The sequence below is a fragment of the Halobacillus campisalis genome, assembly GCF_030345335.1.
Classification (GTDB): Bacteria; Bacillota; Bacilli; order Bacillales; family Halobacillaceae; genus Halobacillus_A; species Halobacillus_A campisalis.
Genome location: NZ_JAPVRC010000001.1, coordinates 576,287 through 633,404, shown reverse-complemented (window position 1 = coordinate 633,404; position 57,118 = coordinate 576,287). Strand labels below are relative to the sequence as shown.

66 protein-coding genes and 1 other annotated feature (1 of these 67 only partly in view) are annotated in these 57,118 nt (G+C 40.4%); of the genes, 55 read left to right on the top strand and 11 right to left on the bottom strand.

Features of this window, described 5'->3' with window-relative positions; genetic code table 11:
• Nucleotides 1–24 precede the first annotated feature (24 nt).
• The 10 genes from O2Q26_RS03220 to O2Q26_RS03175 all read left to right on the top strand — a co-directional run bounded on the left by O2Q26_RS03220 (nt 25) and on the right by O2Q26_RS03175 (nt 6,485).
• Nucleotides 25–294, top strand: coding sequence for an IreB family regulatory phosphoprotein (locus O2Q26_RS03220; RefSeq protein ID WP_289214526.1), 270 nt, complete (start codon nt 25–27; stop codon nt 292–294).
• Nucleotides 294–710 carry a Holliday junction resolvase RuvX gene (ruvX, locus tag O2Q26_RS03215; RefSeq protein ID WP_289214525.1) on the top strand — a complete coding sequence of 139 codons (417 nt, stop codon included), beginning with the start codon at nt 294–296 and terminating at the stop codon, nt 708–710. Before O2Q26_RS03220 ends, ruvX begins: the two co-directional genes overlap by 1 nt.
• Before the next feature lie 13 nt (nt 711–723).
• Nucleotides 724–1,008, top strand: a complete 285-nt coding sequence (locus O2Q26_RS03210; RefSeq protein ID WP_253934383.1) for a DUF1292 domain-containing protein — start codon at nt 724–726, stop codon at nt 1,006–1,008.
• 174 nt (nt 1,009–1,182) lie between these two features.
• Entirely contained in the window at nt 1,183–2,328 is a 1,146-nt protein-coding gene (mltG, locus tag O2Q26_RS03205) for an endolytic transglycosylase MltG (protein WP_289214524.1), read from the top strand.
• 101 nt (nt 2,329–2,429) lie between these two features.
• A complete protein-coding gene (locus tag O2Q26_RS03200) occupies nt 2,430–3,062 on the top strand; it encodes an O-methyltransferase (protein WP_289214523.1) in 633 nt (210 codons plus the stop codon).
• A gap of 36 nt (nt 3,063–3,098) precedes the next feature.
• Nucleotides 3,099–3,752, top strand: coding sequence for a uridine kinase (udk, locus tag O2Q26_RS03195; protein ID WP_253934380.1), 654 nt, complete (start codon nt 3,099–3,101; stop codon nt 3,750–3,752).
• 148 nt (nt 3,753–3,900) lie between these two features.
• Complete coding sequence (greA, locus tag O2Q26_RS03190) at nt 3,901–4,380, top strand: transcription elongation factor GreA (protein ID WP_289214522.1); 480 nt, start codon at nt 3,901–3,903, stop codon at nt 4,378–4,380.
• 307 nt (nt 4,381–4,687) lie between these two features.
• Complete coding sequence (locus O2Q26_RS03185; protein ID WP_289214521.1) at nt 4,688–5,479, top strand: YrrS family protein; 792 nt, start codon at nt 4,688–4,690, stop codon at nt 5,477–5,479.
• A gap of 19 nt (nt 5,480–5,498) precedes the next feature.
• Nucleotides 5,499–6,191: a 5'-methylthioadenosine/S-adenosylhomocysteine nucleosidase gene (gene mtnN / locus O2Q26_RS03180; protein ID WP_289214520.1), complete on the top strand. Its 693-nt coding sequence runs from the start codon at nt 5,499–5,501 to the stop codon at nt 6,189–6,191.
• 66 nt (nt 6,192–6,257) lie between these two features.
• A complete protein-coding gene (locus O2Q26_RS03175) occupies nt 6,258–6,485 on the top strand; it encodes a YrhC family protein (protein WP_253934376.1) in 228 nt (75 codons plus the stop codon).
• A gap of 253 nt (nt 6,486–6,738) precedes the next feature.
• Here O2Q26_RS03175 and sigK read toward each other — a convergent pair whose 3' ends face one another.
• The 8 genes from sigK to O2Q26_RS03135 form a co-directional block, all read right to left on the bottom strand.
• On the bottom strand, nt 6,739–7,452 hold the full coding sequence (gene sigK, locus O2Q26_RS03170; RefSeq protein WP_253934375.1) for an RNA polymerase sporulation sigma factor SigK: 714 nt from the start codon (nt 7,450–7,452) through the stop codon (nt 6,739–6,741).
• Nucleotides 7,453–7,576: 124 nt separating this feature from the next.
• Complete coding sequence (gene mnhG, locus O2Q26_RS03165) at nt 7,577–7,930, bottom strand: monovalent cation/H(+) antiporter subunit G (RefSeq protein WP_289214519.1); 354 nt, start codon at nt 7,928–7,930, stop codon at nt 7,577–7,579.
• The gene (locus tag O2Q26_RS03160; protein ID WP_289214518.1) at nt 7,911–8,222 is read right to left on the bottom strand and encodes a monovalent cation/H+ antiporter complex subunit F; all 312 of its coding nucleotides are present in this window, start codon (nt 8,220–8,222) and stop codon (nt 7,911–7,913) included. The genes mnhG and O2Q26_RS03160 overlap by 20 nt, the downstream gene beginning before the upstream one ends.
• The gene (locus O2Q26_RS03155) at nt 8,222–8,698 is read right to left on the bottom strand and encodes a Na+/H+ antiporter subunit E (protein ID WP_289214517.1); all 477 of its coding nucleotides are present in this window, start codon (nt 8,696–8,698) and stop codon (nt 8,222–8,224) included. Before O2Q26_RS03155 ends, O2Q26_RS03160 begins: the two co-directional genes overlap by 1 nt.
• A 7-nt stretch (nt 8,699–8,705) precedes the next feature.
• Nucleotides 8,706–10,193 (bottom strand): Na+/H+ antiporter subunit D, encoded by a 1,488-nt coding sequence (locus O2Q26_RS03150; protein WP_289214516.1) that lies wholly within the window; start codon nt 10,191–10,193, stop codon nt 8,706–8,708.
• Nucleotides 10,186–10,524 carry a Na(+)/H(+) antiporter subunit C gene (locus tag O2Q26_RS03145; RefSeq protein ID WP_253934370.1) on the bottom strand — a complete coding sequence of 113 codons (339 nt, stop codon included), beginning with the start codon at nt 10,522–10,524 and terminating at the stop codon, nt 10,186–10,188. Before O2Q26_RS03145 ends, O2Q26_RS03150 begins: the two co-directional genes overlap by 8 nt.
• A 3-nt stretch (nt 10,525–10,527) precedes the next feature.
• Nucleotides 10,528–12,861 carry a Na+/H+ antiporter subunit A gene (locus O2Q26_RS03140; protein ID WP_289214515.1) on the bottom strand — a complete coding sequence of 778 codons (2,334 nt, stop codon included), beginning with the start codon at nt 12,859–12,861 and terminating at the stop codon, nt 10,528–10,530.
• A 243-nt stretch (nt 12,862–13,104) separates the two neighbouring features.
• Nucleotides 13,105–13,257: a sporulation histidine kinase inhibitor Sda gene (locus O2Q26_RS03135; protein ID WP_253934557.1), complete on the bottom strand. Its 153-nt coding sequence runs from the start codon at nt 13,255–13,257 to the stop codon at nt 13,105–13,107.
• Between the two features lie 334 nt (nt 13,258–13,591).
• On the opposite strand from O2Q26_RS03135, the gene O2Q26_RS03130 reads away from it, so the two are divergent.
• The 8 genes from O2Q26_RS03130 to O2Q26_RS03095 are packed head-to-tail and all read left to right on the top strand — an operon-like array spanning nt 13,592 to nt 18,618.
• On the top strand, nt 13,592–14,128 hold the full coding sequence (locus O2Q26_RS03130) for a YqeG family HAD IIIA-type phosphatase (protein ID WP_253934369.1): 537 nt from the start codon (nt 13,592–13,594) through the stop codon (nt 14,126–14,128).
• Nucleotides 14,115–15,215 (top strand): ribosome biogenesis GTPase YqeH, encoded by a 1,101-nt coding sequence (gene yqeH / locus O2Q26_RS03125; protein WP_289214514.1) that lies wholly within the window; start codon nt 14,115–14,117, stop codon nt 15,213–15,215. Before O2Q26_RS03130 ends, yqeH begins: the two co-directional genes overlap by 14 nt.
• A 10-nt stretch (nt 15,216–15,225) precedes the next feature.
• Entirely contained in the window at nt 15,226–16,062 is an 837-nt protein-coding gene (gene aroE / locus O2Q26_RS03120) for a shikimate dehydrogenase (protein ID WP_289214513.1), read from the top strand.
• Between the two features lies 1 nt (nt 16,063).
• Entirely contained in the window at nt 16,064–16,354 is a 291-nt protein-coding gene (gene yhbY / locus O2Q26_RS03115; RefSeq protein WP_289214512.1) for a ribosome assembly RNA-binding protein YhbY, read from the top strand.
• Between the two features lie 12 nt (nt 16,355–16,366).
• Nucleotides 16,367–16,939 (top strand): nicotinate-nucleotide adenylyltransferase, encoded by a 573-nt coding sequence (locus O2Q26_RS03110; RefSeq protein WP_289214511.1) that lies wholly within the window; start codon nt 16,367–16,369, stop codon nt 16,937–16,939.
• Complete coding sequence (gene yqeK, locus O2Q26_RS03105) at nt 16,923–17,483, top strand: bis(5'-nucleosyl)-tetraphosphatase (symmetrical) YqeK (RefSeq protein ID WP_289214510.1); 561 nt, start codon at nt 16,923–16,925, stop codon at nt 17,481–17,483. The genes O2Q26_RS03110 and yqeK overlap by 17 nt, the downstream gene beginning before the upstream one ends.
• Nucleotides 17,484–17,524: 41 nt before the next feature.
• Nucleotides 17,525–17,878, top strand: coding sequence for a ribosome silencing factor (rsfS, locus tag O2Q26_RS03100; protein WP_289214509.1), 354 nt, complete (start codon nt 17,525–17,527; stop codon nt 17,876–17,878).
• Nucleotides 17,875–18,618 carry a class I SAM-dependent DNA methyltransferase gene (locus O2Q26_RS03095; protein WP_289214508.1) on the top strand — a complete coding sequence of 248 codons (744 nt, stop codon included), beginning with the start codon at nt 17,875–17,877 and terminating at the stop codon, nt 18,616–18,618. The genes rsfS and O2Q26_RS03095 overlap by 4 nt, the downstream gene beginning before the upstream one ends.
• Before the next feature lie 47 nt (nt 18,619–18,665).
• Here O2Q26_RS03095 and comER read toward each other — a convergent pair whose 3' ends face one another.
• Nucleotides 18,666–19,469 (bottom strand): late competence protein ComER, encoded by an 804-nt coding sequence (gene comER / locus O2Q26_RS03090; protein WP_289214507.1) that lies wholly within the window; start codon nt 19,467–19,469, stop codon nt 18,666–18,668.
• 75 nt (nt 19,470–19,544) lie between these two features.
• On the opposite strand from comER, the gene O2Q26_RS03085 reads away from it, so the two are divergent.
• From O2Q26_RS03085 to O2Q26_RS03075, 3 genes are all read left to right on the top strand, one after another.
• Nucleotides 19,545–20,156 (top strand): helix-hairpin-helix domain-containing protein, encoded by a 612-nt coding sequence (locus tag O2Q26_RS03085; protein WP_289214506.1) that lies wholly within the window; start codon nt 19,545–19,547, stop codon nt 20,154–20,156.
• A 68-nt stretch (nt 20,157–20,224) separates the two neighbouring features.
• Nucleotides 20,225–20,809, top strand: a complete 585-nt coding sequence (locus O2Q26_RS03080; RefSeq protein ID WP_289214505.1) for a ComE operon protein 2 — start codon at nt 20,225–20,227, stop codon at nt 20,807–20,809.
• Nucleotides 20,799–23,054 (top strand): DNA internalization-related competence protein ComEC/Rec2, encoded by a 2,256-nt coding sequence (locus O2Q26_RS03075; RefSeq protein WP_352232197.1) that lies wholly within the window; start codon nt 20,799–20,801, stop codon nt 23,052–23,054. Before O2Q26_RS03080 ends, O2Q26_RS03075 begins: the two co-directional genes overlap by 11 nt.
• Nucleotides 23,055–23,095: 41 nt before the next feature.
• Here the strand turns inward: O2Q26_RS03075 and O2Q26_RS03070 are convergent, their stop codons facing one another.
• Nucleotides 23,096–23,230, bottom strand: a complete 135-nt coding sequence (locus tag O2Q26_RS03070) for a YqzM family protein (RefSeq protein ID WP_253934358.1) — start codon at nt 23,228–23,230, stop codon at nt 23,096–23,098.
• 335 nt (nt 23,231–23,565) lie between these two features.
• On the opposite strand from O2Q26_RS03070, the gene holA reads away from it, so the two are divergent.
• Nucleotides 23,566–24,576, top strand: coding sequence for a DNA polymerase III subunit delta (gene holA, locus O2Q26_RS03065; RefSeq protein ID WP_289214504.1), 1,011 nt, complete (start codon nt 23,566–23,568; stop codon nt 24,574–24,576).
• A gap of 191 nt (nt 24,577–24,767) precedes the next feature.
• Here holA and rpsT read toward each other — a convergent pair whose 3' ends face one another.
• Entirely contained in the window at nt 24,768–25,028 is a 261-nt protein-coding gene (gene rpsT, locus O2Q26_RS03060; RefSeq protein ID WP_253934356.1) for a 30S ribosomal protein S20, read from the bottom strand.
• A gap of 154 nt (nt 25,029–25,182) precedes the next feature.
• Here rpsT and gpr point away from each other — a divergent pair, with 154 nt between their 5' ends.
• From gpr to rpoD, 33 genes are all read left to right on the top strand, one after another.
• Nucleotides 25,183–26,280 (top strand): GPR endopeptidase, encoded by a 1,098-nt coding sequence (gene gpr / locus O2Q26_RS03055; RefSeq protein WP_289214503.1) that lies wholly within the window; start codon nt 25,183–25,185, stop codon nt 26,278–26,280.
• An 80-nt stretch (nt 26,281–26,360) separates the two neighbouring features.
• Nucleotides 26,361–27,521 carry a stage II sporulation protein P gene (gene spoIIP / locus O2Q26_RS03050; protein ID WP_289214502.1) on the top strand — a complete coding sequence of 387 codons (1,161 nt, stop codon included), beginning with the start codon at nt 26,361–26,363 and terminating at the stop codon, nt 27,519–27,521.
• A 12-nt stretch (nt 27,522–27,533) separates the two neighbouring features.
• Nucleotides 27,534–27,782, top strand: coding sequence for a hypothetical protein (locus O2Q26_RS03045; RefSeq protein WP_289214501.1), 249 nt, complete (start codon nt 27,534–27,536; stop codon nt 27,780–27,782).
• A 95-nt stretch (nt 27,783–27,877) separates the two neighbouring features.
• Nucleotides 27,878–29,692, top strand: coding sequence for a translation elongation factor 4 (lepA, locus tag O2Q26_RS03040; protein ID WP_289214500.1), 1,815 nt, complete (start codon nt 27,878–27,880; stop codon nt 29,690–29,692).
• A gap of 63 nt (nt 29,693–29,755) precedes the next feature.
• The gene (gene hemW, locus O2Q26_RS03035) at nt 29,756–30,892 is read left to right on the top strand and encodes a radical SAM family heme chaperone HemW (RefSeq protein ID WP_289214499.1); all 1,137 of its coding nucleotides are present in this window, start codon (nt 29,756–29,758) and stop codon (nt 30,890–30,892) included.
• A 101-nt stretch (nt 30,893–30,993) separates the two neighbouring features.
• The gene (gene hrcA, locus O2Q26_RS03030) at nt 30,994–32,016 is read left to right on the top strand and encodes a heat-inducible transcriptional repressor HrcA (protein WP_289214498.1); all 1,023 of its coding nucleotides are present in this window, start codon (nt 30,994–30,996) and stop codon (nt 32,014–32,016) included.
• A gap of 129 nt (nt 32,017–32,145) precedes the next feature.
• A complete protein-coding gene (gene grpE, locus O2Q26_RS03025) occupies nt 32,146–32,700 on the top strand; it encodes a nucleotide exchange factor GrpE (RefSeq protein ID WP_289214497.1) in 555 nt (184 codons plus the stop codon).
• Between the two features lie 36 nt (nt 32,701–32,736).
• The gene (gene dnaK / locus O2Q26_RS03020; RefSeq protein WP_289214496.1) at nt 32,737–34,566 is read left to right on the top strand and encodes a molecular chaperone DnaK; all 1,830 of its coding nucleotides are present in this window, start codon (nt 32,737–32,739) and stop codon (nt 34,564–34,566) included.
• Nucleotides 34,567–34,717: 151 nt separating this feature from the next.
• Nucleotides 34,718–35,845 carry a molecular chaperone DnaJ gene (dnaJ, locus tag O2Q26_RS03015; RefSeq protein WP_289214495.1) on the top strand — a complete coding sequence of 376 codons (1,128 nt, stop codon included), beginning with the start codon at nt 34,718–34,720 and terminating at the stop codon, nt 35,843–35,845.
• A 109-nt stretch (nt 35,846–35,954) separates the two neighbouring features.
• Nucleotides 35,955–36,887 (top strand): 50S ribosomal protein L11 methyltransferase, encoded by a 933-nt coding sequence (gene prmA / locus O2Q26_RS03010; protein WP_289214494.1) that lies wholly within the window; start codon nt 35,955–35,957, stop codon nt 36,885–36,887.
• A gap of 13 nt (nt 36,888–36,900) precedes the next feature.
• Nucleotides 36,901–37,653: a 16S rRNA (uracil(1498)-N(3))-methyltransferase gene (locus tag O2Q26_RS03005; protein WP_289214493.1), complete on the top strand. Its 753-nt coding sequence runs from the start codon at nt 36,901–36,903 to the stop codon at nt 37,651–37,653.
• A 137-nt stretch (nt 37,654–37,790) separates the two neighbouring features.
• Entirely contained in the window at nt 37,791–38,462 is a 672-nt protein-coding gene (deoC, locus tag O2Q26_RS03000; protein WP_253934344.1) for a deoxyribose-phosphate aldolase, read from the top strand.
• A gap of 135 nt (nt 38,463–38,597) precedes the next feature.
• Nucleotides 38,598–38,771: a 30S ribosomal protein S21 gene (rpsU, locus tag O2Q26_RS02995; protein ID WP_079530318.1), complete on the top strand. Its 174-nt coding sequence runs from the start codon at nt 38,598–38,600 to the stop codon at nt 38,769–38,771.
• Nucleotides 38,772–38,791: 20 nt separating this feature from the next.
• Entirely contained in the window at nt 38,792–39,238 is a 447-nt protein-coding gene (locus tag O2Q26_RS02990; RefSeq protein ID WP_253934343.1) for a GatB/YqeY domain-containing protein, read from the top strand.
• A gap of 155 nt (nt 39,239–39,393) precedes the next feature.
• Nucleotides 39,394–40,704 carry an NfeD family protein gene (locus O2Q26_RS02985; RefSeq protein WP_289214738.1) on the top strand — a complete coding sequence of 437 codons (1,311 nt, stop codon included), beginning with the start codon at nt 39,394–39,396 and terminating at the stop codon, nt 40,702–40,704.
• Between the two features lie 4 nt (nt 40,705–40,708).
• Nucleotides 40,709–41,698, top strand: a complete 990-nt coding sequence (floA, locus tag O2Q26_RS02980) for a flotillin-like protein FloA (protein ID WP_289214492.1) — start codon at nt 40,709–40,711, stop codon at nt 41,696–41,698.
• Nucleotides 41,699–41,727: 29 nt separating this feature from the next.
• Nucleotides 41,728–42,231 carry a YqfB family membrane protein gene (locus tag O2Q26_RS02975; RefSeq protein ID WP_289214491.1) on the top strand — a complete coding sequence of 168 codons (504 nt, stop codon included), beginning with the start codon at nt 41,728–41,730 and terminating at the stop codon, nt 42,229–42,231.
• A 69-nt stretch (nt 42,232–42,300) separates the two neighbouring features.
• Nucleotides 42,301–42,600, top strand: coding sequence for a sporulation protein YqfC (gene yqfC / locus O2Q26_RS02970; protein WP_289214490.1), 300 nt, complete (start codon nt 42,301–42,303; stop codon nt 42,598–42,600).
• Nucleotides 42,600–43,781 (top strand): sporulation protein YqfD, encoded by a 1,182-nt coding sequence (gene yqfD / locus O2Q26_RS02965; RefSeq protein ID WP_289214489.1) that lies wholly within the window; start codon nt 42,600–42,602, stop codon nt 43,779–43,781. Before yqfC ends, yqfD begins: the two co-directional genes overlap by 1 nt.
• Nucleotides 43,782–43,783: 2 nt before the next feature.
• Entirely contained in the window at nt 43,784–44,743 is a 960-nt protein-coding gene (locus O2Q26_RS02960; protein ID WP_289214488.1) for a PhoH family protein, read from the top strand.
• Nucleotides 44,744–44,828: 85 nt separating this feature from the next.
• Nucleotides 44,829–46,931: an HD family phosphohydrolase gene (locus O2Q26_RS02955; RefSeq protein ID WP_434221032.1), complete on the top strand. Its 2,103-nt coding sequence runs from the start codon at nt 44,829–44,831 to the stop codon at nt 46,929–46,931.
• 2 nt (nt 46,932–46,933) lie between these two features.
• A complete protein-coding gene (gene ybeY / locus O2Q26_RS02950; protein WP_253934554.1) occupies nt 46,934–47,398 on the top strand; it encodes an rRNA maturation RNase YbeY in 465 nt (154 codons plus the stop codon).
• Complete coding sequence (locus O2Q26_RS02945) at nt 47,373–47,747, top strand: diacylglycerol kinase family protein (RefSeq protein WP_289214486.1); 375 nt, start codon at nt 47,373–47,375, stop codon at nt 47,745–47,747. Before ybeY ends, O2Q26_RS02945 begins: the two co-directional genes overlap by 26 nt.
• A gap of 29 nt (nt 47,748–47,776) precedes the next feature.
• On the top strand, nt 47,777–48,682 hold the full coding sequence (gene era, locus O2Q26_RS02940) for a GTPase Era (protein ID WP_253934335.1): 906 nt from the start codon (nt 47,777–47,779) through the stop codon (nt 48,680–48,682).
• A gap of 63 nt (nt 48,683–48,745) precedes the next feature.
• Nucleotides 48,746–48,907, top strand: coding sequence for a YqzL family protein (locus tag O2Q26_RS02935; protein ID WP_352232196.1), 162 nt, complete (start codon nt 48,746–48,748; stop codon nt 48,905–48,907).
• A 29-nt stretch (nt 48,908–48,936) separates the two neighbouring features.
• On the top strand, nt 48,937–49,689 hold the full coding sequence (gene recO / locus O2Q26_RS02930) for a DNA repair protein RecO (RefSeq protein WP_289214485.1): 753 nt from the start codon (nt 48,937–48,939) through the stop codon (nt 49,687–49,689).
• Nucleotides 49,690–49,729: 40 nt separating this feature from the next.
• Nucleotides 49,730–49,902 (top strand) — a binding site (T-box leader).
• Between the two features lie 55 nt (nt 49,903–49,957).
• Entirely contained in the window at nt 49,958–50,845 is an 888-nt protein-coding gene (glyQ, locus tag O2Q26_RS02925) for a glycine--tRNA ligase subunit alpha (protein ID WP_253934333.1), read from the top strand.
• A complete protein-coding gene (glyS, locus tag O2Q26_RS02920; protein WP_289214484.1) occupies nt 50,838–52,922 on the top strand; it encodes a glycine--tRNA ligase subunit beta in 2,085 nt (694 codons plus the stop codon). Before glyQ ends, glyS begins: the two co-directional genes overlap by 8 nt.
• Before the next feature lie 80 nt (nt 52,923–53,002).
• Complete coding sequence (gene ccpN, locus O2Q26_RS02915; RefSeq protein ID WP_253934331.1) at nt 53,003–53,632, top strand: transcriptional regulator CcpN; 630 nt, start codon at nt 53,003–53,005, stop codon at nt 53,630–53,632.
• Between the two features lie 34 nt (nt 53,633–53,666).
• Entirely contained in the window at nt 53,667–54,476 is an 810-nt protein-coding gene (locus O2Q26_RS02910) for a pyruvate, water dikinase regulatory protein (protein ID WP_289214483.1), read from the top strand.
• Between the two features lie 207 nt (nt 54,477–54,683).
• Nucleotides 54,684–55,154 (top strand): DUF188 domain-containing protein, encoded by a 471-nt coding sequence (locus O2Q26_RS02905; protein WP_289214482.1) that lies wholly within the window; start codon nt 54,684–54,686, stop codon nt 55,152–55,154.
• A 29-nt stretch (nt 55,155–55,183) separates the two neighbouring features.
• Nucleotides 55,184–57,010: a DNA primase gene (dnaG, locus tag O2Q26_RS02900; protein WP_289214481.1), complete on the top strand. Its 1,827-nt coding sequence runs from the start codon at nt 55,184–55,186 to the stop codon at nt 57,008–57,010.
• Nucleotides 57,011–57,042: 32 nt separating this feature from the next.
• On the top strand, nt 57,043–57,118 hold the beginning of the coding sequence (rpoD, locus tag O2Q26_RS02895) for an RNA polymerase sigma factor RpoD (protein ID WP_253934327.1). The gene runs 1,052 nt beyond the window's last position; only the first 76 of its 1,128 coding nucleotides appear in the window; its start codon is at nt 57,043–57,045; its stop codon lies beyond the right edge, outside the window.

Here is a 57,118-nt window from a genome sequence, read left to right as displayed (position 1 = left end):
TAACAATGTGCGAGGTGACAAATAATGAGTTCGATGGATAAAACGATGCGCTTCAACTTTTCGGAAGAACTGTTTGACGAAGATGTCAGAACCCTCTTGCTCTCGGTTCATAACTCCCTTCAAGAGAAAGGGTATAACCCTATCAATCAAATTGTCGGATATTTACTATCAGGGGATCCTGCTTACATTCCTCGCCATAATGATGCCAGAAATTTAATCCGCAAAATGGAACGGGACGAGCTGATTGAGGAATTAGTTAAGTACTATTTGGAAAACAATAAAGAGGACGTTTAATGAAAAAAATAGGTTTAGATGTAGGAGAAAAAACTATCGGAGTTGCCATTTCTGACGCACTAGGGTGGACAGCTCAAGGTCTCACGACACTTCATTGGGACGAGAACAATTATACGACAGCGAAAGGGCCGCTTCGTGAGATGATTACTGAACACGATGTGAGTGAAGCAGTCATCGGGTTACCTAAGAATATGAATGGAACGATTGGTCCACGTGGAGAAGCAAGTTACAGGTTTGGAAAGTGGCTAGAAAAGGAATTCAAACTAAACGTCCAATATTGGGATGAGCGCTTGACGACCATGGCGGCGGAACGAGTATTACTGGATGCTGATGTAAGTCGTCAAAAAAGAAAAAAGGTCATTGATAAAATGGCTGCGGTCATCATTTTACAAAGCTATTTGGATTCTAAACAATAAAGGAGGCAACATCATGGCATTAGAGAAAGAAGAACGCATTATCATCCCTGATGAAAACGGGGAAGAGCATTTATTCGAGGTATTATTTACGTTCGATGTGGAACAGACAGAACAATCTTATATTGCGGTCGTACCTGCTGAACAAAAAGAGGGCGATGAGGTAGAAGTCTTTGCCTTTAGGTATGAAGAAAAAGGCAATGAAGAAGATGACCTGGCTTTATATCAGATAGACTCTGACGAAGAATGGGAAATGGTTGAAGAAATGTTGAATACGTTAACTGAAGAAGATCTCACGTAAGAGGGATTGAACTTGCAGGCAAGACGCCTGCAAGTTTTTTTTATGGTTTTTTAACTATAGTAACTAGGATGTCGTCACTGGTTAATGGCAGACGATATGTTGGCAAGTGACTAATGGCGTAGAAATAGCCATGTAATTTGTAGTATAATGTAGCGGGTGGAAGGAGGAGTACTTTTGTCAGGTTATAATAAAGGACATAAAGAGCGGTTGAAGAATCGCCGCAAAGAGGCGGGAACGGTGAGAAAGATCGTTATGATCGTATTAGCCGCCATAGGTATTGGATTGATTGTTTCTTTAATCGCAGGATATCTATATATTAAATCATCCATAGAACCCGTAGATCCAAATGACGAGTCTAATGTCGATGTGGATATCCCACTCGGGTCCTCTACGTCTGAAATAGCTGCTATCCTTGAGAGTGAAGATGTAATAAAAAATGCGATCATTTTCAGGTTATACACAAAATTTAATAATGAAACAGGCTTTCAAGCAGGGAATTACAGTTTTTCTGCTTCAATGACATTGGATGAGATCATCGAATCGCTCCAAACCGGGAAGACAAAAGATGCGGCCGTTAGAGTTACTATTCCTGAAGGACGTAATATGGAGCAAATAGCAGAAATCTACAGTGAAAAGCTCGAATTTACAGAGGAAGAGTTTCTAAATAAAGTAAATGATGAAGACTATTTAAATGAATTGATAGAAGATCACCCATCACTTCTTACCGATGATATTTTACAAGAAGAAATCCGTTATCCCTTAGAAGGATATTTATTTGCGGGAACGTATGATTATGATGTGGAAGACCCAACGATAGAAGAAACAGTCGAGGTAATGGTTTCACGGACAGAGGAAGAATTTATGGAATACAGTGATGAAATCGAGGACTCCGATATGAGTATCCATGAAGTAATCACGATGGCTTCGCTTGTAGAAAACGAAGCACCCAATGAAGAGAGCCGCAGAGAAATCGCAGGGGTCTTTTATAACAGGTTGAACGAAGATATGATGTTGCAAACGGATCCCACTGTTCTCTATGCTTTAGGCGAGCACAAAGACCGTGTGTTATATGAAGATCTGGAAGTAGAATCACCGTACAATACTTACCAGAATAAAGGGCTGCCCGTAGGTCCTATTTCAAGCTTTAACATCAATTCACTTCAGGCTGTTTTTAATCCGGTAGAGTCAGATTACCTTTATTTCTTAGCGAACAGTGAAGGTGAAATTTTCTATTCTGAGACTTTAGAGGAACATAATGAGTTAAAAGAAGAGCATATTACTAATGACGAGGGCCAAAATTATATACCCGAAGATGAATGATTTATAAGGAATGCGTAATATATCTCGCATTCCTTGTTTTTTTTATGTTAAAATAATAGGGTTGTAAAAGAGAAGTTCTATAGATGAAAGGGGATTCCATCATGAAGCAGGAAGAATATCTGCATAGTTTACTTCATCCGGCCTCGAACGACGTGAGGGAACTGGAAAAGTATGCAAAGGAGCATAATGTGCCGATCATGGAACCTTTAGGTATTGAATTTCTCATGCAGTTGTTGAGAGTCCACAGACCAAACAACATTCTTGAAATTGGGGCAGCGATTGGTTATTCTGCTTTAAGAATGGTGGAAGCTTTACCTGAAAGTCAAATAGTTACGGTTGAAAGAGATGAGAAAAGATACGAAGAAGCCAAGCAAAACATCAGGCTTTTCGGTAAAGAAAAACAGATCCATTTACTAGCAGGAGATGCTCTTCATATAAAAGAACAAATAGAAGCATATGGACCGTTTGACTTTCTATTTATAGACGCAGCTAAAGGGAAATATGAAGATTTTTTTCATTTATATTCTCCTTTAGTGTCAGAACATGGAATCATCGTTTCAGATAATGTATTGTTTAAGGGGTATGTAGCAGATCCTTCCAAGGCGCCTGAGAGGCTTGAGAAAATGGTATCTAAAATCATCAAATTTAATCAGCTGCTCAATGAACATCCAGATTACAATACAACGATTGTACCCATAGGCGATGGAGTAGCTATTACAACTAGAAAATCATAGATAAAATTGGAATTGGTGAAAGGAGAACCAGAACGAATGACTGATAAACCTGTAGTAATTGGAGTAGCGGGGGGGACCGGATCGGGGAAAACGAGTGTAACCCGATCTATTATTCAACGTTTTGCTGATAAATCGATTTTGATGGTGGAACAAGACTATTATTATAAAGATCAGAGTCATCTGCCTATGGAAGAGAGACTGAAAACCAATTATGATCACCCTCTCGCTTTTGATAACGATTTACTTATTGAGCATTTAAAAGAGTTGATTGCAGAGCGGTCGATCGAAAAACCAGTGTATGATTATAAAATTCATACCAGATCGGATGAAACAATTACAGTAGAACCAAAAGAAGTCATTATTATTGAGGGAATTCTCGTTTTAGAAGATGAAAGGCTCCGTGACCTTATGGATATCAAGGTTTTTGTGGATACGGATGCAGATGTGCGGATCATTCGCCGATTGATGAGAGATATAAATGAGCGGGGCCGAACTTTGGATTCTGTCATAGAACAGTATATAAATGTTGTTCGACCTATGCACCTTCAGTTTGTTGAACCGACGAAGCGTTATTCAGATATAATTATTCCAGAAGGCGGGCAGAATCACGTGGCCATCGACTTAATGGCTACGAAAATTCAGACCGTTCTCCGCGAAAAAGGTCAGCTCGTAAGCAGAGAAAATAGTTGAAAATTTTAATCAAATCTGGCATAGTTTTTGATAGAAGTTCTAGGAAACCTGACTCCCGTATACATTATATTAATAAAATGGAGTAGAATTTTCTTAATGGTAAGAGTTTTAATCGTTTATTATTGGCGGATATAAGGAGTGTATGAATATGGCAGAAGAAAAGAATTTTTACATGACCGACGAGGGAAAACGAAAACTTGAGGAAGAAATTGAATATTTAAAAAACGAACGTAGAAAAGAAGTAGTAGAACGGATTAAGATTGCTAGAGGTTTTGGTGACTTATCCGAAAACTCGGAATACGATGCGGCTAAAGATGAGCAAGCCTTCGTAGAGGCAAGAATTCAAACGGTTGAGAATATGATTCGCAATGCAGTTATTATTGAAAGTGATAACGATAATCCTGATCGCGTATCCATGGGGAAATCAGTCACTTTCCAAGAATTGCCTGACGGAGATGAAGAAACATATACAATCGTAGGCAGTGCGGAAGCCGATCCCTTTGAAGGAAAAATTTCAAATGATTCTCCGATGGCCCAGAGCCTGATCGGCCATGAAGTAGGAGATAAGGTTACTGTTGTAACCCCTGGCGGCGAGATCAACGTGAAAATAGTTACGGTTACATTATAATGGGGAAGGCAGGGAAAAACTCCCTGCCTTTTTATCTAGCTGTTTAAACTTTTTTCATAAGAGAGCCATTCAATAATATGAAAGTTATTTATAAGCCGCCATTCCGAAGCATCATGTAGAACTTTTTTAGTAGTAACTACACGTTCCCCAAACTCCAGAGGAACCGTCTTTCTGAGAAATGGGCTTATACGAATCAATCAGTGTGTAAGGTTGAAGTGAATTTTTTTGTGAAACTTTTATTTCCTGCGTTTTGTAAAATATAGAAGATGTATATCTTATAGTAATTCTTGTAAAGGAGGAACAAGGCATGTCTAAAAATAACTCTGGATTTTCCAGAGAAGGCCGTTTTGCGAAAAGAAAGAGATCAAAAATAATAGCAACGATTTTGGCTAGTGCAGCGGCTTTATTAGTAGTCGTTTATATAATCCTGTTCACAGCTGGCGGAAGTGTTGCGCCAAATGAGACTCAAGATTCCGAAACCCAGTCACAATTCGCAGAACAGAATGATAGCAGTGGTGACTCAGAAGAATCAGAAGAACCAACTGAAGAATTAGAAGTGAGAGAAATAGAAGAGGAAAATGAAGACTCAGAAGAGAAAAACTCCGAAAATGATTCTTCAGAAGAAGATGAAAAAGAAGAGTCAGAGGAGAGTGAAAACGAATCTTCAGAAGTAAACGAGGAAGAAGAATCCGAAGAAGAAGAATCGGAAGAAGAATCTTCTGAGGAGGAGGAGTCCAGCGAAGACGAAGAAAATGATAATCGTCAAGTGGAAGAGAGTTCTGAAGAAAACGTGGATAGAGTAATCACAGGGGATTGGAGCCCTGTACAAACCAAACAAGACATATCTGGAGAACATAGAACAACTTATGATCCGAACTCTCAAGACTGGCAGGAAATCCTACAGGCGGCAAGTAAGGCTACAGGTGTAGATGTTGGAGCTATGACGGTTTGGAGAATAGAGAATGCAGGTAATGGACAGGTTCATGCAGCGATTTCAGATGGAGGGCAAGGACAGGTCCAGAGGGTGTTGATTGATTGGGAAGACGGAAAAGGATATCAACCACTTCAAGTAGAAGAATTAAATAACAATCCTTATTAATAAGTTAGGAGTTTGACTAATGGCAATAGGTATTATAGGCGCAATGGATGAAGAAATAGAATTACTGAAAAATAAAATGAAAATAAGGGAAGTCCATCATGTGGCTGAAAGCACCTTTATTGAAGGTGAATTGGCCGGACATTCTGTCGTTTTATTAAAATCCGGAATAGGAAAAGTAAATGCGGCTATTGCTACTACAATCCTGCATGAACGTTTTGATATCGGTAAAGTAATCAATACAGGCTCAGCTGGCGGTTTTGCGAAAGAGTTAGAAGTTGGGGACCTGGTCATTTCAACTCTCGTGACTCATCACGATGTAGATGTAACTGCATTTAAGTATGAATATGGCCAGGTACCCGGCTTGCCTGCGATGTACCCGGCCGATGGGGATCTTATTAATAAAGCTATGGATGCCGTTAACAAAACAGATGCAAATGCTAAAAAAGGAATAATAGCAACAGGTGATTCCTTTATGCAGGAGGAATCACGTGTAAGTTTTGTACGAGGGAAATTTCCTGAAATGATAGCAGCAGAGATGGAAGCAGCAGCCATTGCTCAAGTGTGTTACAAGTATGAAACACCCTTTGTAGTCATTCGAGCTCTCTCTGATATTGCGGGGAAAGAATCTTCTATATCATTTGATCAATTTCTGCCTAAGGCAGCTGACAATGCAGCTTCTATGATCGTCTCTATGCTAGAGTCGATAGACTAGTAGAAATTACCACCTCAAGACACCTCTAACTTATGTTACAATCATTCAAGTATAGGAGGTGGCTTGATGGACGCTAACAAGGTATTAGAAGGTAAATTAGCTGACTACAGAAGGTTCACCATGACATTGATTATATTGAGCGGTTATTTATATATCGGGGTGCTGATCAGCATATATGAGTATCATTCAACTTCATACTACTATTTGTTCGTACTCATCACATTGCTATTATCCACCGCCTTCTATTTTGTGAAAAAATTGAAGGTGCTTCAGCAAAAATTAAGGGAAGAATAGTCAAATCCACTGTGTCTCATATACACAGTGGATTTTTTATGTTTAAATTCTTTTTCTAAAATTAGTTCTAAAACAAGTTAGATTGGTGTTATGACTTCTGTTTATATCTTTCTAGAGCAGGGCAGGTCTCCCGGTATGGATGTTCGACTGAAAGCCAGTAAGTTTCTTTTTAGTTCTTCCATTGCACCAATACACACCGCTCATAACGGACAGCTTAACCTCAGTAGGATTTATCCTTAAACAGGGTTTATACTCAAGGAGAATTTCCATATTTACTCTGTTTATAAAATTCATGAAAAATCTTCATTAAAGCTCTCTTTTCAATTCTCGATACGTAGCTCCTTGAAATACCTAATTCTTTGGCAATTTCTCTCTGAGTTTTTTCATCTTCATCATGTAAACCATAACGGAAAACGATTACTTCTTTTTCTCTTTCATCAAGTACCGAAATATATTGTCTAATTTGAGCTATTTCCATATGAAGTTGAATTTCTTCCACAATATCAACGACATCTGCTTGCAAAATATCGAGCAGATTAAGTTCATTACCTTCTTTATCATGACCGATGGGATCTTGCAAAGAGATGTCTTTATTCATTTTTTTCGTAGATCTCAAATGCATAAGAATTTCATTTTCTATACAGCGTGCAGCATAAGTGGCGAGTTTCGTTCCTTTACCCGTGGAATAGCTTTCTATTCCTTTGATTAAGCCTATTGTACCGATAGATATCAGATCTTCAAAGTCCTCTTTTGTGTTTTCAAACTTTTTCACGATGTGAGCGACAAGCCTTAAATTATGTTCAATCAGCTTATCCCGGGCTTCTCTGTTCCCTTCCTTCATCAATTGTAGCTGCTTAGCTTCTTCTTCTTTGGATAAGGGGTTAGGAAACGCCTGATTCTTTACATATGATACAAAGAATATAGCTTCTTTGAAGAAATATAAGATGGAAGCTAACAAACTGCTCAAAAAACACACCTCCTCGCGTATTGGGCAACTGCCTACCACAAGTGTATGTCGAAAGAAGCATGGCCGTGCCTGTACTAAAGCAAATAAAAAAGCAGCCAGGTGAACTGGCTGCTTTTTTGCTTCATTATTTATTTTGTTTATAATCATCCTGTATGCTCTCTTCCCATAAAGGAACGCCGCTTTTATAAGCAGCTCTGCCAATCATGTGACCTGAAACAGGAGCAGTGAGTAGAATGAACAGAACACCCAGCAATAGTTTACCGCTGATGATGTCATGTTCCACGTACATGAAGATGAAGGCACCTATTAATATCCCTGCGACACCTAAAGTGGCACTTTTTGTAGCTGCGTGCAGGCGGGTGTATACATCCGGAAATCTTAATACTCCGATAGAACCGGAAATCAAGAAAAAGGTGCCTGATAATAAGAAAAAACATATGAGCAAATCAAAAACAATATTAATCCATGTCCCGCTCAATGATAACACCCTTTTCAATGAATTTCGCCAGCGCTACAGTTCCGATAAATAATAGTATACCAATCAATAAAATAACATCATTGAATTGTGTAGAAACAAGCAGGATGGCGATGATGCCTGCTAAGCCCATGATGTTCACTCCAAATATATCTAATGCGACCGCTCTATCAGGGTTGGTCGGTCCTTTGATGACCCGATAAAGCAAGATCATTACAGACAAGGAGACACCGATAATAGAGATAATTGCAGAGACTTGGATTAGTGATTGGGTAACTTCTAAAGTTTGCTCCATTACCGTGTCACCTCCATGATAGCTTTTTCAAACGTTTCTTTGATTTCCGTAACTGAGGCTTCAACATCTCGAATGTCCATAGCGTGTACATAAATTTTTGAGTAATCTTCACTCACATCTAAAGAAAGAGTTCCGGGAGTCAATGAAATCAAATTGGCAAGCAAGGTAATCTCCCAATTACTTTTCAGATCAATGGGAAGTTCAAAAATTCCCGGTTTCATATCTAATTTTGGCTTGTAAACGAGTTTTACGATATCGATGTTTGAAAGTAATAGTTCTCGGACAAAGAGTAAGATCAGCTTAATTACACTGAAAACCCTCTGCATGTAAAACGTGTCAGGGATGAACCTCTGTAGTACTACCAACATCAGGATACCAATCAGGTAACCTACAAAGAAAGTAGTAAAGTTATACGTTTCACTTAAGAACATCCACATGACAGCAATTATAATGTTGAGGACAATTTGATAAGGCATTAGCTGTCTACTCCTTTATTACAGAATCAATATAGATTTGCGGATTCATTAAATATTCTCCCATTTCTTCTACGGAAGGATAAAACCATTCAGCTCCAACGCCCAGAAGAACAGTAATTGATAGCAGGACCGCGATCGGCCAAGTCATACGGCGAGCTGCTCCGCTTCTTTCAGGGTGAGGGGGAGCATCCTGCTTTTCACCCCAAAATCCACGAATAAAGATTCTGATCATAGAGAATAAAATGAGCAGGCTCGAAACGAGTGAAGCGATGACTACCATTATTTCTTCTTGCGCCAACCCGCCCTGGATCAGAAGCAGTTTTCCTACAAAACCACTGAATGGCGGAATTCCCGCTAAAACAAGAGTAGCGATGAAAAAGAACCATCCAAGGACGGGATAATGGTGAATGAGTCCATTCATTTTTCTTAAGTCTGAAGTTCCCGCTACATAAGCGATGATGCCAACGAGCAGGAAGAGCGCTGCTTTAATTACCATATCATTAATCAAATAATAAATCGTGCCGCTAAGTGCTGTTTCTGAAAATATGCCTATTCCCATCATCATAAAACCGACAGCAGGAATAATATTATAAGCTACGATCAATTTGATATTGTTTGTAGATAATGCACCGATCACCCCAAAAATCATAGTAAATGCAGCTAAATATATGAAAATAGTGTGAGTAAGATCGGTTTCACCTACGAAGATCAAGGTGAACACTCTAAGGATCGAATAAATTCCAACCTTAGTAAGCAAGGCACCAAAAAGAGCGGAAACGACTGGATTCGGAACTATATACGGCCTTGGCAGCCAATAATACAAGGGGAAAACTGCTGCTTTCGTAGCGAAAACAAAGAAGAACAGCATGGCAATTGTTGTAAGGATCCCTTGTTGTTCGACTTCCTGCACCCTCTGAGAAACCTGAGCCATATTTACCGATCCCACGACAGAATACAAAAAGGCAATGGTCGTTACAAACAGCATGGATGAGAATAAATTAATTAATACATATTTCAAAGATTCTCTTAGCTGCGCTTTTCCATTTCCAAGTACAATCAACCCGTATGAAGCCATGAGAAGTACTTCAAAGAATACGAAGAGGTTGAATAAGTCTCCTGTAAGAAATGCTCCGCTGACACCACTGATCAGCATGAAAAAGAAGCTGTAAAAGAAGAAAGATTCTTGCTGCTCGGTCAGTGACTTTGGTGCATAGAATACACAGGCAGCAGCAACTATATTAGTGGTCAACACTAAAGTGATAGCCAGCATATCTCCAACTAGCACAATCCCGAATGGAGCTTCATAGCTTCCCGTTTCAAGGATGATCGTACCGTTTGTTGATATCATAAAAAGAACGACACTTACAAGCGCTAAATTGATCAGTGTGAAAACTTGAGACATGACTCGAACTGTTTTTTTCTTATTATTGAAAAAGGCCGTAATGATTGCTGCCAATAACGGCCATATAATTGTTAAAGCTAATAAATTACTCATAATCGTTTCCCCTCAATTGCTCCATATTGTCTGTCCCGTTAATCTTGGAGGCTCGATAAGCTAATACGAGCAGCAAGCTCGTCACCCCGAAACTAATGACGATAGAAGTTAAGATCAAGGCTTGCGGAAGCGGATCTGTATACTGGTCAATTCCATCCGTCAAAATCGGCGGCGCTCCTCTTTTAAGCTCTCCCATCGTCAAAATGAACAGGTGGGCACCGTGAGATATTAATGCGGTCCCGATTACGATACGGAGGAGCTGCTTTTGGAGGAGGTTATATACTCCTGTTGTGAATAAAGTACCGGCAAGGACTGCCATAATGATCTCCATGAGTTACTCCTCCTTATTCTTTCCACGTAATCGAATTAATGCGAAAATAGCCATCGCAGCAATTCCTAACACAGCAATTTCGAACAATGTATCTAATCCACGGAAGTCGACAAGAATGACGTTGACGATATTATCTCCACCGCCGAGCTTATAGGAATTATCTACAAAGTAACTCGACATAGAATCGAACATCTTATGACTGTGGGCAGAAATGGCTACCATTGTCATCAATAAACCGAAGCCGACCGATATGATCAAATTCATCGTTTTTGTTAATGATGATTCATTGTGCGGCTCAAGATTAGGCAAGTGGTAAAACACGAGTAAGAATAGGGCTACGGTTACTGTTTCGACGATAAGTTGGGTCAAGGCCAAGTCAGGTGCTCTGTAGAGCACAAACAACATCGCTAACCCGTAACCGACAACACCTAAGATCAGAATGGCAGCAATTCTGTTTTTAGCTATAATCGTACCTATTGCAGCAATGACCATGACGACTGCAATCAGTACTTCGTGCAGGGTCACCTCTGATAAGTTACCGAAATCTAGAGTAAACCCACCTGTAAGAGCCATGGTGCCGAAAGTTACTACAACTATAGCCACTAGTATCAAACGGACGTATCGCCCCAGTGAGCCGTTCATATAGCTGTTAGTAATGATAGTTGAATATCTTTCTGTGCGCTCGACTAGCCCGTCATAAAATGTGTTTAAACTTAGACGGCCTGGAACTGCGTTATAAATGGAAGCCCACTTCGGAATAGAAAGGTAAAGAATCGTTCCGAATACCAGTACAGTAATCGACATAATGAATGCCGGTGACAACCCGTGCCAATAATAAATATCTTTCACATTTTCACTTCCATAAGCAGCTGAAGCCGCATGCTCTATGAAAGGTTTGTTGATCAAATCAGGGAACAATCCGATGATGATGACACCAAGTACTAAAATAGCTGGTGAAACCAACATCCCCACCGGTGCCTCGTGAGGCTTCTTAGGAAGCTCATCAATGTTCGCTTTTCCTCGGAAAGTGCCGAAGAAGAAGTACATAGAATATACAAATGTGAAAATGCTTCCTAGTACGGCCAAGTAAGGGAATAAAGTCTGCAATGTTGCTGCAATGCCAGTAACAGACAAGTCCATAGTCACGGCAGCATCAAAAAACATTTCCTTACTATAGAATCCGTTAAGGAACGGAAACGGTACACCTGCCATCGAAAATGAAGCGATGACAGCTAAAGTAGCTGTAATTGGGAGAAATGTCATGAGTCCCCCTAATTTCCTAATGTCCCTCGAACCGGTTTCGTGATCTACTATTCCAGCAATCATGAACAAGCTGCCTTTAAAGGTCGCATGGTTCAAAATGTGGAAAACTGCAGCAAAAATAGCTGCTTTTGTACCGAAACCGAGCATAGCCATTATCATCCCGAGCTGACTGATTGTTGAAAAGGCAAGGATTCCTTTTAAGTCAGTCTGTCGCACAGCCATATAGGATCCCCAGCATAACGTGGCTATTCCGACTGCAGATACGATAATAAAGAACCACTCTGAAACAGAAAGCATAGGAAGAAAGCGCGCAACTAAGAAGATTCCGGCTTTAACCATAGTGGCCGAGTGTAAATACGCACTGACAGGTGTCGGGGCTTCCATTGCATCTGGAAGCCAAATGTGGAATGGGAACTGAGCAGATTTCGTGAATGCTCCTAATAGAATCAAGGTCAGGATGAGTGGGAAGAAGTCATGATTTAAAATCAATTCTTGCTGACTCATCATCTCCTGAATGCTTGCAGTTCCAGTAATTCCGCTCATGAACACTAAGCCGCCAAGTAGACTCAGACCTCCAAAGACTGTAATCAGCATGGATTTCAGAGCCCCATAACGAGAACCTTCCCTGTGATTCCAAAATCCGATAAGAAGGAATGATGATAGGGAAGTGAATTCCCAGAACGTATATAAAACGTATACGTTATCAGATAATACGATTCCTAGCATGGAACCCATAAATAATAAAAAGTAAACATAAAAATGTCCCAGTTGCTCCGATTTATGTAGGTAATAGATCGAATAAAATGCAACTAGGGAGCCTATTCCACTTATAAGTAAAATGAATAGTAAGCTCAAACCATCAAGATAGAATAAAAAGTTCATATCCAATGATGGTATCCAGGAATATTCTCTTTCAACAGGCTCGAATCCCGGTCCTATAAATCGTGCAAAATAAATAAAGATCACAACAGGTACAGCAGTAACGAAAAAACCTGTGTGAAGCTTGTGTTTCCACTTACTTAAAAATGGAATGAAAATAGCGATAATAAAAGGCAATAGTACAGCCAGTAGCATCTGGTTGATCCTCCCTCGAACTAAGATCCAGCATATTGTTATAGTTGGTTCACTCAATTGTAATCAAAAAACAGTCAAAGATTCAACTGAATACTCCTATAAACCATTTTATTGTTGTCCTTTTTCTCAAAATATATAAATATGAAGAAAATCGGAAACAGGTTATGTAAAAAAAATATTAAAAAAAAACGTCAAATCTGATTTGACGTTTTTCAACTAGGCCTATTTTTCCTGATTTTTCTATCAACCAACCATTGGGTTTGTTCGGTCTAATAAATGATAGAGTTTTCTATCAATGATTTCCCTTTCTATTTGGTTAATGAAATCTTTAGAAAGATTGAGTTGTATGGCTTTGTGGTAAGATTGTAATAACAGGGTATCAGATAATTGTTTCATCTTATTCTGCCGAATGGCAGCCACCTCCTGTTTAATATAGAGCTCGGAAGTTTTACTACTTTCCAACCATATCACGAGTTAATCATAGCCACAATAACCACCTTATCAACAGTGAAATGTAGATAAGTTTTCATGCTGAAGGAGGATGTTCCTGTTCTATAAAGTGTTAGGATGTGTGGAATGTGTGCATAAAGTTATCCACAAGGTCATTTATGTCGCGAATTGTCGAACGATTCTTGTGACATGTTAAAGAATATCAGGATTCTTTTGAAACACTGTAGGTTTTTGTATATGATAGGTAAGGGAATTTGTCGTTAAAGATGGGGTGAATAGAATGTTGAAAAATTTTCTTCCGAACGAACACGTGGATAGTGTGTATGACATTAATCCTCTCGTTTTGAAAGATAAAGGAATTAAGGGTGTCATTACAGATTTGGATAACACTCTTGTGGCTTGGGACAAGCCTGATGCTACTGAGGAGATTGTTGAATGGTTTCAACTTATGAACCGTCATGGTATTCAAGTGATCATAGCATCGAATAATAATGAAAATAGAGTCAAATTATTTTCTGAGCCATTGGATACAACGTTTATCCATAGTGCAAGGAAGCCATTATCCAAAGCTTTTAAAAAGGCTCAGAAGGAAATGAATGTTAAAAAAGATGAACTTGTAGTAGTAGGCGATCAAATAATGACCGATGTCTTAGGCGGTAATTTGGCAGGTATTCACACGATTCTTGTTGTGCCGATTGTTGAAACCGATGGCTTTATCACAAAATTCAACCGTAAAATAGAGCGGAGAATTCTTAAATGGATGAAACGTAAAGGCAAGATTGAATGGGAGGAGAATTCTAAAGATGACAACAGTTAAATGCCAAGGGTGCGGGGCAGTTATCCAAACCAGCGATCCAAATCTTCCAGGTTATGCTCCGGAATCTGCTTTAAGCAGAGAAGATATTATTTGCAAGCGTTGCTTTCGTTTGAAGCATTACAACGAAGTGCAGGATGTCCCTTATCAAGATGATGAATTTCTTGAGATGCTTAATCAAATCAGCGACAGCCGAGGTTTAGTCGTTCAAATTGTAGATATATTTGATTTTAACGGTAGCTTTATACCGGGTATGAAGCGGCTGACAGGTCAAAATCCTGTCCTCCTCGTAGGCAACAAAATGGATGTGCTGCCTAACTCTGTCAATCCGAGAAAAGTGAAACAGTGGTTAAGATCAGCTGCTAAAGACCAAGGATTGATCGTAGAGGATGTTTTTCTCATTTCTGCTCAAAGAGGAGAAGGAATCGAAGCTTTGTCTCAAGCAATTGAAAAGCATAGGAATGAGCATGACGTCTACGTAGTAGGTACGACGAATGTAGGAAAATCTACATTCATCAATAAATTGATCCAGCAGACTTCCGGGGTTAAGGACGCTATCACTACCTCTTACTTCCCAGGAACTACGTTAGGTTTTATTGATATACCACTTGATGAACGGACTTCTTTATACGACACACCAGGGGTTATCCATCGACACCAGATGGCTCATTATGTTTCAGACCAAGACCTTAAAACAATAACGCCTAGAAAAGAAGTAAAGCCAAAAGTGTATCAGCTAAACGAAGGACAAACATTGTACTTCGGCGGACTGGCTCGGCTTGATTTTGATTCAGGTGAAAGATCTTCTTTCATTTGTTACCTATCCAATGAATTGGATATCCATCGGACAAAGCTAGAGAACGCGGATGAATTGTATAGAAATCACTTAGGTGGTCTTCTTTCACCTCCAGATGAGGAAACAATGAAGTCCCTTCCTGAACTGAAAGCACAAACATTCAGGTTACCTGAGGGTAAGACAGATATTGTTTTTTCAGGTTTAGGATGGGCTACTGTGCCGGAAGGAAATATTACGGTTACAGCTCACGTGCCTGCAGGAGTTAAAGTATCCCTGCGCCAATCATTAATTTAGGAGGCGAAAGATGATGAAACTCGGTCTTATTGGTTATCCTATTGGCCATTCTTTATCGCCATGGATTCACAACCAGCTTTTAGAATCTCAAAATTTAGAAGGTAGTTACCAGCTTTACGAAATAGAACCTGATAAATTTGAGGAGAATATAAAAAGTTTAAAGAAAGAAAACTTAGAAGGCTTCAATGTGACTGTACCTTATAAAGAACAAATCATCCCGTTTTTGGATGAAATTGATCAGGCGGCTGAATTTCTAGGAGCTGTAAATACGGTTAAAGTGGAAGACGGAAAATGGGTCGGATACAATACTGATGGAATAGGCTATTTCAGTTCAGTAACTTCCAGATTCGATAATACGTTAAAGGATACGTCTAAGGTATTAATATTGGGCAGTGGAGGAGCCGCCCGCGGTATCTACCATGCTTTTCTTCAAAAAGGTGTACGTCAGGTTGATATTGCGAACCGCACAGTTCAAAAAGCTGAACAGATTATAAAAGAATTGAATGGAGAAGAATTTTCTGAGCCATTAACCATTCAAGAAGCTGGTAATAGAATCAGTGAGTACGATGTCGTCATCCAAACCACTTCAGTCGGGATGTCACCAAATGAAAATCAATCCATCATTGAGTTCGACGATATAAAGGAAAATGCATTATTCAGTGACATCGTCTATCGGCCAATGAATACCAAATTTCTTAAACGAGCAGATGAGCTAGGTGCTTTTCTCCACTATGGCCATGAAATGCTGCTTCATCAAGCCATTTATGCGTTTAAGATTTGGACCGGCAGAGAACCAGAATCTAGTGAACTTATAGAGAAATTCGAAAACGTATTAAAAGGAGAATAGCATGTTAACAAGTAAAGGTAAGAAATATTTACGTAAGCAATCTCATGACATCCAGCCTATCTTTCAAGTAGGAAAGGCAGGAGTCAATGACAACATGACTACACAAATAAGTGAAGCTCTTGAAAAAAGGGAGCTGATCAAAGTAAGCATTCTACAAAACAATTTTGATGATAATCAAGCTGTAGCAGATGAAATCGCCAGCCAAACAGGAGCACAAATTGTACAGGTGATCGGAAATACCGTTATCCTTTATAAAGAATCTGTCAATAATAAACAAATCAATCTACCATAGAGGAGATTTAAAATGAAAAGGATTGGATTGTTAGGAGGGACTTTTGATCCGCCCCATCTAGGTCATATGATCATAGCTGAACATATCCGGGAAAACCTGGAATTAGATGAGGTCTGGTTCATTCCTTCCCATCTTCCACCCCATAAACAAGAAGCTGCGGTATCAGCAGAGGATCGCTTGCAAATGGTGAAGAAAGCCACTGAAGGAAACCCTCACTTTTCCGTTTCTGAAATTGAACTGAATCGTGAAGGCAAGTCTTATACAATTGATACGATGAAAAGCCTATTGAAAGAATACCCTTCAGACGAGTTTTGTTTTATTATCGGCGGCGATATGGTCCAGTATTTAGACCGCTGGCACAAAATAGAAGAATTAAATGAACTCGTACAGTTCGTAGGTGTCGGCCGCGAAGGGATTGCACTCGATTCTCATTTCAATGTGAAGATGGTGGAAATACCTCGTATAGATATATCGTCCTCTATGATAAGACAAAGGTTGACCGATAAAAAATCAATACGTTACCTTATTCCTGAAGGAGTTTTTCACTTTATAAAGGAGAACGCTTTGTATGAATTTAAACCGTGATCAGCTACTGGAATTCGTAAAACCTCATTTGAAAAAGTCTCGATACGAACATACGATTAGAGTGACTGATACTGCATTGGAACTTGCCAGGAAATATGGAGCTGATCTGGCTCGTACAGAAAAAGCTGCTATTTTACACGATTTTGCAAAAAATAAAAGTAAAGATGAGTTGAAACAATGGATTTTAAAAGACCAGCGACTTCCAAAGGATCTTTTGTATTATCATCATGAACTATGGCATGGTCCTGTAGGGGCCTTAATGCTTGAAAAGGAAATCCAGCTTAAAGATAAGGAAGTCCAATCAGCTATTGCCTGTCACACGAGCGGTAAGAAAGATATGAGTACTTTAGATAAAGTCGTATTTTTAGCTGATTATATCGAGCCGGGACGTAAATTTTCGGGCGTCGAAGAAGTAAGGGAGTTAGCTGAACAAGACTTGGATAAGGCATGTCTGCAAGCTCTGATCAACACGATACAATTTTTAATGAAAAATAAAAGTTCAGTTTATCCAAATACGTTTCATGCATATAATCAATTAGTATAAGGATGTTTTTAAGGAACCTGAATGAAAACGGGAGGAATAATATGGAAAGTAGAGAGTTAGTGACCGTCGCGGCTAAAGCATGCGATGAAAAGCGGGCACACGATATAATAGTATTGGATATGGCTGACGTTTCATTAGTAGCTGATTACTTTTTAATTTGTGAAGGGTCTAATGAGCGTCAAGTTCAGGCTATTGCCAGAGAAGTAAAAGCGCAGGCAGAAGAAAATGGAATCGAAGTGAAACGGATGGAAGGATTTGATAAAGCTCGCTGGATCCTTGTAGATTTGAATGGTGTAGTTTGTCACATATTCCATAAAGATGAGCGTCATTATTATAACTTAGAACGCTTATGGGGAGATGCTTCTACTGTAAGCTTAGAGGGGATTGAAGGTTGAGTTATCAACAAATAGCTGAAGTCTACGACCGGCTCATGCAGGATGCACCCTATGAGAATTGGGAGGCGTGGACGAAGAGAGTCATTAATTCCTATCACCCTGATACAAATCGCATTCTTGACCTTGGCTGTGGTACCGGGGAAATCACTCTCCGTCTAGCGGGTCATTATCAAATGACAGGAGTTGATCTGTCTGAGGATATGCTTGCTGTCGCTACTTCAAAGGATAATGCGAAAACCGTTCAATGGCTTCGACAGGATATCACGCAATTAGATGGGCTCTATGGCTTTGACTGCGTTTTTTCATTTTGTGACGTACTGAATTATATAACTGATGAAAAAAAGCTTGAGGACGTTTTTATACGTGCGTATGATGCTCTGAAGGCGGATGGGCTGTTTTTATTTGACGTACACTCAGTTGAACATATCGTTCAGCATTTATATGGACAAACTTTTGCCGAAGTGTACGACGAAATTTCTTATATTTGGTTCTGTGACCCTGGTGAAAGTGAATATTCCCTCGTTCATGATCTGACGTTTTTCGTCCAAAATAACGAAGGTCACCATGTTAGGTTTGATGAAACTCATTTTCAACGAGGATATTCGACAGAAACCTTGAAGCAGCTTCTAAATAAAGCTGGTTTTGATATTGAAAGTATAACGAGTGATTTTTCTAATGAACTGAATGAAACAGGCGACAGGCTTTTCTTTGTATGCCGCAAGAAAGAGAGGGAGCTGTAATATAGCTCCCTTTTTTCATGCAGGAAAATCCGTCTCAGTGTCGAATACTATAAATTAATGGATAATTTATCGCGATAATGTTTATAATGAGTCGCTTGAAACATGTTAATGAACGTATCATCTATATTTTCTTCCAGAGCCACGAGCCCTTCTCCCGTAACTCCACCTTTAACCGTAACTTTTTCGATAAGTTCCGGAAGGCTGAATATTTTTTTATCTAAAAGCGTGCCAAGTCCGATAATCATTTCTTCGACCAATTGGGTTCCTTGATCTTTAGAAATCCCTCCTACGGTTTGAGCAGCTTCAATCATATTTTGGAGCAGAAAGCCAATAAAAGCTGGACCGCAAGAAACAATATCAGAAGCCACACGAATATTCTCTTCATCCACTTCAATCGGTTTAGAGAACTTTGAAAAAGTGTCTAAAAGTTCGGCTCGATAGGTGGGGGCAACGCGTTCCCCGAATGTAAATAGACTGACCCCGGCGTGGGCTCTATTCGTGATTGAGGGTACGATACGAACGATTTGGCAGTTCAGTACTTTCTCTAGTTCCTGCACAGAGACGGGACTAGTGATTGACACTATGCATTGGGAGGGGGTTGGCACAAAGTTTTGAAGGACATCTTTATAGTGATGGGGTTTCACACAAATGAAAACAATATCACTGTTAGCAGCAGTCTCCGCAATATCTTCAACAACTGTTAAGCCATTGAAAACTTTCTGCAATTTTTCTGCTTTATCCTTCGTACGATTATAAATCGTAACTTGTTCTTCATTAACCCCTCCGCTGGAAATCAACGCATGAATCAGCATACTACCCATATTACCTGTCCCTATGATTCCATAACGCATGGAAATCTCCTCCTTATCGTTTACCTAATTACTTTATTCACTGAAAAATGAATTATGAAAGGAGATTGGCTTATTTTGCTATTACTAAAACGTTATGGCTGGGTTTTAATTGTTGTGCTCTTTTTTGTAATTGTGTGGCGGGTAAACCCTGAAGAAGAGGCAATGATTGTAGATGAAGCCTCAGCAGATCCAATGTTGGAGGAGCAATCCACAGCAGATGGAATTTCTGGCCAAGATGTTAAGTCAGGATGGGTTGTCGTTGATGTCAAAGGAGAAGTCGTAAATCCGGGAATATATGAGATGGATCAAGGCACCAGAGTGAATGATGCTATAAATATGGCAGGGGGTATGACAGAGAGAGCGGATGAGACGAGCGTCAACCTCGCACTTAAAGTACAAGATGAAATGGTCATTTTAGTGTCAGAGAACGGAGTAGAGACAGATGAAGAGTTGGTTGAGGAAGAATATTCCAGTTCTTCTAAGCCGTCAGATTCTCTTGTCAGGATTAATCAAGCTACCTCTGAAGAGATTCAAGTCTTACAAGGAATAGGACCTTCAAAAGCGGACGCCATTGTTCAATACCGGGAAGAAAATGGATGGTTTAATAATGCAGAAGACCTTCTGGAGGTTTCAGGAATAGGTGAAAAAACGCTAGAACAAATAAAAGAAAAAATACAAGTTCCGTAGCGTTGATTGACGTCGATTTTCTCTAAGAGTAAACTAAATTATAAATTAATGATGGGGGCGGTAGTTTTATGGAACGTATTTCTTGGGACCATTATTTTATGGCTCAGAGTTATTTATTGAAAACACGAAGTACTTGCGAAAGATTAGCTGTAGGGGCCGTTATTATACGAGATAAACGCATGATTGCAGGTGGATACAACGGAAGCGTCTCAGGAGGCGTTCACTGTATCGATGAAGGCTGTTATGTCATAGATGGTCATTGTGTACGCACGATCCATGCAGAGATGAATGCATTGCTTCAATGTTCCAAATTCGGTGTAGCGACAGAGGGGGCTGAAATATATGTCACTCATTTTCCTTGCTTACACTGCACAAAAGCCATAATTCAGGCGGGAATTAAAGCTGTGTATTACAGTGAAGATTACCGCAACCATCCATATGCTATTCAACTGTTTGAAGATGCCGGAGTTGCTATGATTAAGGTTGACCATAGCTTAGGAACGGCAGAAGAACTGTTGGAGAAAGGCAGCTTAGTGGATGAACTGATATCAAATTTAGAAAAGAGCAACATCGATGAGGAAAAGGTGGCTGTATTAAAAGAACGGGCCAACGATCTTTTTCACGTCCCGCTGCAAAAAAATTATGAGAGGTAACCTCCACTTAATAGTATTTGCGTTGATCATGGGCGGGTTGTTTACGATAAGCGACAGAGAAATGCAATTCTTCTTTATAATATCTTTTACAGCATGGTTATATTACCTTATTACTGCCTGGACTTGGAGAGGGATTTTAATTTCCTTCTTCATTTTCGGCACTTTCCTTTTCACTCCTCAAGTTGGCCCGACCTACCCGCCAACAAACAATTTAGAAGGAACTATATCCTCGCCACTGACAGAAACCCCATCATATTTTCGAACTACCCTCTCAATAACTGATAGTCATCAAAAAGCGATTGTACAATACTTCAAAAATGATGAAGCCGATAGTGAGTATGACCAATTGCGCTCAGAGCTAAGATTGGGAGCTTCATGTATAGTGTTCAGTGAATATCAAGCACCTGAGTCAGCCAGGAATCCGGGACAGTTTGATTATCAGAAGTATTTAGAGCATCAGAACATTTTCTATGAGGTTACGCTAAGTACTTCTGATGAAATTATATGTGAAGGATCCTCAGTGCTTCAGACTGCATATGACCTTAGACAAAAGTTAATCCAGAGAGTAGAGAGTTCAATGAATGATCAAACGTTCATGTGGGCTTCTGCACTTGTGTTTGGTGATACTACCCTTTTGCCTCCCGAGACGGTGGACTGGTTCAGGGATTTTAACGTCTCCCATTTATTGGCTATTTCGGGTCTCCACGTAGGTTTATTCATAGGGGGAATGTTCTTTTTTTTATATCGTTCAGGTGTGACCACCCTTGAACAGTCAAGATGGCTGCTGCTCGTTATCATTCCTGTCTATGCGTTCATTGCCGGTGCCGCACCTTCAGTTCTTCGATCGTCTATAATGGCGGTAGTCATATTGTTTTTGGTTCAGATGAAGGTTCGGGTCAATATAACTGATGTTATATCTTTTGTCGCTTTAGTTCTTCTTCTTTCTTCACCGCATTACATCCATAATCTCGGTTTCCAATTTTCATTTCTGGTAACTTTCGCTCTGATTTTATCCACCTCGATTTTTAAGGAGAAGCATCCGTTAATAGTATCTGTAGAAATCAGTTTGATCAGTCAATTATGCATCCTCACTTTGCAGCTTCATCACTTCTATCAATTCAATCCTTTATCCCTCCTCGCCAACTTCATACTGGTGCCTTATTTTTCATTGCTGATTATACCCATACTAATCTTATTAGTACTTATATCTATATCCCTTCCTTTGTTAGGTGTGGAATTATCTGAAATATTTGTTTCGGTGCACAGCACAATATTCGACTTTCTCATGAATCATTCGGATTTCTTTAACATTCAATGGGTTGTAGGAGAAATAGAAGGGGTCTGGGTATGTGCGGGTTTTATTTTTTTTACACTAATGATGAAGAACTGGATTCTTGCCCGTTTATCTCGTGCCTTTAGTTATGGAGTGCTATTTGTGCTGCTGCTATTCACTTATTCATTGAAGCCTTATTTCAGTAGTGAAGGGTATGTAACTATGCTGGACGTTGGACAGGGAGATGCCTTTGTCATTGAATTGCCTTATCGTCGGGGAGTTATCATGATTGACGCCGCTGGTCCTCCATTTTTTTCTGGAAACGAAGACCGAATAGCTGAACAAGTCATTTCTCCTTTTTTAAAAGCAAAGGGTATATCGGAATTAGATGCAATAATCATTTCGCATAAAGATCAGGATCATAGTGGCAGTGTGGAAGCGTTATTAAAGTCATTCGTTGTAAAAAACGTTTTTGTAAATCCGTATGATGAGAAAGAGATTGAGCGGGAAAAAACGATTCAAGCGGGCCAAAGTCTTACCTTTGGAGAAACTTCATTTCAATTTTTACATCCCAGTAAAGACTATTCAGATCCAAACGAAAATTCGTTGATAGCTTTTGTAGAACTAGGCGGGATGTCCTGGTTGTTTACAGGTGATATTTCTGAAAGTGTGGAGAAGGATATATTAGAAAGATATCCTTCGTTATCAAGCGAAGTGTTAAAGGTGGGGCATCATGGAAGCAACACGTCGACATCAAAAGAATGGCTGAGTCGTTTAAATCCGTCGGTTGCTCTGATCTCTGCAGGAAAAGAGAATCGTTATGGTCACCCTCATGAAGAAGTGGTTAGTTTACTTGAAGATCACAACATTACCATACTCAGAACGGATACTCATGGAGCTGTCACATATAAATTCAGCGGAGAAAGTGGAACGTTTTCGACTCATTTACCGTATAATGCGAAAAGAAAATAAAAAAAGACTGCTACTAAGCAGTCCATTTCAATCAATATGTACTATTGTCCAATGATGGAAAATAATACGCCTATACCAAAAATGACGAAGAAGAAAACAAATGAAAAAACAAACCCTAATCCAGAGTCAATTACGTCATTCGTCTTAGATTGAATATCCTTTTTAAATTCATTCATTGTTACCCCTCCTATATCCACTTTCATTATAATTGATTGATCATCAAAAATCCACAAACTGAAAAGATTGAACAAATTCTTTTTCTGCCTATAAGATTGCCTCATCTAGATAAAGTTGTCAAAGATATTTCTGCTCTAAAAGGTCACACTATACACATGAGGGAAACAACATCGTTTACTTTCTAGGCATCCCGGGGCTGTGAAGGTGGCGTTTATATAGATTATTGCGGTGGTGGAATTTTGACAGAAGTGCTGAACAGCAATAAAATAAAACACGAATTCCTTTTATAAGGGACACCACCGCAACTTTTTTTACTGGAAAGGAAGGCGACAAAGTGGCCAAATCGATCTATTTATTATATGGAACTGAGAGTTTTTTAATACAGGAGCAGAAGCAGAAATTAATTGAAAAGACGCTGGCACCTGAAGACCGCGAATTTAACATTTCGCAATATGATCTAGAAGAATCACCGATTGAGGATGCCATAACGGATGCAGAAACCTTTCCATTTCTAGGAGATAATAAAGTAGTCATCGTCTACAATCCTGTATTTCTTAAGGCCAAGCCTGATTCACTGCCATTTGAACACGATGTTGATGCACTGCTCAAGTATATAGAGAATCCCGCTGATTATAGCAAACTAATCATCATCGCACCTTACGAGAAAGTGGATGAACGGAAGAAAGTGTTTAAGCAGCTGAAAAAACATGCTGAAATAATAATGTGTCAAGCTGTAAAAGAGTGGGATATCGATAAATGGATTCAGTCCATTGCTAAAGATTTACATATTACTGTGCCCGAATCCATTCACGAATTGTTCGCACAGGAAGTAGGAACGAACCTTATGGCACTGCGCCAGGAAATGGAAAAGCTTGCGCTGAACTTGGAAGAGGGAGGTGTCGTCACAAGAGAGCTCGCTGAAGAGTTATTGTCACACAGCTCTGAAACTTCTGGGCTGAAAATGGTGGATGCCGTTATGGAAAGAGATTTAGGAAGGGCAGTAACCTTATTTAAAGATTTATTGAAAGCGAACGAGGAGCCGATTTCATTGGTGGCTTTATTAGCTTCACAGTTTCGCATCATCAGTCAGGTGAAAGTGCTTAAACAAAAAGGTTACGCTCAAAATCAAATGCGTGAATATGTTAAAGCTCATCCCTTTGTCATCAAAATGGCTTTGAAAAGGGAACGTGCTTTCTCGATGAAAGAGCTGAACAGCATCATGAATGAGCTGGCGGAAACTGATTTTGTTATGAAGCAGGGAAGGATGGACAAGGTACTTGCTTTCGAAATGCTTCTATATCAATTGATCCATATTAAAAAGCGTCATGAAGTTTCTTCAGTCTAATGTAAGAAAGAACTCTCCTATAAGGGAGTTAATTTGAAACTGAATGGAAATTTAACAGACTCATTGTATAAAGAAAACAGGGCTGTCCCAAAAGTCTAAGAAATAGACTATTGTGGACAGCCCTGTTTGTTCAATAAAATACGACCCTTTGACAAGGATCGCAGGTGTTGGTCATAAAAAACTGATCGCAATTATAGAGCGTTAACTTTTTTTGAAAGGCGAGACTTTGTACGGTTCCCGTTGTTTTTGTGAAGGGCACCGCGTTGAACAGCTTTGTCAATTTTCTTGATAGCTGTGGAAAGTGCTTCTTTCGCTTGATCCGCTTCATTGTTAGACGCTAGCTTATCCACACGTTTAACTGCCGTACGCATATCAGATTTGAATGCTGCGTTCAGTTCACGAGCTTCGCTATTTACACGTACACGTTTTTTAGCTGATTTAATATTAGGCATTGTTTCACCTCCTAGGTAAAAACATCAAACTCGTTCATGTCGAACAAGAGACATTTTACCAAAGCAGCGCGTTGTTTTCAACATGTTTCTATATCTTGAACTGAATAGGATGGTAAAACAAAGGAAAAATAATGGGATAAGGAGGATTAAACCCATGAACAATCAAGACAATTTTTCAGTTCGTACGGATTTAGCATTGGAAGCTCAAGAGATGAATGTGCACCCTGAAGAAAAACAAAGCGAGAAAAACGATGGTGTTTCAGTAAGTGAAGAAACGATCGATGATATTACCCTCACTCATGTTCAGGTGGATGAAGAGGGGGCGGAAAGAATAGGTAAGAAAGCAGGACACTATATTACATTGGAATCCCTGGCTATTCGAAAGCAGGACACGAATATGCAGGTTAGGTTAGCCACATGCTTATCCCATCAATTAAAAAGAGTGATGGAACTTTGCGGTATAAAGAAGATGGACAGGTGTTTGATCGTCGGTCTGGGTAACCACAATGTAACCCCTGACGCCATCGGTCCGCTTGTCATGAATGAGGTCGTAGTCACCAGTCATTTGTTCGAATTGCAGCCTGACACGGTAGCCGAGGGTTATCGGCCGGTCTCAGCCGTCTCCCCTGGAGTAATGGGAGTAACAGGAATAGAAACCAGTGACATGATCCATGGAATCATTCATGAAACCAAACCAGATTTCGTAATTGCGGTAGACGCTCTTGCATCAAGATCAATAAACAGGATTAACGCAACCATTCAAATTTCTGATACCGGTATCCATCCAGGCTCGGGAGTAGGTAATAAAAGAAAGGAAATCAGTCAGGAAACGTACGGTATACCTGTGATTTCTATAGGCGTACCTACAGTTGTCGATGCTGTGACAATTACGAATGACAGCATTGACTACATTCTTATGCACTTTGGCAGAGAATGGGCGGATAAAGATCGTCCTGCAGGAGTCCTCTCCCCTTCAATGAATCCGTTCGAAAGAAAAACTCTGACGGAAGAAGATATGCCTAATGAAGAGCAGAAAAAAGCCGTGCTGGGTATGCTTGGCCAATTAGGATTAGAAGAGAAGAAACAATTGATCAAAGAGGTGCTGACCCCGCTTGGTCATAATTTGATGGTAACTCCAAAGGAAGTTGATTCTTTTGTGAATGACATGGCTTATGTGATCGCCTCTGGTATCAACAGTGCTCTTCATGATGCGATTGATGATGGTGAAGCATCCTCTTATACGAGAATTTAATATAAAATGAGATCCCGCGTTCTATGATTATCCCTTCTCACATAGGATTTACTAGAGTCCATACTAGGGGGAATAGAACGATGGGATCTATTCAGAAATTTAAGAAGAAACATTCCAATCTATTTAAAAGGTGGTCTGTATTTGCGGCAGGTGCTATGGCTATTCTATTACTGCTTTTTATTGGCATCGGCTTGCTTACCGGAGCCAAATCTACATATAAACTTTATTCCACTACTATTCAGAATTTCACTACACAGGTCGAAGGAAGCTCTTTCCTCTATTTATTTGAAATGGAGAATCGATTATTTAAACAAGCTCATCCTGATGAATCCAAACTTCCAGGGTTATCGTCTCTTTCATTCCAATTATTCACGAGTATTAAACCTCATGACTTACGAAGTCTTCTTGGCAGAGAAATTCCCGGTTTGTCGGCTTACAATAGTGAAATTGTAATTGCCGGAGAAGGAACAGATTATACGAACCTGCCATTTGAATCACAGCCTCCATTAGATGTGGTATTAGAGGATCGGGAAGCTGTCGACGATGGAGACTCAAACGAATCAGAAAAAGAACCTGCCCCAGAGGGAGAAGGGAAAACCATCAAAGAGAATTCAGTTTTCATTTATCATACGCATAACAGGGAATCGTATTTTCCGCATTTACCCGAAGGAACTACGGATGCTTATCACGATGAAGTCAATATTACCAAAGTAGGGGATCGATTAGGAGAGGCTCTTGAACGTCACGGAATTGGTGCCCATGTGGATCATACGGATATAACGACGACAGCCCTGGAAAAAAGTGTGGATTACTATGATGTCTCTAGAGGCGTCGTCCAGGAAGCGATGGCTTCAAACGATCGGATAAAATACCTTTTTGACTTGCATCGTGACAACGTTCCACGGGATATTACTACGAAAGAGATAAATGGTAAAACTTATGCCCGCACGATTTTTGTAGTCGGTGCTAAACATCCCGATTACGAAAAGAACCTGAAGATAGCGACAGACCTTCATAAATTGTTAGAAGAGTCATATCCAGGTTTGAGCCGAGGTGTCTTAACGAAACAAGGTAGTGGTGTCGACGGAAAGTACAATCAAGATTTATCTGGAAATGCAGTGCTCATTGAATTCGGGGGAGTGTACAACGATTTGGATGAAACATATTTGACTGCGGATGTCATTGCCGAAGTGTTCAGCGAATATTACTGGCAGGCTGAGAAAGTTTCGAGTGATGAATAAAGGAGACCTAAAATGAAAGGTTTATTTATTACAATGATTGGTTTGATCTTATTTGTTTCAGGTTCTCTTTATGGGATCAGCCAAACTCCGACTCCGGTTGAAGAAAAAGTAGTGGAAGTTTCCGATCAGGAGGCATGCCTCCCTGAAGTGAATGCTGAGGAGGCGCCTTTGATTGCCAAGTTTGCTTACGGTTTGGGAGAAGGGGTAAGCCATGGGTTCGATTTTATTTTAATACTCCTTTCCGGCTTCTTCGGCGGTTAATAATGTAACGTTGCTTGTACTTAAGATTGAATCGTAGCTCTGCTATTGCTATAATCATCCTAGATAGCTGTGCCGAAATTAGTAGGAGTGATATGATGACAACAAGATCAAATCAGGACAGAGTTCGTAACTTTTCGATTATTGCCCATATTGATCATGGGAAATCGACGTTAGCCGACCGGATCCTTGAAAAAACGAATGCACTGACTCAAAGAGAGATGAAAGAACAGTTTTTAGATGCCATGGATTTAGAACGAGAACGTGGGATCACTATAAAGTTGAACGCTGTCCAGCTTAATTATAAAGCTAATGACAATCAGGATTATACGTTTCATTTAATTGATACCCCTGGACACGTCGATTTTACATATGAAGTGTCTCGGAGTCTTGCGGCTTGTGAAGGAGCCATCCTTGTGGTGGACGCTGCCCAAGGTATTGAAGCTCAAACATTGGCGAACGTTTATTTAGCATTAGAGAACGACTTGGAAATCATTCCAGTCATTAATAAAATTGATTTGCCTGGTGCAGATACAGAGCGGGTTAAGCAAGAAATTGAAGATGTCATCGGGATAGATGCATCAGATGCTATACTTGCTTCTGCTAAAGAAGGTGTCGGGATCGATGAAATTCTAGAAAGAATTGTTTCTGATATCCCAGCTCCCGACGGGAATAAGGATGATCCTTTAAAAGCATTAATATTCGACTCTTTATATGATTCATACCGAGGAGTTGTCGCCTATACTTGCGTAAGGGAAGGTTCAGTTAAAATAGGCGATACAATCAAAATGATGGCTACTGGAAAAGAATTCGAAGTGAATGAAGTGGGTGTTTTCAGACCTACCCCTACACCTTTAAAAGAACTGAACGTAGGAGATGTCGGCTATTTAACAGCATCCATTAAAAATATTGGTGACACTCGAGTGGGTGATACGATTACCCATGCGAAACGTCCAGCTGAAACTCCATTACCTGGTTATAAAAAAATGAATCCTATGGTGTTTTGTGGTCTGTACCCTGTTGACGCCAGTAATTATAACGACTTACGAGACGCTTTGGAGCGGCTGGAGCTCAACGATTCTTCACTGCAGTACGAGCCTGAAACTTCACAAGCTTTAGGGTTTGGTTTCCGCTGCGGATTTCTTGGCATGCTCCACATGGAAATCATCCAGGAGCGGATAGAGCGCGAGTATAAAATCGACTTGATTACAACAGCGCCGAGTGTTATTTACAGCGTGAAACTTACGGACGGAAGTGAAATGACCGTCGACAACCCTTCTATGATGCCTGACAATCAGAAAGTCGAAGAAGTGCAGGAGCCTTTTGTTAAAGCGACCATCATGGTTCCGAATGATTACGTAGGGCCAGTAATGGAAATTTGCCAGAGAAAACGTGGGAACTTTATGGACATGCAGTACCTCGATGACAATCGAGTAAACATCGTGTATGAGATTCCACTCTCTGAAATCGTCTATGACTTCTTTGACTCGCTGAAGTCTCAAACTAAAGGGTATGCTTCGTTTGACTATGAATTAGTAGGGTATCGCTCTTCTAATCTTGTGAAGATGGATATTCTGCTTAACGGGGATACAATTGATGCATTATCATTTATAGTTCATCGTGATTTTGCGTATGACAGAGGGAAGGTTATTGCTGAGAAGCTGAAAAAACTTATTCCTAGACAACAATTCGAGGTTCCTATTCAAGCTGCTATCGGGAATAAGATCGTGGCGCGGACTACGATTAAAGCTATGAGGAAAAACGTGCTTTCTAAATGTTATGGTGGTGACATTTCCCGTAAACGTAAATTGCTTGAGAAGCAAAAAGAAGGTAAAAAACGAATGAAGATGGTAGGATCTGTAGAAGTTCCACAAGAAGCATTTATGTCTGTATTAGAAATTGACGAAGATTAATACGTTAAGGCAAAGACCGCAGGAGCTTTTTCTTGCGGTTTTCCTTTTGAAAGGTTGAGCAGCATGAACATTTCATCAGCATATATTCATATCCCGTTTTGTCAGCAAATATGTCATTATTGTGACTTCACCAAATTCTTTTATAATGAAAGATTGGCCGATGAGTACCTGGAAGCTTTAGAAAAAGAAATTCATACGTATATTCCTCATGAAAAGGCAGTAGTGCAAACCATTTTTGTTGGTGGAGGAACACCGACTGCTTTGACAGCTGAACAACTGCATAGGCTGCTACTCATGATCGAAAACCATTTTATGATAGATCAGTGTAAAGAATACACTTTTGAAGCTAATCCTGGAGACCTTGATTTAGAAAAAGTAAAATTACTGAAATCTTTCGGTGTTAATCGTATATCCCTCGGTGTTCAAGTTTTTGATGATGACATGTTAGAGAAAATCGGAAGAATTCATAAGGTTAAAGATGTTTATACAAACGTAGATCGGTTAATACAAGAAGGGTTGACGAATGTCAGCATCGATCTCATGTATGCACTTCCCGGTCAATCAGTAGGTGATTTTGAACGTACAATCGATGAAGCCATGCAGTTTGATTTACCACACTACTCTTCCTACTCTTTACAAATTGAACCGAAAACCGTGTTTTACCAGCGTTATAATAAAGGAAAACTTATCAAACCTCCGGAGGAAGAGGAGGCGGAAATGTATGAGATGCTGCAAAGTAAACTGGCCAGCCGTGGTGTTAAACAATACGAAATCAGTAATTTTGCTAAGCCTGGTTATGAGAGTCAGCACAATTTGACATACTGGAATAATGAATATTATTTCGGAATAGGTGCAGGGGCCCATGGTTATCTACCAGGAAAGCGAACGATTAACATTCGTCCACTGCCTGCTTATGTCAAACAAGCGATGGCTGATGGCCGTCCGATTCTTCACGAGGAACCTGTAGGGGTTAAAGAACAAATGGAGGAAGAAATGTTTCTTGGTTTGCGAAAGGCTGAGGGCGTTTCTATGGACCGCTTTGAAAGAAAGTTTGGCCGCTCTATACATGATGTGTTTGGTCAAGCGATACCCGTACTTAGAGAGCGAGGATTACTCCTTGAGTCGAAACGTCATATTCTTTTATCTGAGAAAGGTAAGCTGCTGGGTAATGAAGTGTTTCAGGAATTTTTGTTGGATTAATAAAAATCAAAGTAAATTCATTGACATCCATTATCGCTTTTGATAATTTATTATTAGATTTAGCACTCACTTTATTCGAGTGCTAACAGAGGTGATTATCGATGTTAACGGATAGGCAATTATTAATTTTGCAAGTCATCATTGATGATTTTATCCTGACGGCACAGCCAGTTGGCTCCCGGTCAATATCAAAAAAAGACGAAATCACTCACAGCTCTGCTACGATCAGAAACGAGATGGCAGACTTAGAAGAAATGGGTTTCCTTGAAAAAACCCACTCTTCTTCAGGGCGTGTTCCTTCAGAAAAAGGGTATCGTTTTTATGTCGATCATTTATTGTCTCCTCTTCGGTTATCTAACCAGGAATTGACGACGATTCGACAAGCATTCAAGGATAGAATGATGGAGTTTGAACGAGTTGTGCAAAAGTCAGCAGGAATATTATCTGAACTGACCAATTATACATCCATTATCCTCGGTCCAGAGATTTTTGAAACGAAGCTTAAGCAATTGCAAATTGTTCCCTTAAATGATCAATCCGCTATCGCTATACTCGTGACCGACACAGGGCATGTAGAGCACAGGGCATTTAACATTCCTGTTGAAATCGATCATCCTCAATTAGAAAAGATGGTTAACATTTTGAATGATCGTTTAAGAGGAGTGCCTCTGGTGAAACTGTATGAAAAACTTCAAACAGAAATTTACGATTTGATTGAGATTCATACTGACCAGCATGAACATGCTTACTCTTATTTACAAGCCGCTTTGTTGGATGAACACCAGACGAAATTGTATATTGGGGGAAAAACCAATATACTGATGCAGCCCGAATTCAAAGACTTGGATAAAGTGCGATCTCTTTATGCAATTATTGAAAAAGAGAACGAGATGGCGGACTTGCTGAGATCTGGTGAACAAGGTGTTCACGTAAGGATAGGACATGAGAACCCATTCGATGCCATGCAGAACTGTAGTTTAATTACTGCAAGATACACGCTGGGTAATGAGCAGGCGGGAACTATAGCTCTGTTAGGCCCGACAAGAATGGAATATAATCGTGTCATTTCATTAATAAATGTTTTATCCAAGCAAATGACAGAAACGTTCCGTGGCTGGTATTAACTGCGGGAATAAAACAAAATTAGATGGGGGAGTTTTAATTCCCATCGCTTCTTTTTGTTAATTGCTTTTTTTAGGATATTAATTCATGTTATAGTCAATAACGTTGAAAGGGTCAAGGAGGTGTACGTCATGGAAGGAAAGAAACAAGAAGAACAAGAAATCATCGATCATTTAAACGATGAAAATGATGAAGAGCAAACTACTGATGAGAATCAGGCTGAAGTTGTAGAAGAAGATAGTGAGATCGACCAGATTCGTAAGGAAAAAGAAGAAGTGCACAATCGACTTTTACGACTCCAAGCCGATTATGATAATTTCCGTCGCAGAACTCAAAAAGAGAAAGAAGCGGATCGGAAATATAAAGCGCAATCTCTTGTAGAAGAACTAATTCCTGTTCTTGATAACTTCGAACGAGCACTGCAAGTAGAAGTTGAAGGAGACGCTGCTCAAAATTTTGCTAGTGGGATGAAAATGGTTTACGACCAGTTCCAGGCAGCGTTAGACAAAGAAGGAGTTGAAGAAATTCCAGCTAAAGGAGAAGAATTCGACCCTCATTTGCATCAGGCAGTCATGCAAGTAGAAGATGAAAACTTTGAATCCAATGTAGTTGTAGAGCAGCTGCAAAAAGGGTATCGCTTGAATGATCGAGTGATCCGCCCGGCAATGGTCAAAGTGAACCAATAAAAAATTGTTAACTATAGTAGAGGAGGATTTAGATTTATGAGTAAGATAATTGGAATTGACTTAGGTACAACTAACTCTTGTGTAGCTGTAATGGAAGGTGGAGAAGCAAAGGTAATCCCTAACCCAGAGGGTAACCGTACAACTCCTTCAGCTGTTGCATTCAAAAATGGCGAGCGTCAAGTTGGCGAGGTAGCTAAGCGCCAGGCGATTACAAACCCTAATACAATCCTTTCCATTAAACGTTATATGGGAACGGACCACAAAGTAGAAGTTGAAGGTACAGAATATACTCCACAAGAAGTTTCTGCGATTATCCTTCAGTATATCAAAGGGTATGCCGAAGACTATCTAGGCGAAACGGTAGATAAAGCTGTTATCACAGTACCTGCATACTTTAATGACGCGGAACGTCAGGCTACAAAAGATGCTGGTAAGATTGCGGGTCTTGAAGTAGAGCGAATTATTAACGAGCCTACTGCAGCAGCACTTGCATACGGTATCGATAAAGAAGATCAGGATCAGACAATCTTAGTTTACGACTTAGGTGGAGGTACTTTTGACGTATCCATCCTTGATATCGGTGACGGTACGTTTGAAGTAGTATCTACAGCTGGTGATAACCGTCTTGGCGGTGATGATTTCGATGAAGTTATAATCGATCACATGGTGGCTGAATTTAAAAAAGAGAATGGCATCGACCTTTCTCAAGATAAAATGGCTAAACAACGTCTGAAAGATGCAGCTGAAAAAGCTAAAAAAGATCTATCTGGTGTTGCTCAAACACAGATTTCTCTTCCATTTATCACAGCTGGAGAAGCTGGGCCGCTTCACTTGGAAATGAACTTGACACGCGCGAAGTTCGAAGAGCTTGCTTCAGACTTGATCGAGCGTTCTATGAAGCCGACTCGTCAGGCTATTAAAGATGCTGGACTAAGCACTAATGAAATTCATAAAGTGATTCTTGTTGGTGGTTCAACTCGTATTCCAGCTGTACAGGATGCTATTAAGAAAGAAGTAGGCAAAGACCCTTCAAGAGGAGTTAACCCTGATGAAGTAGTAGCATTAGGCGCATCTATTCAAGGTGGAGTCCTTCAGGGCGATGTTAAAGACGTAGTGCTTTTAGATGTAACACCATTGTCTCTAGGTATCGAAACTATGGGTGGCGTTACTACGAAATTAATTGAGCGTAACACTACAATTCCTACAAGTCATTCTCAAGTTTTCTCTACTGCAGCAGACAACCAGACAGCGGTAGATATTCATGTCCTGCAAGGTGAACGTGAAATGGCTCAGGATAACAAGACACTTGGCCGCTTCCAGTTGACGGATATCCCGCCAGCACCACGAGGAGTTCCACAAATCGAAGTGAGCTTCGACATTGATGCGAACGGTATCGTTAACGTTCGTGCGAAAGACATGGGCACTAACAAAGAACAGTCCATTACAATCAAATCTTCTTCAGGTCTTTCTGATGAAGAAGTAGAAGATATGGTTCGTCAAGCTGAAGAAAATGCAGAAGAAGATAAGAAGAAGCGTGAAGCGATCGAACTTCGTAATGAAGCTGATCAGCTAGTCTTCACTACCGACAAAACGATCAAAGATCTAGGGGATCAAGTTTCAGAAGAAGAGAAAGCAAATGCTGAATCTGCTAAAGAAGAATTGAAAACTGCGCTCGAAGGCGAAGATCTTGAAGCGATCAGAGAGAAGAAAGACGCTCTTCAAGAGCAAGTTCAAGCCCTTTCCGTTAAACTTTATGAGCAGGCACAACAGCAAGCTGAAGCAGCTCAAGGTGAGCAGGGTAACGCGGAAGAAGATGTTGTAGATGCAGACTATGAAGAAGTTAACGATGACGAAAATAAAAAGTAAGTGATTGAAATGAAAAAGTCAAAGTCAGGATCTTCTTGACTTTGACTTTTTTCAGGTCACAAGATTTTCAAGCTCTATTTCGTTTGCTTGAATGAGTTAGAGAGTGTTATGATAAACTTTATGCAATAGTGCCCGGGAGAGTGATGAACAAGTGAGTAAACGAGATTATTACGATGTGCTAGGGGTTTCTAAAGATGCCTCTAAAGAAGAAATCAAAAAAGCATATCGAAAACTAGCTAGAAAATATCACCCAGACGTAAGTGAAGAGGAAAACGCCTCTGATAAGTTTAAAGAAGCGAAAGAAGCTTATGAAACGCTGAGTGACCAGCAAAAGCGTGCACAATATGACCAATTTGGCCACTCAGGTCCTCAAGGCCAGGGATTCGGAGGGTTTGGCGGTGGTGCTGAAGACTTCGGTGGTTTCGGCGACATCTTCGATATGTTCTTTGGCGGCGGAGGTCGCAGAAGAGATCCTAACGCCCCAAGAAAAGGTGCAGACCTTCAATATTCTATGACGCTGACATTTGAGGAAGCTATCTTTGGAAAAAGCACAGATGTGGAAATTCCGACGGAAGAAGAATGTGATACATGTGATGGTTCAGGAGCTAAACCAGGTACTTCTCCAGAAACATGTACACACTGTAACGGAAGCGGTCAAATTAATCAGGAACAAAACACTCCGTTCGGTCGTGTCGTGAACCGCCGCGTCTGTCATCACTGTCAGGGCAGCGGCCAAATGGTCAAAGAAAAATGTAATACTTGCGGAGGGGACGGCCGCGTCACTAATCGTAAGAAGATTCATCTCGATATTCCAGCCGGAATCGATGAAGGCCAGCAAATTCGTGTGCCTGGTAAAGGCGAGGATGGTGCTAACGGCGGACCTGCAGGCGATTTATTCGTAGTCATTCGTGTGCAGCCTCACGAATTCTTTGAACGTGAAGGTGATCATATTTTCTGTGATATGCCTCTAACCTTCGCACAAGCTGCATTAGGTGATGAAATTGAGGTGCCAACAGTACATGGAAAAGTGAAACTTAAAATTCCTGGTGGTACTCAAACAGGCAAAACGTTCCGATTGAAAGACAAAGGTGCGCCGAATGTTCATGGACGTGGTCAAGGAGATCAGCATGTTAAAATTAAAGTGATTACTCCGAAGAATCTAACGGATCGTCAAAAAGATTTGATAAGAGAATTTAATGAAATCAGTGGAAATGAAGCTACAGAAGAACAGCATGGTAACTTTTTTGAAAGAATGAAACGCGCTTTCAAAGGTGAATGATCGTTTATTAGAGTGTCTGGAGGTATAGGTGTTTCGGGTAGTCCCGCAGCTTGAATCTAGACACTCTTTTAATTTTTATACCTACTTAAGAAAAGTGAGTTGATCCTGAATGAAGTGGTCAGAAATTTGTATTCACACGACAAATGAAGCAATTGAACCGGTCTCCAATATTTTACATGAGGCGGGTGCCAGTGGAGTTGTAATTGAAGATCCTAGAGATATGATTAAAGAGGAAAACTCGTTCGGTGAAATATATGAGCTCAATCCTGAAGATTACCCAAAAGAAGGGGTATACGTTAAAGCGTATTTGCAGATGAATAGTTTTTTAGGTGAGACAGTGGATTCGATTAAACAGTCTGTTACAAATCTTACGCTTTATAACATAGATATTGGCCGCAATTCCGTCTCATTGAGTGAAATACATGAAGAAGACTGGGCTACGGCCTGGAAGAAATACTACAAACCTGTAAAGATATCTGAACGGATTACGATCATTCCTACCTGGGAGGAATATGAACCTGTTTCAAGTGATGAACTCATCATAGAAATGGACCCAGGTATGGCATTTGGTACGGGAACTCATCCTACTACAGTTTTAAGTATGCAGGCACTTGAACAATATTTGAAGCCCGAAGATCTTGTACTCGATGTTGGGTCGGGTTCAGGAATACTTAGTGTTGCTTCTATTCTTCTCGGTGCTGAACATGTACACGCTTTTGATTTGGATGAGGTCGCCGTAAAGAGTACTTTCAATAATGCAGAATTGAACCACGTACAGAATCAGATCACTTCAACCAAGAACGACCTGCTTAAAGGTGTAGAAATACAGCCGGATCTAATTGTAGCGAACATTCTTGCTGAAATCATAGTTCAATTTGTGGACGATGCTTATAGGTTGTTGAAAGATGATGGGTACTTCATCACCTCAGGGATCATCTCTGGGAAAAAAGACCTCGTCTTAGAACGCTTAAAGCAAGCTGGTTTTGAAATAGTAGAAACGAATATGATGGAAGACTGGGTTCTAATTATCGCTAAGAAATAAGGTGTGACTTATTGTGCAACGTTATTTTGTAGACAGTTCCAACTGGAATCAAACGCAAGTGACTATTTCAGGTGACGATGTACATCATATTTCAAATGTGATGCGTATGACTGAAGGGCAGACGATAGTATGTGTTCATCCAGATTGTGGAGCGGCGGTTTGCTCTATTGAGAAGATGGAGGTTCCTGAACGGATTATTTGTAACGTCGATGAATGGATGAAAAAGAACACAGAATTACCTATAAATGTAACGATTGTCCAAAGCCTTGGTAAGGGAGATAAAATGGAGCAGGTTGTACAAAAAGCTACGGAGCTTGGTGCTGATTCTTTTATTCCTTATCAAGCTGATCGGTCAGTTGCGAAATGGGACAAGAAAAAAACAGATAAAAAAATTATGCGGCTTAAAAAAATCGCAAAAGAAGCAAGTGAGCAGTCAGAGCGAGTCAAGGTGCCAGAAATTCATGACCTTTTAGAGTTGAATGAACTGCTGCGAATGGATTCTTTTGATGTGAAATTGTTAGCCTTTGAAGACGAAGCCCGCAAAGATACTTACAGCTCCTTGCGGCTCGAGTTACAGAGGGTGAGTGAAGGGGATTCCCTGCTGGTCATTTTTGGACCTGAAGGCGGTTTTTCTTCACGAGAGTCCAATGCTTTAGTGAACAGTGGCTTTCACTCTATCCGCCTAGGGCCGCGGATTTTGAGAATGGAAACAGCGCCACTTTATTTCTTATCTGCTGTTTCTTATCATTTTGAAGAAAATGAATAACCGCTATGGCATTCATAGCGGTTGTTTTATATGTGAACATAGTCTTTTTAGTATTTCTAACGTCTGCTCGCATTTCTCATGGGGGCATGCTATGATACAATAGATGTACGAACAACTAATGGAAGGGAAGTATTATGATGGAGCAAAATCTAGCCAAGATGATTGATCATACACAATTGAAGCCCGATACAACAAAAGAAAAAATTGAGCAAATATGCAAAGAAGCCCGTGACAATAATTTCATGTCCGTTTGTGTGAATCCTTATTGGGTCAGCTATTGTAAAGATCTTTTAGAAGGAACGGATGTTAAGGTCTGTACAGTCATCGGTTTCCCATTAGGGGCAACTACGACGGAAACAAAAGTGTTTGAAACTCGCCAGGCTATTGAAAATGGTGCTGAAGAAGTAGATATGGTGATCAATGTCGGTGAGCTTAAGTCCGGCAATAAAGATGTCGTACAAAAAGATATTGAAGCTGTCGTTAAAGAAGCTGAAGGGAAAGCTTTAGTCAAAGTAATCATCGAAACATCTTTACTATCAGAAGAAGAAAAAGTTACAGCTTCTGAATTGACTAAAACAGGCGGAGCAGACTTCGTGAAGACTTCCACTGGTTTCTCAGGTGGAGGAGCTACGGTGGAAGATATCAGTTTAATGCGGAAAACGGTAGGCCCTGATCTAGGTGTAAAGGCTTCTGGCGGAGTACGCGATTATGAAGGAGCTAAAGCCGTCATTGAGGCTGGCGCTACTCGCATCGGGGCAAGCGCAGGAATTGCTATTGTTCATGGAGGAAAGGGAACCTCGGACTATTAATAAATAGATTGTATTTCATTATTATTTCGAAAAAAGTTGACCATATTCCTCCAATATAATATAATTGTCGAAGGTATGGGAGTTCTCTCATACATTAGAGAAACAGTTTTTTTGCTTCGGAGGGAGGGAAATAGCATGTCAAAAACAACTCGCGTTCGTAAAAACGAGTCACTTGAAGATGCTCTTCGTCGCTTCAAGCGCGATGTATCGAAAAGCGGTGCATTATCAGAATATCGTAAGCGTGAATATTACGATAAGCCTAGCGTTCGCCGCAAGAAAAAGTCTGAGGCCGCTAGAAAGCGCAAGTGATCTAAAGAGGGTGTTAATAGATGTCAATTACTGAACGTCTAAACCAAGATATGAAAACAGCGATGAAAGCCAGGGAGAAGAAAACTCTGACTGTCATCCGTATGGTGAAAGCTTCGATGCAGAACGAAGCGATTAAACTAGGTAAAGATGAACTTTCTGAAGAAGAAGAACTTACTGTTTTATCCCGCGAGGTAAAGCAGAGAAAAGATTCCCTCCACGAGTTTAAAGAAGCTGGACGCGAAGATCTTGTAGAAGAACTTATTCAAGAAATTGGGATTTTACAAGCATATATGCCGGAGCAGCTTTCTGAGCAAGAACTTGATCAGATTGTTCAGAATACCATTGAAGAAGTAGGAGCATCATCTAAAGCCGACATGGGAAAAGTCATGAACGCGGTTATGCCTAAAGTAAAAGGCAAAGCCGACGGTTCTAAGGTGAATCAGCTCGTATTAAAGCAATTATCATAATTGTTAAAGGTCTCTCTTTTTAAAAAAAGAGAGACCTTTTTAATTTTTTTTGAAACTTATTTAATCATAAAAACGTATAGACTAGTATTCAACAGATAAGATAGAATGAGGGGGGTGGATATATGAAAACTTTTCGAATAACCGTACTTAGTATCATGTTGCTGGTGGCGGCAGGTTTATCCGTTTTCCAATTAACTCATAAAGTTAGTGCAGATGGTGAAGGCAAGCAAGTGTATGTCATTCCTGTGGAGAGTACAGTTGAACGAGGGATGACAGCCTTCTTAGAGCGTACAACTAGTGAAGCCATTGAAAATGGAGCGGACCATATCATATTTGAAATTGATACACCGGGAGGCAGAGTTGATGCTGCGGGCGCTATAGGAGAATTGCTTCAAGATCTTGAGGTGCCGAATTCTGCTTACATTACGAGCCAGGCCTACTCGGCAGGGTCGTACATTGCTTTGAACGCTGATCAGATCTACATGAAACAGCAAGCGACGATCGGCGCTTCTGGTGTCATAAATTCTGATGGTACAGCGGCGGATAAAAAAGCACAGTCAGCGTGGATTTCCTCAATGGTAGCAGCTGCTGAGTCCAATGGGAGAGACCCGATCTATGCACGCGCTATGGCGGATAGCAGTGTAGATTTACCTGAATATGGAGCTGCTGAAGGTGAATTTTTGACTCTGGGTCCGAATGAAGCGGTCGAAGTAGGGTACGCAGAAGGAATCATGCAAGACCGGGTGGAACTTCTTAATGAGTTAGAGCTTTCTGGTGCTGAAGTTGTGGAAAATAATCCTACTCCTGCAGAAAACTTTGCTCGTTTTCTCACCAATCCTGTGGTCATCCCTATTCTATTATCTGTCGCTAGTTTAGGACTGATTGTTGAATTATACTCGCCAGGCTTCGGAATCCCTGGAATCATGGGAGTGCTTTCACTTGTCCTGTTCTTTTATGGACACATCGTAGCCGGCTTGGCTGGATATGAAGCCATCATTCTGCTCATACTGGGAATAGGACTGATTGTAACTGAGTTCTTCGTGACGAGTGGCTTCTTAGGTATAATAGGTGTCGTTGCAGTCGTTACATCCTTGATGATGTCTTCTGCTGACATGGGACAGATGGCCCTCAGTATAGGAATTGCTTTAGTCGTGACGATAGTCGCTTCCATCATCCTATTTAAAACCATCGGAATGGAGCGAGGTTTCTTTAAACGAGTCATTCTCAATGATTCCACCTCATCCGAGAAAGGCTATGTATCATCTGTGACCCGCTTAGAACTGATAGGACTAGTAGGAGAAACTGTTACACCACTTAGGCCGGCAGGCACTGCCGTCTTTGAGGAAGAAAGGCTTGACGTTGTGACAGAAGGTAATTTCATTGGAGCAAATCAGCGTGTGAAGATTGTGAAAACAGAAGGATCCAGAATCGTCGTACGCTTGTTAAAAAATTTAGAGGAGGAATAATTTAATGACAATTCAAGAACTGATGCCTATTATTATTATTGGTATTATCATCATCGTAGTTGCTGTACTATTCACGTTTATTCCAGTCATGCTATGGATTAGCGCGTTAGCGGCTGGTGTGAAAATCAGCATCCTTACATTAATCGGAATGAGACTGAGAAGGGTAATCCCATCACGAGTCATCAATCCATTGATCAAAGCTCACAAAGCGGGTGTCAATGTAGACACCAACCAGCTGGAAAGCCATTACTTAGCTGGAGGTAACGTCGACAGAGTCGTCAATGCTTTAATTGCTGCCCAGCGAGCGAATATTGAACTGAGTTTTGAAAGAGCTGCGGCAATTGATTTAGCAGGGCGTGACGTTCTAGAAGCGGTACAAATGAGTGTAAATCCTAAAGTTATTGAAACTCCTTTCATCGCAGGTGTTGCGATGGATGGGATCGAAGTAAAAGCGAAAGCAAGAATTACTGTACGTGCTAATATTGACCGACTAGTCGGTGGTGCTGGTGAGGATACGGTGATTGCCCGTGTTGGTGAAGGAATCGTTTCTACAATCGGTTCCAGTAAAAATCACAACAAGGTATTGGAAAACCCAGACATGATTTCGCAAAACGTGTTAGGCAAAGGTCTGGACGCAGGAACCGCTTTTGAAATCCTTTCGATTGATATTGCCGACATCGACATTGGTAAAAACATCGGCGCGATCTTACAGACTGACCAGGCAGAGGCAGATAAAAATATCGCCCAAGCGAAAGCTGAAGAGCGTCGTGCTATGGCAATTGCCCAAGAGCAGGAAATGCGTGCACGTGTTCAAGAAATGCAAGCTAAAGTTGTGGAAGCTGAAGCAGAAGTACCACAAGCCCTTGCAGAGGCTCTTCGTTCAGGGAAAATGGGTGTTATGGACTACATGAATTATCAAAACATCAATGCTGATACGGATATGAGGCAAACACTTGGTGATATGTCCGAGGACAAGGATAAGGATGATCAATAATTTTCCTACCCTCATAAAGGAGCATGGATATGACTGATCTAATTGAGATGATCACGAGCAATATTTTAATTGTCGCGGCAATCATCGGGGGACTGATTAGCTGGTTCTCAAGCATGAGTAAAGAGGATGAAAATGAGAAGAAAAGGGCACCTAAGCAGCCGAGGCCGACGATGACACCTTCAGGTCCTGCCGAGAGCAGCGGCCAAAAGGAAACACGGACGCAAGTTGAGGATGCCGTGAAGGAATCCAAAGGCCGGGTCGAAAGCTATTATGAAGAAAAACAAAAGAGGTTGGAAGAGGCTGCTGATTATCAAAATGATCGCAACCGACAATCTTTGTCCTTCGATCAAAGAACTTTAGATGGTGATAACTTAGAAGTTTATATTGAGAAAGGTAAAGAGACAAAAAAACCGAATTTGAAGTATTCATCGAGGTGGAATAGAAACAAGTTAGCTGAAGGCATAATAATGGCAGAAATTCTGGGTCAGCCCAGAGCTTACAAGCCACATAGCTCTCATCCAAGAAAAAGATAATGAAACGCACGGATTGTAGTGAATACAATCCGTGCGTTTTTCGTATGTATAAGGTAAGGGGGGAGCTGCATGTCAAAATGGCAAAATCAACTGCGCAATTGGGTGAGTCAGTATTTTGACCTGCCAGCTGATGTAATGCTTGATCTTCCAAGGATTACAACCATCGGCTCTATCCATGCTTACATAGAAAATTGTACAGGGCTTCTTCATTTTTCCGATCACGAGATAAGGATATCTCATCGAAGAGGTGAATTATCCATCAAAGGTAAAGATTTAAGGATAAAAATGATGCTGAAAGAGGAGCTATTACTGGAAGGGCAATTATTATCCATTGATTTCATTGATGAACCTAAAGGAGGGGGTGACTAATGTCAAAGAACCTGCCTGTCTTTCAAGGAAGGATAACGATCAAAGTGAAAGGGGGAAGCATCGAGTCATTTATGCAAACTTGTGTAAGTGAGGGATGTGTGCTTTCTCAAATAAAACAACTTGACGATTCCACTCTACTTATGACTATTCGAGTACAGGACTGGTCTACTTTAAAAAAATATCGCAAACGTCATAAATGCCGTATACAGTTTGTATCAACGGAAGGACTCCCCTTTTTTTACAACGCACAAAAAAAGAAAAAATCTTTATGGCTCGCGATCGTCTGCAGCTGTCTTGCAGTATTTTTACTGGCTAACACGTTATGGTCGATCAAAGTTGAAGGTTTGGAACCTGAGCTGGAGGCCGCAGTTAAAAGTCAATTAGATTCATACGGGATCAAGCCCGGCTCTCTCAGTATTTCGATGAAGCAGCCTAGAGAAGTTCAAAGGTTATTATTAGAAGACATACCCGATCTTCTATGGGTAGGGGTGAAAAAGCAAGGGACGAGCTATCAATTGTATGGAGTAAAGCAAACCAACTATGATGAACCCGAGGCACCTAGACCTTCAAATATTGTTGCTTCAAAAAAAGGCATGATTACTAAAATGTTTATTTCTAAAGGAAGACCACTAGTAGAAGTTAACGATGTAGTTAAAAAAGGTAAAATGCTGGCAACCGGTGAGTTGAAAGAAGATAGTGGAAAATATGTAGAAGCAGTTGGAGAGGTTCTTGCAGAGACATGGTACCGAGTAGAGATAGACCAGCCTGAACAAATAGAGCAAACCCTGACTGATGGAAGTTCCAGCACAGTTTATTCGATTGCAATTGGTAAAGTTTCGATACCGGTTTGGGGCTTCTGGCGAAAGAATGACGAGGAGGATCGTGAGGAAAGATATGAGCAGACTTTTGAGTTGTTCGGTTGGGAACTTCCTGTTCGTATTGGTCATAATACTAAGTATAAAAATGAGTTTTTAGGACAACAACCTTCAAAGGAGCAATCGGTCAAAGAGGCTTTGAAAAACGGGCGGAATTCCTTACTTGTCAATTTAAACGAAGACGCAGAAATATTAGATGAAAAAATTTTGCACCAGGGTGTGGACCGTGGTAAAGTAAAATTAATCCTATTATTTAAAGTTGAAGAAAATATAGCTGAAACCAAGTATGTTTCCCAAGGAGATTGAGTATGCAAGGAGAATTGAAAACAATCGATATACAATTAAATAATCCGACTGAAGCACTATCGTTGTTTGGCACAGAAGACCGTCACTTAAAACGAATAGAAGAGCAGTTGAAAGTAACGATCATTTCACGAGGGGAACACGTCAATGTTTCCGGACAGGCTGAGCACGTTCAACTTGTGGAAGACGTGCTGCTTTCCGTACTCGAAATCATTAGAAAAGGATTATCTATTACTGAAAGAGATGTCGTATACGCCGTTGAATTAGCTAAAAATGGTAAGATCAATCAATTCGAAGCACTCTTCGAAGATGAAATTACGAGAAATGCCAAAGGCAAATCAGTGCGTGTAAAAACCTTAGGACAAAGAAAATACGTGTCTGCAATTAAAAATCATGATCTTGTATTTGGAATAGGGCCAGCCGGAACAGGTAAAACATATCTAGCGGTGATTATGGCAGTCAATGCGTTAAAAAACGGAGAAGTGAAGAAAATTATTCTCACACGTCCGGCAGTTGAAGCTGGAGAAAGCCTTGGTTTTCTGCCTGGTGATCTTAAAGAAAAAGTAGACCCTTATTTAAGACCACTATATGACTCTTTACACGATGTTTTCGGTGCAGAGCATACCACACGGCTAATTGACAGGGGAACAATAGAAATTGCGCCTCTGGCTTACATGAGAGGCCGGACATTAGATGATGCATTCGCTATTCTAGATGAAGCGCAAAATACCACGCCAGAACAAATGAAGATGTTTTTAACTCGACTAGGTTTTGGTTCGAAGATGATCATAACAGGCGACATTACTCAAGTTGATCTTCCTAGAGGAATGACTTCAGGCTTGAAGGTTGCCGAGCAAAAACTGAATCATGTGAAGGGATCTGCTTTCATCCACCTTGACCAGACCGATGTAGTTCGTCATCCGCTCGTCCAGCGTGTTATTGATGCTTATGAGCAAAATCCATAATAAGGCCCGCAGGAGGGCCTTTATTATTATGATTATTTGGAATTATATGTAAGGGGGTGAGGGTGTGTTGAAAGGTGTAAGACAAATGATCAAACACTTATTTAATGGTAAAAATTCTTGGTTGAGATTAAGTATTCCATCCTTTCTGCTTGCCCTCTTTTTCCTCCTTTTGAGTTTTTCAAACGTACATACAGAAACCTACAATCTTGAAAAGTTCAGCGTTGCTCATGAAACGATCCGGTCACCGGTTACAATTGAAAATGAAAGAAAAACAGAACAACGGGTAAGAGAAGCAACACTTGACGTAGAAGATCGATATCAGCTTTCTATGGACGTAGCTGAAGAAAGGCTGGCATATATCGAGGAAGTATTTGAAGCGGTAGGTGAAGTGAACCAATCTGAGTCAGGAAGGCTTTCTACAGAAGAGAACTTGAATCAGCTTAATTCATTATTGTCATCTGCCATAACAGACGAGCTGCCTATGGAAATTTTCCGTCCGTTTTTGAATGCCTCTGAAAACGACCTTAACAAAACAAAAGAATTATTAATATCCTCTGCTGAATCCTATTTCAACGAAGGAATCAGAACGACTGATTTAGAAGATACACTAGATACACTGAAGTTAAAAATCAGATATTCTTCCATTCCAGAAGATTTAAAAGATGAATCATCCGAATTGGGCAGTTTTGCACTAGTAGAAAATGCGATATTTGACCCGCAGGCAACGGACGAAGCAAGAAAAGAGGCTGCCGCCCAAGTTCAGCCCTCCATGATTCAAGCTGGTGAAGTGATCGTTACAGAAGGTGCGACGATTACGAATGACATTTATGATGAACTCGAGATTACAGGCCTTTTGAACCAAGAAAGAAATGTAATGCCTTACCTGGGATTGACGTTGTTTTCTTTACTCCTTGGAGCCGCTATTCTTTATCATTTCAGGAAAATGATGATTGAAGAGGGTTTAACGTATCGGCATATTTCTGTCGTTGTCCTCGTATCAGTCATTTCAATGAGCTTGATGAAAGGGTTCAGTGTTTTTGATTTTTCCAATGAATTTCTGTATTATTTAATGCCTGCAGCAATGGGTGCCATATTGATCAAGCTATTATGTAATGAGCGTTTTGCCGTCTTTATGAGCGTGATTTTTTCTCTTATGGCTGTCGTATTATTCAATGGGGAAGTTCCCGGGGCGCTGAATGCCCATATGGGGATATACGTGTTACTGTCTCAGCTCGCGGGTATATTCTTTTTATGGAATACTAGTGATCGCTTGTTTATCGCAAAGACAGGCGTAGGTATTGCCTTAATTAACTGTATGACGATCAGTTTTACTGTATTCCTTTCCTTTGAAAAATACAGCTGGTTCGATTGGGGGCTGTTCGCAGGATATGGCTTGATTAGCGCTGTATTATCAGTTATTCTGACGTTTGGCTTACTTCCGATTATCGAGTCGACGTTTGATATTCTATCGGATAGTAAGCTTATCGCGCTGGCAAATCCTAATCACAGGTTGTTAAGGAAAATTTTGATGGAGACCCCTGGTACTTATCACCACAGCGTAATGGTAGCTAATCTGAGCGAAGCGGCCTGTGAATCGATTGGTGCTAGAGGGCTTTTAGCAAGAGTAGCCGCTTATTATCACGATTTAGGGAAGACAATGCGACCTCACTATTTTATCGAGAACCAAATGGGGATGAAGAACCCGCACGATTATATTAAACCTGAACAAAGTGCAGCTATCATCATCAGTCATCCTTATGATGGCGCCAAGCTTCTTGAGAAGGAGAAACTCCCTAAAGAAATAATTGATATTGCTAAGCAGCATCATGGAACTACGCTATTGAAATATTTTTACTACAAGGCTAAAGAGAAAGAGTCTTCTGTAAATGAAAGTATGTTCAGATACCCAGGGCCTAAACCTCAAACGAAAGAAGCGGCTATTGTTTGTATCTGTGACTCAGTAGAAGCGGCTGTGCGTTCACTCGATCAGCCTACTCAGGAGAAGATTGATTCAATTGTGCATGCTATTATAGAAGATCGTATATTAGATGGGCAATTGGATGATTGTAATTTAACTTTTAAAGAATTGAACAAACTAGAATTAGCAATTTGTGAAACACTTCAAGGGATTTTCCATTCGCGCATTCAGTATCCCAATCAGAACAATCTTGTAAAGGAGGCAAAATAATGATTCAGATAGACTTTCATGATGCCACAAATTCGGTGGATGAAGCATTCATTGACTTAGTGGAACGTATCATCCAATTTTCAGCTAAAAAAGAAGAGGTGGCGGAATCGGAGATTTCTATTTCCTTTGTGGACAATAAAGAGATACAGGAATTGAACCGTAATTACCGTCAAATTGATTCGCCTACGGATGTCATTTCATTCCCTATGCAGGAATTGGGGGATGGTGAGGTAGAGGTCCAGAATGAAGATCTTCCTGTTCTCTTAGGCGATATTGTGATCTCTGTAGACAAGGCTAATGAGCAGGCCAAAGAGTATGACCATTCTTTAGAGCGTGAGTTCGGCTTTTTAGCGTTACACGGTTTTCTTCACTTGCTTGGTTACGACCATAAAACTGAAGAAGATGAGAAAAAGATGTTCGCTCGTCAAGAGGAAATTTTACATGAGTATGGATTACAAAGGTCGTAAGCTGATTGGCTTAAGACACGCACTTCGTGGAATACAGCAAGTGTTTCGTAAGGAAAGGAACCTTAAAATCCACTTGATAATAAGTGTCGTTGTTATCTTTTTCGCTGCATTTCTTGACGTTTCATTAATGGAATGGGCGGTGCTTTTCGGTATAATTGCGCTAGTGATTTCATTAGAAATGATAAACTCCTCCATCGAGAGGGTAATGGATTACCTGGCTCCTGAATGGCACGCTTCCGCAGGAGAAATTAAAGATATAGCAGCTGGAGCTGTGTTGGTCGCAGCAATAAGTTCAATCATCATAGGATGTATCATTTTCTTACCTAAATTGATGGACATCATGTTTTAAACAAAAGGATTAATGGAGGCAATAAGCATATGGAAGAAACGTTTAAATCAGGGTTTGTAGCTATAATAGGCCGCCCGAATGTAGGGAAATCAACTTTTATGAACCGGGTAATCGGTGAAAAAATCGCCATTATGAGTGATAAACCTCAGACCACTAGAAATAAAATCTCAGGTGTCCTTACAGAAAAAGACGCTCAAATGATATTTATTGATACACCAGGCATCCACAAGCCGAAGCATAAATTAGGCGATTATATGGTCAACGTGGCAGAGAATACGCTGAACGAAGTCGATGCCATTATGTTTATGATCAATGCTGAAGAAGGATATGGACGCGGCGACCAATTCATACTCGATCGTTTACAAAAAATCAACCAGCCCGTTTTTTTGATCGTAAATAAAATTGACAAAGTCCATCCTGATCAGCTGCTGCCTTTGATTGAAGAATATAGGTCAAAGTTAGATTTTGAAGAGATTGTTCCTATTTCAGCATTAGAAGGGAACAATGTCGATCACCTGCTTGGTGTATTAAAAAGCCATTTGCCGGAAGGTCCTCAATTTTATCCCGAGGATCAGATCACGGATCATCCTGAACGGTTCATTGTAAGTGAATTCATCCGTGAAAAGGTCCTGCAATTGACTCGTGAAGAAATTCCTCACTCTATTGCTGTAGTTATTGAAACCATGAAGAAAAGGGACGATTCAAACGCCGTTTTCATTCAGGCTGTCATCATCGTGGAGCGTAACTCACAAAAAGGAATCATTATCGGTAAGCAAGGAAGCATGTTGAAAGAAGTAGGGCAGAGAGCCAGAAAAGATATAGAACTGCTTCTTGGAAGTAAAGTTTATTTAGAATTGTGGGTCAAGGTACAGAAGGATTGGAGAAATAAGCAAATCCAGCTAAGTGATTTTGGTTATAAGGAAGATGAATATTAAGATTGGTAAATTTTAAGCCTTATCGTTTGGCGTAGATGAAGCAACCTAAGGATGTCATTCCATTTGATATTAAGAAAGGCGGTGTTTCTTGTGCTAGACCTATCCTGGAATTTGTTTAGACGGACAGGAAACATAGAAACCTATTTATTAATGAAGGAATTAGAAGACAGCCCGCAGCCTGTTGAAGAAACTTCATCTGCGCCGGAACAACAGAGAGATTCCTAAGAAGTAAAAACCATGAGCAGGTGAATGCTTTGTTAGAAAAAATCGAAGGTATCGTCATACGAACGAGAGATTATGGAGAAACACACAAAATTGTTACTATACTCACAAGGGAAAAAGGAAAGATCGGGGTCATGGCAAGAGGTGCCAAGAAACCAAAAAGCCGAATGGCCTCGATTACTCAACCATTTATCCATGCCCAGTTCCTAATCCAAATAGGCTCGGGCTTAGGTTCGATGAGTCAAGGAGAAATGCTGACTTCCCTGCGTTCGATCAGAGAAGATATTGTCAAGACAGCCTATGCCTCCTATCTAGCAGAATTAACGGACAAACTGATCGATGAAAAACAGCCTGATCCTTTTATTTATGAGCAGCTGCTGCAAACGTATACGTGGATGGCTGAAGGGAAAGATTGTGAAATCTTAGCTATGATGTATGAGTTGAAATTATATCGGAAAGCGGGATTCGCCCCTAAAGTTGACAGCTGTGTCAATTGTGGAAATGAAGAGGGGCCCTTCTCATTTTCAGTAGTTGAAGGAGGATATTTATGCTCCCGTTGTAAACACAAGGATCCTTACGCTTATGGTTTGTCTGATACATTAGCAAGGCTACTGCGCTTATTTTTACATATGGATGTTAAAAGGCTAGGGCAAATTTCAATGAAAAATGAAAACAAACAGAAGCTCCGTTTAATAATGGACGAATATTACGATCGTTTTGGCGGATACTTCCTTAAATCAAAAAAATTTCTTAAGCAACTTGATCTATTTAACGATAATGATTGACAAAAGAATGATGATTCAGTATGATTCTATTTACTAATAAAAGATTGTGTAGATGGAAAGTAGTAATCGATCTTTTTTGTTTATAGAGAACTCGTGATGGTGGAAATCGAGTAACAAAAATTCGATGAAGGCATTCCGGAGCAAAGAACGTTCAAAGTGGCTTCTTTTAGAGGAAGCAAATAGGGTGGAACCGCGGTAAACCCCGTCCCTATGTCAATGATGGCATAGAGACGGGGTTTCTTTATGCTTACTAATTAGGAGGTAGAACATGAACATTCAAGAAATGATTTTAACCTTGCAGAAGCATTGGTCCGATGAAGGCTGCTTGCTTATGCAGGCCTATGACGTAGAAAAAGGTGCCGGCACTATGTCACCGATGACCTTATTAAGAAGTCTGGGTCCTGAACCGTGGAATGTTGCCTACGTAGAACCTTCCAGAAGACCTGCTGATGGACGTTATGGTCAGAATCCTAATCGTCTTTACCAGCACCACCAATTCCAGGTGATTATGAAACCATCTCCAGACAATATTCAAGATCTGTATTTGAAATCACTCGAAAAACTGGGGATTGATGCTGAAAAACACGATATTCGTTTTGTTGAAGATAATTGGGAGAATCCTACGCTTGGTGCGGCGGGATTAGGTTGGGAAGTATGGTTGGATGGCATGGAAATCACACAATTTACTTATTTCCAGCAAATCGGAGGACTTGAAGCTCGTCCGGTAGCAGCAGAAATCACTTATGGTTTGGAGCGTTTGGCTTCCTATATCCAAGATAAGGAAAATGTGTTTGAGCTTGAATGGACGGACGGCGTAACAGTAGGGGATATCTTTACTCAGCCAGAGTATGAACATTCCGTTTATACATTTGAAGAATCAGATGATCAAATGTTATTTGATTTATTTTCTACTTATGAACAAGAAGCGAAGCGCATTATGGAAAAAGGATTAGTATTCCCTGCATACGATTATGTACTTAAGTGCTCCCACACATTTAATTTATTGGACGCTAAAGGGGTCATCTCAGTTACCGAAAGAACCGGTTATATCGGGAGAGTAAGAAACTTGGCCCGTTCAATTTCCAAAGCTTATGTTGATGAAAGGGAAAGATTAGGGTTCCCAATGTTGAAGGAAGGAGAGTCGTCCTATGAGTAATACGGTTTTATTTGAACTAGGATTAGAAGAATTGCCTGCAAGGTTCATTGATGATGCTATCGAACAGTTAACGAAAAGTACAGAGACCTGGCTGAACGATCGAAGGATTCCTTACGAATCGGTTAAAAGCTACTCTACTCCTCGTCGTCTGGCCGTTCAAATCTTCGGCGTCGCAGATAAACAGCCTGACCTTGAGGAAGAAGCGAAAGGACCAGCTAAGAAAATCGCTCTAGACGAGAATGGAGAATGGTCGAAAGCTGCGATAGGATTTTCTAAAGGTCAAGGGCAATCTGTAGATGAAATTTATTTTAAAGAGATCAAAGGAGTAGAATATGTCCACGTGAAAAAATTCACTCCTGGTCAGTCCACTGTTGATCTGCTCGCGGATTTCAAACAAGTTCTGCTAAGCTTAAACTTTCCGAAAAACATGAGGTGGGGGAGCTTTAATTTGAAGTATGCTCGTCCTATCCGCTGGATTGCTGCGTTATTCAATGATCAGGTCATTCCCTTTGCGATTGAGAATGTATCTACGGACGCATTCACGTATGGACATCGTTTCCTTGGCTCTAAAGCTGTTATTGAACATGCGGATCAATACGAACAAGTATTGAAGAATGAACAAGTTATAGCTGATAAAAACAAACGAAAAACAATGATAGAACAACAGCTGAGTCACTTAGAGCAAACAAGAAATTGGGAGATAGTAAAAGATGACCAATTGTTGAATGAAATTACTCATCTAGTAGAGTATCCAACTGTTTTCAGTGGTGAATTCAGCAGTGAATTTCTTGAAGTTCCTGAAGAAGCACTAATTACTTCAATGAAAGAACATCAGAGGTACTTTCCGGTACGCTCGACTCAAGGCGTGTTACAACCTTTCTTTGTCGCCGTCAGAAATGGTAATGACAAACACCTCGAAACTGTCGCCCGAGGAAATGAGAAGGTTTTAAAGGCCCGTTTGGCAGATGCTCAATTTTTTTATCTAGAAGATCAAAAAGGATCTATAGATGAAAAGCTTAAAAAGCTGGAGCGTATGGTCTATCAAGTGGAACTCGGAACTTTGGCAGATAAAGTGTCAAGGGTGAAGCAGTTTACCGAGTCAATCAGCCGGAAATTGCGTCTCGGGGAACGAGTAGAAAAGCAAGCAGTACGAGCTGCGGAAATAAGTAAGTTTGACCTGGTTACTCATATGGTGGACGAATTCTCTGAACTCCAGGGCATCATGGGTGAGAAATACGCTCGTATTTATGGAGAGGATGAGGAAGTGGCGGCAGCGATAAATGAGCATTATATGCCGCGTCAAGCAAACGGACAGCTTCCTGAATCAACAGTTGGTGCCGTGGTCAGCATTGCAGATAAGCTTGATACTATCGTCGGCTCTATCGCTATCGGACATACTCCGACTGGTTCACAGGATCCCTATGGATTAAGACGTCAGTCATTAGGCGTTATACAAATTCTTAAAGGTAGAAACTGGTCACTGTGCGTAGAAGATTTACTGGATGAAGTGATCGATTTCTACTTCACAAAGAACTTGCCTACTAGAAAAAAAGAGGATGTCGTTCAGGATGTGCATGACTTCTTCCGTACAAGAGCTAGTTACTTATTGAAAGACGAGGGGATGGCTCCAGATGTCATTCAATCAGTCCTTGCTCAAGGGATCCAAGTATATTCCCAAACATCCGCCAAAGCACTCATTTTGATGGAAAAGCGTAATGATAATCAATTCAAATCTGTACATGAAGCGCTTGGCCGAGTGCTCAACCTGGCTAAAAAAACAGAAGCTGCAGCCATAGACCCGGCTTTGTTTGAAAATAAAAGTGAAGCTGCACTTTACGAACTTCATAGGGACATTCACGAGAACTACCAGCAGGCTTTACAAGAACAAAACCCGGAAAGTGCCTTGAATCTTCTCGCACAGCTAGCTGATCCTATCCACTCGTTCTTTGATCAGACAATGGTAATGGCAGAGGATGAGCAGCTGCGCTCCAACCGGTTAGCTCTATTGAAACAAATTGCGTCTGACATTTTAGATTTTGCCGATTTAAACGCTGTGCAATGGAAACAACAATATTAAGTGAACTCTTTTACCCATCAGAATAAATGAGCTATAATAATTAAATAGTATGTCACAGTTGTGATTAGGGCGGTGAAAGAATGGAACTTTCCAGCAGACAAGAGCAAATCATACAAATCGTTAAAGACAATGGACCGATTACAGGAGAAAATATTGCTGAAAACTTGAGTTTGACTAGAGCGACTTTGCGGCCGGATTTAGCAATTTTAACTATGGCTGGTTATTTAGATGCAAGACCTCGTGTTGGGTATTTCTTTACAGGGAAAACAGGTTCTGAACTTTTGACGGAGAAACTAAAAAAGTTCAAAGTCCATGAATACCAGGCTCTTCCCGTCGTTGTAGAAGAGGATGTTTCCGCATATGATGCAATTTGCACGATGTTTTTAGAAGATGTCGGGACTCTTTTTGTCATAAATGATCAAGCACTGCTTGTTGGAGTTCTTTCTAGAAAAGATTTATTGCGTGCAAGTATTGGAAATCATGACTTAACTTCAGTTCCGGTTCATATTATCATGACAAGGATGCCCAATATTTCTATTTGTGAAAAAGACGATCTCTTATTGGATGCGGCGCAAAAGCTGATTGAGAAACAAATAGACGGCCTTCCAGTAGTGAAGCCTGTAGATCGCGGATTGGAAGTCATAGGTAGACTGACGAAGACGAGCGTAACGAAAGCATTAGTGGAGCTTGCAAGAGATCAGCATTTATAAATCGTACGTCTTTGCAGAAGGAGAGGGAAAAGCTGTGAGTAAACCATTAATTTTCATTCTTTCAGATTCAGTAGGAGAAACCGCAGAGCTAGTAGTAAAAGCAGCATTAAGTCAATTTGATGATGGACCATTCGATGTGCAAAGAATTCCTTATGTAGAGGATAAAGGCACGATTAATGAGACAGTCGCTCAGGCGAAAGAATATAATGCTATGATCGGCTTTACGCTGGTAGTTCCTGAGTTTAGAACCCACCTATTGAACAAAGCGAAGGAATATGATTTGGAATGTATAGATATCATGGGCCCGATGATGGATGCTATGCAACGATTTTTTAAGACTGAACCTCGCTTAGAGCCAGGTTTGGTTCATAAACTGGATGAGGATTATTTCAAAAGAGTCGAAGCTATTGAATTTGCTGTGAAATATGATGATGGACGAGATGCCCGCGGGATCGGAAAAGCGGATATCGTGCTGATTGGTGTTTCGAGGACTTCCAAAACTCCACTTTCGCAATATTTAGCTCATAAGAGATTAAAAGTAGCGAACGTACCTATCGTTCCTGAAGTTGAGCCTCCTGAAGAATTATTCAAAGTAGATCCGAAGAAGTGTATCGGATTAAAAATCAGTCCACAAAAGCTGAACGATATACGTAAAGAACGTTTGAAATCTTTAGGGCTCGGTGCTGAAGCGAGTTACGCTAACATGGATCGGATTCAGCAGGAAATCGAACATTTTGATCAAATCGTTGATCAAATCGGCTGTCACGTGATTGATGTTTCCCATAAAGCAGTCGAAGAAACTGCTAACGTCATCATGAGTAAATTACGGGAGTACTCATCGTGAATTAAGAAAAAATCGTGCTTTTTTATATAAAAGCGCGATTTTTCATGAAAAAAAACAAAAAAACTATAGATTTTATAAATCATAGGTATTATAATAAATATTTGTGTAAAAATAATCTTATTGCTAATTATGTGAGGACACTTTTCAGAAAAGTAAAACATTATAAAATGGGAAGGATTCTAACGATTATTGTAGAATTATTGAGTTATGCAGAATTTAAAACGTGATGTGTGGGTAGATGCCGATAGTTGTCCTGTTCAACGTGAACTTACTGCCGTATGTTCAGATTTTAAAATTCAGCCCAAGTTTATTGCAACAGTGAACCATTTTAAGAATGAATTAAATGGCGAAAACTGGACTTTTCTTGACCATGGCTCCCAATCAGTTGATCTTTATATTCTAAATCATGTGAAGACGGCTGATATAGTAGTGACACAAGATTATTCTTTGGCGGTTTTACTTACTTTACAAGGGGTTTACGTACTTACTCCACGAGGTAAACTGATTAAAGAGGAAGAGGCTTCGGATATCATGAATCAAAAGCATCTTCGTCAGCAAACGATGAAACGTAAGAAAAAATGGAAAGGTCCAAAAGCTTTCACTAACAATGATCGCGACACATTTTCGAAAGCATTACACGACCTTCTCCAAAAGAATGATGAACCTAAAGGAATGTAGTAAATTTTACAACTGGTATGGTGATGTATATGGCTGGACACATTCCTGAAGAAACAGTCGATGAAATTAGAAAATCAGTAGATATAGCAGAGGTTATTGGGGAATACGTTCAATTGAAACGGCAAGGGAGAAACTACTTCGGTTTGTGTCCGTTTCATGGAGAAAATACGCCTTCCTTTTCTGTATCCAGCGACAAACAAATTTTTCACTGCTTCGGATGTGGAAAAGGCGGCAACGTATATTCTTTCTTAATGGAGATAGAAGGGTATAACTTCATTCAGGCTGTCCAAAAAACAGCTGAGAGAACTGGCCACGGCTTGCCTGAACAAATGAAAGAAGAGCCTGCTGGAAAACAAGATCCTGAAGCTCAAAGTATGTTGGAGGCTCATGAATGGCTGACCAAACTTTACTCACATATGCTCCGGAACTCTAAAGAAGGTAAACAAGCTCTTCAGTATATGCTGGATCGAGGGTTCACTGAGGAAATCATCCGGGAGTATCAAATCGGATTTTCACCCACATCCCCGTCTTTTGTTGTAACCTTTCTTGAGAAAAAAGGGTACCATCCCCAAACTATGGTAAAAGCAGGTTTATTGAATGTAAATGATAAAGGAGACTATTCGGATCGGTTTCGAGGAAGAATAATGTTTCCACTTCGTAATCATTTAGGGAAAACCGTCGCTTTTGCAGGGAGATCTTTAGGAGACCAGCAGCCGAAATATTTGAACAGCCCGGAAACAGACCTTTTCCAAAAGGGCAGACTGCTTTTCAACTTTGATTTAGCACGTTCGGCCATCAGGAAAACGAAAACAATTATTTTGTTCGAAGGATATGCTGATGTCATTGCTGCCCGTCAAGCGGGTGTAGAGAATGGTGTAGCGACAATGGGAACATCTATTTCCGAAATACAGGCTCAGTTGATCGACCGTTATGCTGAGCAGGCAATCATCTGCTACGACGGAGACGAAGCAGGAATGAATGCCGCAGCTAAAGCGGCGAAACTTCTCAAGCTTACAGGTTGTCAGATAAATGTAGCCCGTTTACCCGAAGGCATGGATCCAGACGATTACATTAAAAAACATGGCGGAGATCGTTTCAAAAAAGAAGTTATAGATGCGAGCGATCCCTACACGTCATTTATAATAAATTACCTTCGTAGAAATTATAATTTACAACTAGAAGGAGATCGCATTGCTTATATCGAAAAGGTATTACAGGAGGTAGCTCAATTAGATCGTGCCATAGAAAGAGAGCATTATCTAAAAGAAGTAGCCGCGGATTTTGATATATCAATGGAAACCTTAAAAGATGAAGTAGATCAATTAAAGAAACGAGTTCCGTCAGCCCCTTCACAAGGGAAACAGAAGAGAAATTGGCAGAACCGTTCGATAGATTCTCAATCCATGCATCATAAACTGCTCCCGGCCTTTCACAATGCGGAAAGAAAGCTTATTGCAAATATGTTGAAAAACCCGGTTATTGCTGATAAAGTGCAAGAGGAATTAGGTGGGGCGTTTAATATTTCCGAGCACCAGGTAATCGTTACGCACTTATACGCATATTATGAAGATGGCCATGCACCTGACATTAGTCAATTTATCGAGCGTCTGGAAGATGAATCTTTAAAGAATTTAGTTATACAATTGACGATGTCACCAAACGCTGAGGAAGAAATAACCGATCAGGAACTGGGAGACTATATCCATCGTATCCGAATGGAAAATACGGATCGTACGGATATCAAAAGTTTAGAAGCAGAACAAAAGAGAGCGGAGCAGCAAGGTGATCCTATAAAAGCTGCGCAAATCGCAATGGAAATTTTGAGACGGAAACAAGAGTTGAAAAACACTCATTAACTTGGTATGGATAGTCGGAAGGAGGGGGACTAATGGCGGACAAGCAACAACAGCCATCACGTTCTAAAGAAAATGACAGCGAACTAACTCTAGAGCAAGCTAAAGAAC

Excerpts from the sequence above, each read along its gene's own strand:
- O2Q26_RS03220 (WP_289214526.1), top strand. The coding sequence starts at position 25 with ATGAGTTCGATGGATAAAACGATGCGCTTCAACTTTTCGGAAGAACTG.
- ruvX (WP_289214525.1), top strand. The coding sequence starts at position 294 with ATGAAAAAAATAGGTTTAGATGTAGGAGAAAAAACTATCGGAGTTGCC.
- O2Q26_RS03210 (WP_253934383.1), top strand. The coding sequence starts at position 724 with ATGGCATTAGAGAAAGAAGAACGCATTATCATCCCTGATGAAAACGGG.
- O2Q26_RS03200 (WP_289214523.1), top strand. The coding sequence starts at position 2,430 with ATGAAGCAGGAAGAATATCTGCATAGTTTACTTCATCCGGCCTCGAAC.
- udk (WP_253934380.1), top strand. The coding sequence starts at position 3,099 with ATGACTGATAAACCTGTAGTAATTGGAGTAGCGGGGGGGACCGGATCG.
- greA (WP_289214522.1), top strand. The coding sequence starts at position 3,901 with ATGGCAGAAGAAAAGAATTTTTACATGACCGACGAGGGAAAACGAAAA.
- O2Q26_RS03185 (WP_289214521.1), top strand. The coding sequence starts at position 4,688 with ATGTCTAAAAATAACTCTGGATTTTCCAGAGAAGGCCGTTTTGCGAAA.
- mtnN (WP_289214520.1), top strand. The coding sequence starts at position 5,499 with ATGGCAATAGGTATTATAGGCGCAATGGATGAAGAAATAGAATTACTG.
- O2Q26_RS03175 (WP_253934376.1), top strand. The coding sequence starts at position 6,258 with ATGGACGCTAACAAGGTATTAGAAGGTAAATTAGCTGACTACAGAAGG.
- O2Q26_RS03160 (WP_289214518.1), bottom strand. The coding sequence starts at position 8,222 with ATGGAGCAAACTTTAGAAGTTACCCAATCACTAATCCAAGTCTCTGCA.
- O2Q26_RS03155 (WP_289214517.1), bottom strand. The coding sequence starts at position 8,698 with ATGCCTTATCAAATTGTCCTCAACATTATAATTGCTGTCATGTGGATG.
- O2Q26_RS03150 (WP_289214516.1), bottom strand. The coding sequence starts at position 10,193 with ATGAGTAATTTATTAGCTTTAACAATTATATGGCCGTTATTGGCAGCA.
- O2Q26_RS03145 (WP_253934370.1), bottom strand. The coding sequence starts at position 10,524 with ATGGAGATCATTATGGCAGTCCTTGCCGGTACTTTATTCACAACAGGA.
- O2Q26_RS03140 (WP_289214515.1), bottom strand. The coding sequence starts at position 12,861 with ATGCTACTGGCTGTACTATTGCCTTTTATTATCGCTATTTTCATTCCA.
- O2Q26_RS03135 (WP_253934557.1), bottom strand. The coding sequence starts at position 13,257 with ATGAAACAATTATCTGATACCCTGTTATTACAATCTTACCACAAAGCC.
- O2Q26_RS03130 (WP_253934369.1), top strand. The coding sequence starts at position 13,592 with ATGTTGAAAAATTTTCTTCCGAACGAACACGTGGATAGTGTGTATGAC.
- yqeH (WP_289214514.1), top strand. The coding sequence starts at position 14,115 with ATGACAACAGTTAAATGCCAAGGGTGCGGGGCAGTTATCCAAACCAGC.
- aroE (WP_289214513.1), top strand. The coding sequence starts at position 15,226 with ATGATGAAACTCGGTCTTATTGGTTATCCTATTGGCCATTCTTTATCG.
- yhbY (WP_289214512.1), top strand. The coding sequence starts at position 16,064 with ATGTTAACAAGTAAAGGTAAGAAATATTTACGTAAGCAATCTCATGAC.
- O2Q26_RS03110 (WP_289214511.1), top strand. The coding sequence starts at position 16,367 with ATGAAAAGGATTGGATTGTTAGGAGGGACTTTTGATCCGCCCCATCTA.
- yqeK (WP_289214510.1), top strand. The coding sequence starts at position 16,923 with ATGAATTTAAACCGTGATCAGCTACTGGAATTCGTAAAACCTCATTTG.
- rsfS (WP_289214509.1), top strand. The coding sequence starts at position 17,525 with ATGGAAAGTAGAGAGTTAGTGACCGTCGCGGCTAAAGCATGCGATGAA.
- comER (WP_289214507.1), bottom strand. The coding sequence starts at position 19,469 with ATGCGTTATGGAATCATAGGGACAGGTAATATGGGTAGTATGCTGATT.
- O2Q26_RS03080 (WP_289214505.1), top strand. The coding sequence starts at position 20,225 with ATGGAACGTATTTCTTGGGACCATTATTTTATGGCTCAGAGTTATTTA.
- O2Q26_RS03075 (WP_352232197.1), top strand. The coding sequence starts at position 20,799 with ATGAGAGGTAACCTCCACTTAATAGTATTTGCGTTGATCATGGGCGGG.
- O2Q26_RS03070 (WP_253934358.1), bottom strand. The coding sequence starts at position 23,230 with ATGAATGAATTTAAAAAGGATATTCAATCTAAGACGAATGACGTAATT.
- rpsT (WP_253934356.1), bottom strand. The coding sequence starts at position 25,028 with ATGCCTAATATTAAATCAGCTAAAAAACGTGTACGTGTAAATAGCGAA.
- gpr (WP_289214503.1), top strand. The coding sequence starts at position 25,183 with ATGAACAATCAAGACAATTTTTCAGTTCGTACGGATTTAGCATTGGAA.
- spoIIP (WP_289214502.1), top strand. The coding sequence starts at position 26,361 with ATGGGATCTATTCAGAAATTTAAGAAGAAACATTCCAATCTATTTAAA.
- O2Q26_RS03045 (WP_289214501.1), top strand. The coding sequence starts at position 27,534 with ATGAAAGGTTTATTTATTACAATGATTGGTTTGATCTTATTTGTTTCA.
- lepA (WP_289214500.1), top strand. The coding sequence starts at position 27,878 with ATGACAACAAGATCAAATCAGGACAGAGTTCGTAACTTTTCGATTATT.
- hemW (WP_289214499.1), top strand. The coding sequence starts at position 29,756 with ATGAACATTTCATCAGCATATATTCATATCCCGTTTTGTCAGCAAATA.
- hrcA (WP_289214498.1), top strand. The coding sequence starts at position 30,994 with ATGTTAACGGATAGGCAATTATTAATTTTGCAAGTCATCATTGATGAT.
- grpE (WP_289214497.1), top strand. The coding sequence starts at position 32,146 with ATGGAAGGAAAGAAACAAGAAGAACAAGAAATCATCGATCATTTAAAC.
- dnaK (WP_289214496.1), top strand. The coding sequence starts at position 32,737 with ATGAGTAAGATAATTGGAATTGACTTAGGTACAACTAACTCTTGTGTA.
- prmA (WP_289214494.1), top strand. The coding sequence starts at position 35,955 with ATGAAGTGGTCAGAAATTTGTATTCACACGACAAATGAAGCAATTGAA.
- deoC (WP_253934344.1), top strand. The coding sequence starts at position 37,791 with ATGGAGCAAAATCTAGCCAAGATGATTGATCATACACAATTGAAGCCC.
- rpsU (WP_079530318.1), top strand. The coding sequence starts at position 38,598 with ATGTCAAAAACAACTCGCGTTCGTAAAAACGAGTCACTTGAAGATGCT.
- O2Q26_RS02990 (WP_253934343.1), top strand. The coding sequence starts at position 38,792 with ATGTCAATTACTGAACGTCTAAACCAAGATATGAAAACAGCGATGAAA.
- O2Q26_RS02985 (WP_289214738.1), top strand. The coding sequence starts at position 39,394 with ATGTTGCTGGTGGCGGCAGGTTTATCCGTTTTCCAATTAACTCATAAA.
- floA (WP_289214492.1), top strand. The coding sequence starts at position 40,709 with ATGACAATTCAAGAACTGATGCCTATTATTATTATTGGTATTATCATC.
- O2Q26_RS02975 (WP_289214491.1), top strand. The coding sequence starts at position 41,728 with ATGACTGATCTAATTGAGATGATCACGAGCAATATTTTAATTGTCGCG.
- yqfC (WP_289214490.1), top strand. The coding sequence starts at position 42,301 with ATGTCAAAATGGCAAAATCAACTGCGCAATTGGGTGAGTCAGTATTTT.
- yqfD (WP_289214489.1), top strand. The coding sequence starts at position 42,600 with ATGTCAAAGAACCTGCCTGTCTTTCAAGGAAGGATAACGATCAAAGTG.
- O2Q26_RS02960 (WP_289214488.1), top strand. The coding sequence starts at position 43,784 with ATGCAAGGAGAATTGAAAACAATCGATATACAATTAAATAATCCGACT.
- O2Q26_RS02955 (WP_434221032.1), top strand. The coding sequence starts at position 44,829 with ATGATCAAACACTTATTTAATGGTAAAAATTCTTGGTTGAGATTAAGT.
- O2Q26_RS02945 (WP_289214486.1), top strand. The coding sequence starts at position 47,373 with ATGAGTATGGATTACAAAGGTCGTAAGCTGATTGGCTTAAGACACGCA.
- era (WP_253934335.1), top strand. The coding sequence starts at position 47,777 with ATGGAAGAAACGTTTAAATCAGGGTTTGTAGCTATAATAGGCCGCCCG.
- glyQ (WP_253934333.1), top strand. The coding sequence starts at position 49,958 with ATGAACATTCAAGAAATGATTTTAACCTTGCAGAAGCATTGGTCCGAT.
- glyS (WP_289214484.1), top strand. The coding sequence starts at position 50,838 with ATGAGTAATACGGTTTTATTTGAACTAGGATTAGAAGAATTGCCTGCA.
- ccpN (WP_253934331.1), top strand. The coding sequence starts at position 53,003 with ATGGAACTTTCCAGCAGACAAGAGCAAATCATACAAATCGTTAAAGAC.
- O2Q26_RS02905 (WP_289214482.1), top strand. The coding sequence starts at position 54,684 with ATGCAGAATTTAAAACGTGATGTGTGGGTAGATGCCGATAGTTGTCCT.
- dnaG (WP_289214481.1), top strand. The coding sequence starts at position 55,184 with ATGGCTGGACACATTCCTGAAGAAACAGTCGATGAAATTAGAAAATCA.